Source organism: Peribacillus sp. NPDC097284 (assembly GCF_044761765.1).
Taxonomy (GTDB): domain Bacteria; phylum Bacillota; class Bacilli; order Bacillales; family DSM-1321; genus Peribacillus.
Map to the genome: position 1 here is coordinate 1 of NZ_JBIWCZ010000014.1, position 57,671 is coordinate 57,671.

The following is a 57,671-nucleotide window of genomic DNA, read 5'->3' on the forward strand; positions in this document are numbered from 1 at the left end:
GCTGCCATGAATTTAAAGAAGATGGCCAATTGGACATGGCAAGGTCCGAAAATAGCCTAACAAAGTGGGCTCGTAGAGACCTATATTCTAAATTTCGAGCGAAATTTCAAGAAAATATCAAAAAGGGGTCCGGAATGAAATCATTCCGGACCCCTTTTGTCGACAAACTGAGACGATCCGCAACGGATCGTCTTTTTTTGTGAACCTATAATATGGATGGACTATCGCCGGCTTCTACTTGCCAAAGTTTTTCGAAAAAGGGTTGCCCTTTCACTAAATTTTCACATAGCTGAAGGTGTTTTTCAGACCAACCTGTTTTCATTTCCTCATATAACTCAAGCCACGCTATCTGAAAGTCCATATCCTGAATGCTCTCATATTTCTCAGGAGCCCATTCAGTATACCAGTATCGAATTTCAGCCGTATTCTTTGCTGTGAATAACTGATCCATGGCCATGAAAAGGAGCTGTTTCAATTGCCTTTCTTTTCTTGTCAATCCATTCATAAATAAGGGCGATGGAGACAGAATATGATATTCTTTCTCGCTTTCAGGATTTTCCGTAAAAGTATAATCCATCTCTTCGTGATTTTCGATCATGTCATAAACAATTTGTTCCTGCCGAGGAATAATTCTGCTTTTCCGGATGGGAATATGGTAGCCTATTGTATCCACAGCAAGTATTCCATGTCCATCGGTCACGACAAAACAGTAGTCAAGCTGAATGCGTTCATGATTTTTCCTTGCATATGCTTTTTGGTAGACATCGTTCAGTAATGCCTTCGGTAATTCAGATAGGTCATTTTCTATGTAGTGAAACAAAGTTGTTGAAACTTTCATCAGAGGAACTTGATCTAGCAGTTCAATGCCATCATCCTTCCTCCATTCATGAAAATGACAAATATTATAACCATTTTCCTCTCCTTCAAACCAGTTAACCCATACATCATGAAGATATAACATTATCCATCCCTCACTTAAACAAATTTCTGTTTGTCAATCAGTATAGGCAGGAACCATACAATTTATTCCTATTTCAGAAAACAGATTTTGAAATAAAACACGTATAAATTAACTCTTTTCTGTTATGAATTCTTCAGATTGGATAGCAAAGGATTTTTTGACGGAGAAATTTTTGAATTGTTTCACTAAATGAAAACCACTGCAATACCCCAACATCTCCGGATACCCTTTTTTTCCCAGAAGAAGAGCATCATGTAGCGGATCCGTGCGTTTCTTGTTCAAGTTTTCTACTAGATAGCTGTCCCAAAACTGCTGGAGCTTTTCTTCTGAATATAATTGTGTCCATTTTGCCAGGTATTTCGTTCCTAAATACTTACCGACTGTCCTCTCGGCGAGTCCTTCCATGATCATTGTATCGAGTAGGGTATAGTTTTCTTCCGCCTTTTTTAAATGGTGCAAACGGCAGACGTGATGGTATTCGTGAATCAGCACTGCTTCCATCTCTTTTTCGGTTATTTCGATATCGTAAAAAAGAAATAATTTATCTTTAAAGGCCAATCCTGATTTACTCTCATTCGGTTGCTTCCTTCCAGAGGCTACGAGAGGAAAGATATAAATGGGGATATCGGGTCCCCCCCATAATTTCTTATAAGTTGTAAATAAACTTTGTGTTTTGACCCATACATTTTTTTGTTTCAGTTCATCGAAGGTTTTTTTCGTTTTTGGATTGGGCAGGTACATTCCATGGTTTTGTAAATGGCGGTAGATCATGTCTTCTTTAACCTGTTCATAGAATTCCCCTTTCAACTTCTTCATCATCTTAACCGGATGGTCAAAATCCTTTTCCATCCACTCATTAGTTGAAATAACTCCCATCCGTTTCGCCCCCACTACTTCATCCTCTTTTATTGTATGTTCCAAAAATGCTTAGTGATACATCATTCCCATTACTTATTCCCAACATAAAAAGAGCAAATCCCAAGATTTGCCCTTCCTCTTCATTACTCTTGATTATTGATATTTCTTGAATAGGATAGTGGCGTTATGACCGCCAAATCCTAATGAATTACTGATAGCTGCCTTAATTTCACATTCCCTTGCTTGATTTGGCACATAGTCCAAGTCACACTCAGGATCCGGTGTTTCTATATTGATGGTAGGGGGCAAGATGCTATCCCTGATTGCTTGAATCGTAAAGATGGCCTCTATACCACCTGCTGCACCCAGCATATGGCCTGTCATTGATTTGGTAGAGCTTAATGCTAGTTTAGAAGCATGCTCCCCAAATACTTCTTTGACCGCCATCGTTTCATATTTATCATTGTAAGGTGTGCTTGTACCATGGGCATTAACATATTGGATGTCTTCCGGTGTTAACCCTGCATCTTCAATCGCAATTTTCATTGCCCTTGCCCCACCTTCTCCACCAGGCGCTGGAGCCGTAATATGAAAAGCATCTCCGGTCGTTCCGTATCCAGCTATTTCAGCATAAATATACGCTCCGCGGTTTAACGCATGTTCTAACTCCTCAAGAATGATCACACCTGCTCCTTCCCCGATGACAAATCCATCACGGTTAGCATCAAATGGGCGGCTCGCCGTATTAGGATCTGGATTGGTGGATAGAGCTGTGTTCGCACAGAAACCAGCAACTGCCATTTTTGTAATCGGCGCTTCTGCACCACCAGTAATCATGGCATCGGCATCTCCACGCTGAATGGCCTTAAATGCATCACCGATGGAATTCGTTCCCGTTGCACAAGCCGTCACGGTGCAAGAGTTGATCCCTTTAGCGCCCAGTAAAATGGATACCTGGCCCGCTGCCATATCTGGTATCATCATGGGTACGAAAAATGGACTAACCCGCTTATAGCCCCTGTTCAAGAAATTTTCGTGCTGGGTTTCAAGTGTCTCAAGCCCACCGATTCCAGAACCGATCCAGACTCCTACCCGCGTTGCATTTTCATCCGTTATTTCTAATTTACTGTCATTTAAAGCCATGACTGAAGCGGCAATCGCATAATGCGTAAAACGATCCATTTTGCGTGCTTCTTTACGATTAATATATGTTTCGATATCAAAGTCCTTTATTTCTGCAGCCACTTTAGCAGGAAAATCATCAGCATTAAGACGAGTTAATGGTCCAATCCCTGATTTCCCCTCAATTATATTCTTCCATCCAGTTTCTGCATCATTTCCAACTGGAGAAATAGCTCCAATCCCTGTTACAACAACACGACGATTCGTCATTACAATGGCTCCTTCCTTTACTCAAATATTTCTTTTATTTTCATTTTCCCCATCTAAGGGCAATAGCTCCCCACGTGAGTCCTCCACCAAAACCAACCATGACGAGCAAGTCATCTTCTTTGATTCTACCTGCTTCCATTTCTTCCACAAGAGCAATTGGTATGGAAGCCGATGAAGTATTCCCATATTTATGAACGGTCTTTGTCATTTTTTCAACGGGTAGGCCCAAACGTTCTCTTGAAGCCTCCATAATTCGAATATTGGCTTGATGTGGGATTAGTAAATCCACATCCTCTTTGGTCAATCCTGCTTTATCCAATACATTCAGGCTGGATTCTCCCATTTGACGGACAGCAAATTTAAATACTTCTCGTCCATTCATCGTGATGAATTCCCCATCTTGGAATAGATGCTTAGCACCAGATCCATCTGCACCTAATTCAAAAGAAAGAATTCCCCTGCCTTCTGATACAGGTCCCACGACAGCAGCCCCAGCTCCATCCCCAAAAAGGACAGCGGTATTGCGATCATCCCAGTTAGTGATCTTGGATAGTTTCTCAACCCCAACAATCAATACATGCTTGTAAGCACCTGTCTTAATAAATTGCTGCGCCGTAATCATAGCATACATGAAGCCAGCACATGCTGCACTAACATCCATTGCAGCTGCTTTCTTCGCACCCAACATTTCCTGGATCATACAGGCGATGGAAGGAAAAGGCCGATCGGGTGTAACAGTTGCGACAAGGATTAAATCTATATCCTCAGCTGAAATGCCTGCATTATCTAAAGCAGCTTTTGCTGCGCCATAAGCCATATCGGAAGTTTCTGTTTCATCATTGGCTATTCTTCTTTGTTCGATACCTGTCCGAGTACGAATCCACTCGTCCGACGTATCCATGACTTTCTCTAAGTCCGCATTTGTGACGATTTTCTCGGGTAAGTAACGACCAAGCCCTAATATACCAGCATTCATTTCAGCCAACCCCTTATATTTTAATGAGTTATTATTATCATCTATTATTACCTGGTACTAATTTTATAGAAAAATACGCTTTCTTGCAAGAACTATCAGTTTGAAAGTCTAATTAATCTGCATCTTAAGTCGGACAAGGGCCTAATCCAAGGACGCAAGCGTGCATACATTATAGTAAAAGAAGGGAGGAATCACAATGGATATTTTTAATCGCAACAATCGAAGGAACCAGGACGATCCCTTTTCCAAAATGATGTTTGGCACGCGTAACAACGAGCCCGAAGAAGAACCTGAGAAAGAAGAGACCCAGATTGATTATATGCAATTGATGGCAAGCGTAGAGACATTAGTGGGTTTGTACGATCAATTTAAGCCTACCATCCAGAAAGTGAACCCCATCATTTCAAAGATGCTGAAAAAAGAAGAATAAACAGAAGGCTGCCCGATTATCCGGACAGCCTTCTCTTACTTAACGTTGGGCATCTTGTTTGCCAAGGTCATAAGCTTCTTGCATCACTTTCTTAAATAAATCCATGAATGGCTCTGCCATGTCCATTGAAAATGGAATCCCGCTTGCCTCTAACTTTGCTTTTGCTTCCGGGAAGTACTTCATAGCAATCCCCATAAATTCAAGGGTTTTATCTGAACTCATTTTTTTGCCTCCTTACCATACTTGGTCATTTTGAATGCACCATTAGTATCCTTTGATGACACTTGGAACATGATTCTACAAATGGGTATCCCATAAACCAAAAATCAGGTTCATTCTTATCATAATTCCCCAAAGTCCATTCGTAAAGCCGAAACTTGCCTGAATGAATATTCTTCATGCTATATGCCATCTTGAAAGTACAGAACAATTCCCAGGTACTAAGGTATGAGTTCCCCCTTCACTTTATGACTTTCTTGATTAATTCCACACATTGGGCACTCCTGGATAATGTTTAGTCCTTCTTATCGCGCATCCTCCACTTTGTAAGGAGGTTTAACCGTTTATTCTGCTCGATTTGCAAGGAGATGCCTTCCTCTGGACTCGTTTTATTAGGCACTTCATATACGGTTCCTTTCGTTGCCTTGATTGGAGATTGTGGGGGAAGTGAGTCGATCACCTCTTGTTTAAAAATGAGCTTGGCGCATGTATTCCAGTGGTCGTCAATGCTGCTTTTGAGGTGAAGGCTTCTATCAGTGGAAGAAAGGAGCTGTTCAAGACCCTCGATGAAATCGGCTATAAAAAGCGCATCCTCCCTGTATTCTGAAGCGAGTGTAGCTTGGATAGTTGATTGCTCTAGTTGGCTGATACCCGCTTCAAATCCCATGGTTGCTGGTTGCCAAGGACCATATATCGTCGGTAAATATACTGTTTTGACTGAATCGAAGCCTTCACAAGCGTTTAATACAGTCTGAAATCCTTCCGTATCAGCATCGATTGGAAGGAGCACCACAATTTTCAGGCTATTACCATGACCGTTTTTCTTGCATTTTTCAAGAAAAGAAACAATATCATTTATATGAAGATCCTTTAAAGCCGTTTTCCCTCTTCTACTATCATAAAAAGATAATAGAATGGTGAATGGCTCGGAAACATCCAATAACCGAAGTTTATTAATTGGCAGATAAGTAAAGTTAGCGTTACGCCCTATTTCTAGCTCCTTTTCTTCTATAATATATCGATTGGTCTTTGTATCCTCCCAATCAATTCCGATTACCTCTTCCCCCTGCCCCAACAAATATTGTGTCACATGAAAACCTACAAATTGATAAGCCCCAACAACAATATATGTCCCCATAAATACAGCCTCCCCTTATGCAATGGCTCGCTTATCCGTCACCGCAAGTTTTTTCGGATGCTGTATCGTATGCAAAGTACCGCGAAAATATATCCATTCTCATAAAGACTCTTCATTTTCATGAAAAAACTTCTGGATTTGATAAGGGATTTTATACCGTTTTTCTGCTAGCAAATAGGTTAAATGCAAATGGTCTTTCCTGGTTCTCTGAATCCTCCGATAAAATGAGGCTTGTTCTTTTCGAAAACTGCCGAAAACAAGAATCACCTTCACCGGTATATGCTCCGTGAATGCCTGCACATTGGAATCCAAAATTTCTTTCTCCATATCAGCTGGATCTACCTCATATGCTGCGGCTATTTCCGATAGCCACTTTTTATAAAAGAACTTATTATCCTTTTCTTTTTCCATTTGAACCTTCAAAGATAAAATCGGGTCAATGAGGACAACCGAACGGATTTGGCTTCCCATCTCTTTCATTAGTCTCAATGCCAGCAGGGCTCCTGTCCCCTCTGCAAGAACATGGATTTTCCGATTGACTATTTCATTTTTCATAAAGAGGATATATAACTTCAACGAAAGATCAAGAGCTTTGGGGCTCCCCCAGTTCGCCCCGTAAAAATTCGAGGAAAAAAGGGTGTAACCGGTTTGTTTCAAATATTCTAATATACGTAACCTACCCGGATGCTGAAGCCAAAAGCTACTGTCCTTATCTACAAAAGAACTTCGGTCCCCAATTACCATGACGGAAAATCCACTGGGTTGTTCTGGATAATAGACGATATTCCATTGGTCTTCGATTTGAAAAGTTCTCTGTTCCATCTAAACTAACTCCTTTTAGGAATATTACTATTAGTTAATTTATGTCGAGATATCAAAAGGGTAAGGGGGGACGCCTATCTTCGAGTCTTAAATTACTTTTCTCCATTAATTTTCAGGAATCATGCCTGCTGGATTCGTGACTGATATCGCCCGTCGTTCAAAAGACATGAAAGGGCAACGATGAATTATTTATCAGTTATTATGAAAAAGCCGTTTTAACTGTATATTAATTATGGTAAGATAAAAAAGACTGTAGTGGAATGAGGTGAAATTCGATGCGTTATGCTTGGACAATTCTTTGGACATTCGTATTAGTGCATATGCTTGTATATGTTGTTTCTTCCATGATCGGAGTTTCATACGATGCTACACAGGGAACAATTTTAGGACTTATTACGGCTGTTCTAGTTTGTATCATCCCTGCTGTTATGCCTGAAGGGCCATCAAAAGACTCACATCAACATTAAGAAGCAAAAGAGGACATCCTTTTAGGATGTCCTCTTTCATATACCGTTTTCAGCTATTTTCTAAACTAACTGCTTACATTTACCTCAAAACCAATCCCTCTTGGTCATAATCTATCGTCATACTTCCATGATCACCAATCGTCCCCGATATAATTTTACGGGCAATCATCGTTTCTAGATGCTTTTGGATAAAACGTTTCAATGGCCTTGCTCCGTATACTGGGTCATACCCTTGTTCAGCAATAAATTCCTTAGCGGCATCCGTCACACCAAGTGTGATATCTTGTTCAGTCAACCTTACTTGCAACTGTTGAATCATCTTTTCAACAATGCCGACAATCTCTTGTTTTGTGAGTGGCTTGAACAGAACGATATCATCCACACGATTTAGAAATTCAGGACGGAAATGTCCTCTTAACTCCGTGAAGACCTGCTCTTTTATTCCTTCTTCAATGGCTCCATCTTCTCGATTGGACTGAAGCAAGAAATGTGAACCGATATTGGAAGTCATAATGATCACCGTGTTTTTACAGTTGATCGTTCTACCTTGAGAGTCCGTGATCCTGCCATCGTCGAGCATTTGCAATAAAATATTGAAGACTTCCGGGTGAGCCTTTTCGATTTCATCAAGTAACACGACCGAGTACGGATTTCGCCTAATCGCTTCCGTCAACTGACCGCCTTCCTCAAACCCTACATATCCGGGAGGAGCCCCGACCAAACGGGAAACGGAATGTTTCTCCATGTACTCAGACATATCAATCCGTATCATATGTTCATCACTGTCGAATAGCGTCTCTGCCAACGCTTTGACCAATTCTGTTTTACCGACCCCTGTCGGTCCAAGGAAAATAAAGGAACCTATTGGTCTGTTTGGATCCTTGATCCCGGCTCTAGCCCGTAATACAGCATCCGATACAAGTTCCACCGCTTCCCCTTGACCGATTACCCGTTCATGAAGAATATCCGAAAGACGAAGCAATTTATCCCTTTCGCTTTCCACTAACTTACTTACCGGAATACCCGTCCATCTAGCAACGATTGAAGCAATTTCTTCCTCGGTCACTTCTTGGCGGAGCAAACGGGATTCCTGCTTCCCATTTTCCACCTCTTCTTCCATGGCCTCCAATTCCTTTTGAAGCTGTGGAATCTTCCCGTGTCGAAGTTCAGCTGCACGGTTCAGGTCATAGTCATTTTCCGCCTGTTCCAGCTCATGCTTTAACTTTTCAAGTTCTTCCCTTTGATCCTGGACTTTTTGAAGGGACGATTTCTCCATTTGCCATTTGGCTTTCATACTGGTAGCCTGATCCTGCAATTCCGAAAGTTCTTTTTGGAGTACCTCCAATCTTGCTTTGCTTTGAGCATCCTCTTCGTTTTTAAGGGCGGCTTCCTCTATCTCCAACGTCATGACTTTCCGCGTAATCGAATCAAGTTCCGCTGGCATCGAGTCGATTTCCATCCGGATCATTGCACAAGCCTCATCCACAAGGTCTATTGCTTTATCCGGTAAGAAGCGTTCCGTAATATAGCGATTTGATAGAACAGCTGCTGCCACAATGGATCGATCATGTATTCTGACCCCATGATGGACCTCGAACCTTTCCTTCAGACCACGCAAAATGGAAATGGTATCTTCTACGTCTGGCTCTGGAACGAGCACTTGCTGGAAACGCCGTTCAAGAGCGGGATCCTTCTCAATATACTTACGATATTCGTCAAGTGTGGTTGCACCAATGCAATGCAATTCACCACGCGCTAACATTGGCTTCAGCATATTTCCGGCATCCATTGCCCCTTCCGTTTTACCAGCACCGACAATGGTATGCAATTCATCGATGAATAATAGGATGTTCCCATCGCTCTTTTTCACTTCATTCAGAACCGCTTTCAGTCGTTCCTCAAATTCACCGCGAAACTTAGCCCCGGCAACCAACGCACTCATATCAAGCGAAAACACCGTTTTATCTTTAAGCCCTTCCGGTACATCTTTTCGGACAATTCGTTGGGCCAGACCTTCGACAATGGCCGTTTTACCAACACCAGGTTCCCCAATCAATACGGGGTTATTTTTTGTCTTACGTGACAAAATACGGATGACATTCCGGATCTCCGTATCACGGCCAATGACAGGATCCACATTCCCCGCCTTCACTTCAGCAACAAGATCTCTTCCATATTTTTTCAAAACTTCATATGTGTTTTCCGGATTTTGACTAGTCACTCTCTGATTCCCCCTTATCGTTTGGATAATTTGCCTCGCTTTCCCATAGTCGATCCCATAGTCCGCAAATAGCTTTCTTATGTTGGGTTTATCTTCTTTTAACAAAGCAAGCAAAATATGCTCAACTGATAGATACTCATCCTCCCAGCTCTTCATTTCCTTTTCAGCTGCCGACAGCACATTCTGAAGGGAATTCGACATATAAACTTGAGAGGTGCTTCCGCTCACTTGAGGCAACTTATTTATTTCTTTATTCATCTCCGTATCGAAATGACTGAGCGATTGATTCGTTTCCGACAAAATTCTAATGAGTAGGCTTTCATCCTGTGTCATCAGGGCTTTTAATAGATGAAGCTCGGTAAGTTCCGGGTTTTCCCTATCCTTGGCCAGCTCCTGCCCACTTATAAATGCCTGCTGGGTTCTTTCCGTCATCGTATTAAAATCCATCTTAAAACCTCCCATTCATTGTTTCCAAAAGAATGCTTATGATGTTTGACCAACTTTGACCTTTATATTTTAATTATACTGCTTATTATTCCCTTGTAAAGAAAAGTTATATGGGACATTGATAATTTCTGCTATTAACCCTTTACAACCCACCCTACCAGAGGGTTTATACAATCTGTTTACTCTAAAAGTTAAAAGTCAAAAGCAAAAAACCTCTCTTCAATCAAGAAGAAAGGCCAAATCATCCCGAAGAGCCTTTAATTGTACTACTTTTACTGGCCAGACCTTAAAAGGCCTTCCACTCACTTCCTTTTCTTTTTCTGTATTTCTTCACCTGTGAACGGATCTGCGACTATATCATCTTGTATCTGGTTCCGTATGTATTCTTCTATTACCTTTTTGTTTCGTCCAACTGTATCTACATAATATCCCGCCCACCAAAACTTTCGGTTTCCATACCTGTATTTCAAATTCGTATGACGGTCAAATATATTCAAACTACTTTCCCCTTTTAAATAACCCGCAAATGAAGATACACTTATTTTTGGTGGGATGCTCACGAGCATATGTACATGGTCTTTACATGCCGTTGCTTCAATGATTTCCACTCCTTTCCTTTCACATAGCGTGCGCCGACCGATATCCTTTTTTATCTTTCTTGTAAATCACTTGTCTTCTGTACTTCGGTGCAAATACGATATGATACTTACAATTCCAGGTAGAACCGTAGGCCTAGCCTAGGGTTTTCTTTTCTACAAAAAAAGCAGGAAAGGGAATGATCATCCTTTTCCTGCTTTTCCATTTCATTATGGCTTTCTTTGATAGGTCCATAGCCGGTTATGATTCGAAGTCTCAGGAAAGGTGTCCCCTGCTTCGAGCTTGACCATTTTCGGATTGACTACCATACTTCCTGTTTCACCGATTTCTACGTATGCCCCATTATTAGGTGCTTTTTGCCCTGGCTTAAATTGACGATTTTGCCCCATGTATTTCACCCCTTTACATGCTTTCCCTATTATTATTGCCACCTTTTTTTCTTTCATGACCGAAAATTTCAAAGGGGAAAAGAGGATGGTGGCAAAAGTAAAAAGCGCCTGCTATAGAGCAGACGCTTAAATTTATTATGATAGTAAATCTACGAGAACCGCCTTTTGGGCATGTAGACGGTTCCCCGCTTGATGGAATACGACCGAATTCGGCCCATCGATGACTTCTGCAGTCACCTCTTCTTCTCTATGAGCAGGTAAGCAATGCATGAATAGATAATCATTCTTTGCATGTTTAACAAGTTCACCGTTGATTTGATAGCCCTTAAACGCTTCTAAACGGATGCTATTCTCAATTTCTTGCCCCATGGAGGTCCATACATCCGAATATACGATATCTGCGTCCTTAATGGCTTCAACCGCTGAGGTCGTAACAGTTACTTCACAATTGTTTTCAGCTGCTACTTCCTTCGCGTAGGCAACGATTTCTTCGTCAGGCTTATACCCCTCCGGACATCCAATCGAGAAATTCATGCCCATTTTAGCGCAACCGACCATCAATGAGTTGGCTACATTATTCCCATCGCCAATGTAACTCATTTTTAATCCTTTCAATTTCCCTTTCAATTCTATGATGGTCAGGAAGTCCGCCATCACTTGGCTAGGATGTGCAAGGTCAGTCAACCCATTAATAACGGGAATGGTTGCATGATCAGCCAATTCCATGATTTTTTCATGCCCGAAAGTACGAATCATGATACCATCAATGTACTCGGAAAGGACTTTTGCCGTATCGGAAATGGGTTCTCCACGTCCGATTTGCAAGTCATTACTGCTCAAAAATAATGCATGGCCACCTAGCTGTAGCATTCCCACTTCAAAAGAGACCCGGGTACGAGTCGATGATTTTTCAAAAATCATCCCTAATGTCTTACCAGCTAAAGGTTTATATTCCTCGCCCGCTTGTAATTTGGCTTTTATATTTTGCGCCAACTCCAATAAAGCTGCAATTTCCTTTGATGTTGTTTCCTTCATCGTCAAGAAGTCTTTTCCACCCAAGATTTTCGAGTGCGACTGTGCCATCAGTGCATTCATACGTGTGACACCCCTTTCGAATAAGTTAGAAGCCATTCCTGCAATGAGGTAACGCTTGGATCCGCATGCTTCAGTGATTGCAAATACGCTTTAAATGTTTCCTCTTCTGAAAAGGCCAATAGTCTGTATTTGGCTGCTAATAACCGTAACTGCTTATCTTCATCCGTTGCTCCATAAGCCAAGACGACGGCTGCATTGCCTGCCTTTAGCCATTCGTCAAAGTCCGAATGGGTGATTTCCAAGTCGGCATCATGGATTAGCTTAAGTAGTCCTTCGCTTAATTGCGCTGATTTGGCTTGATACACACCTGTCGTATGTTTAGCCTTTTGAGCGTGAAATACTTTCGTTAACGCTTCTATCATGGTTTCCCCGATTGCGATGCCTTCCCCTGTGGACTTCATTTCCGGACCGACTTTTGAATCCAGTCCACTTAAAGCAAAGGTTGAGAATACTGGATATTTAACGACCGAATACGGAATATCTTCCATTAATCCTGTTTTTTCAACCAAATTTGCTAAAGAATATTTCCCAAGCAATATTTTTGTCGCCATTTGCACTAATGGAACGTTCGTGACTTTACTGATGATTGGAATCGTACGGCTAGCACGCGGATTTACTTCCAGTACATATACATCACTGCCATCAATGACGAATTGGATATTCATGAGTCCTTTATATCCAAGCTCTCTCACAAGCTTTTCTGCATAAATGGTCATTTTCCCCTTAATATCATCCGATAAGGACTGTGAAGGCAGTAAAGCCAGGCTATCTCCTGAATGAACCCCTGCTTTTTCAACATGTTCGGCTACGATTGGGATATAAACTTCCTTACCATCCGCAATCAAATCGATTTCTGCTTCCTTACCAGGAATATAAGAATCGATCAATACGGGATACACAAGTTCTGCACCATTTTCGATTCGGTTCAACAAACTTTCCTTTGAACGGATGATTTCCATTCCTTGTCCACCGATGACATAGGATGGACGCAACAGAACAGGGAAGCCGATTGTTTCAGCACTTTCAACGAGCTGTTCCACACTATCAGCCATTGTTCCTGGCACATGCGGAATGTCCAGCTTTTGTAACAGTTGATAAAAACGATCGCGATCTTCTAACTGATCAAGCATGTCAAATGAAGTACCAAGCAAATTGATTCCGTAGTCTTCCAATCCTTTAGCCAGATTGATAGCAGTCTGACCGCCAAACTGGACAATGACATCCTCAATATTTTCCGCTTCAATGACGTTCAAGACATATTCCAGAGTTAAAGGCTCAAAATACAAACGGTCTGCTGTCGCAAAATCTGTACTGACCGTTTCGGGGTTATTATTGATCATGACCGTTTCCACATTTTCACCTTGAAGGGCATAAACGCCATGAACGGAACAGTAATCGAATTCGATGCCTTGACCGATTCGGATTGGCCCGCTGCCAATCATCAGGACTTTTTTCTTATCTGTTTTTTGCTGTTCATTTTCTCCAAAATAAGTCGAATAATGATAGTTCGTATGTGAGTCGAATTCGGCTGCACATGTATCCACCGTCTTGTAAACGGCTGATATGCCCAGTGTTTTACGAAGTGCCCTCACGTCGAATTCACTTATATTCCATACGGAGGCAAGGTAGCGATCTGAAAAGCCCTTCTCCTTGTAAAGCTGCATCTCTTCCTTGTTGACCAATTCAGCAGTCTTGGAAGAGATATCCTTTTCTTTCTCGATTAGCGAAGCGAAAGAGTGAAGGAAATAGTAATCTATAGCGGTTGCTTCATGGATTTCCTCCATCGTCACACCTTTACGAAGCATTTCAAAAATGACAAAGATTCTTTCATCCGATTTCTCGGCAAGCTTTTCCCAAAGCTCGGATACTGACTTATCCTTTAATGACAGGAGCTGAAGCCCGTTTGTCTTTAATTCCAATGAATCAATAGCCTTTTGTACTCCGCCTTCGAAATTGCGATGCAGGGCCATTACTTCTCCTGTCGCTTTCATCTGTGTGCCCAATTTACGGTGTGCCGTCTTGAATTTATCGAATGGCCAACGCGGGAACTTAACTGCTACATAATCCAACGCCGGTTCAAAGCTTGAATACGTGCTCTTCGTTACTGGGTTGATGATTTCCGATAAATGATAGCCGACAGCCAGTTTTGCAGCGATACGGGCAATTGGATACCCGGTCGCTTTGGAAGCCAATGCAGAAGAACGACTGACACGCGGATTCACTTCAATCAAATAATATTGTTTACTGTTAGGATCAAGTGCAAATTGAATATTGCAGCCCCCGATAATCCCTAAAGCGGAAATGATTTTAATGGAGGCAGAACGTAGCATTTGAAACTCATCATCAGACAATGTCTGTGATGGTGCAACCACGATCGAATCACCTGTGTGAATACCGACTGGATCAATATTTTCCATATTACAGATGGTGATGCATGTATTGTTTCCATCACGCATGACCTCATATTCGACTTCCTTAAAGCCCGCGATGCTTCGTTCAATCAAGCATTGAGTAATCGGGCTTTCCTGAAGACCACCCCGAACAAGTTCTTTGAAAACCTCCATGGATTCTGCGATTCCACCACCGGTTCCGCCTAGTGTGTAGGCTGGTCTGATGATGATGGGAAAGCCAATTTCCTCAGCAAAAGCTACCGCCTCTTCCAAAGTATGGACAATCTTACTGTCCGGCACTGGCTCATCTATTTCAAACATTAGTTGACGGAACAGCTCACGATCTTCTCCCTTTTTGATGGAGTCAATCGGTGTTCCTAGTAATTTGACATTATATTTTTCAAGAATCCCAGCATCATCTAACTGATAGGCAAGATTCAATCCCGTTTGACCGCCTAAAGTGGCAAGCAAGCCATCTGGTTTTTCTTTGGCAATGATTTTTTCCAGTACATCCACCGTCAACGGTTCGAAATAGACGGCGTCCGCGTTCATTTCGTCCGTCATTATGGTTGCCGGATTGTTATTGACAAGAATGACTTTATAGCCTTCCTCTTTTAAGGCGAGGCAGGCTTGTGTTCCTGCATAGTCAAATTCAGCGGCCTGCCCGATGACGATTGGCCCTGAACCAATTACTAATATGGTCTGTATCGTGTTGTCTTTAGGCATATGCTTTTTCTCTCCCGCTATAATCATTTATCATTTGTAAAAAGTCGTGGAACAACAGTGAACTTTCAACCGGTCCTGGATTTGCTTCAGGATGGTATTGAGTTGTGAAAATTGGAAGGTCTTTATGCATAAGGCCCTCAACGGTATGATCATTTACATTACGGAACCGGACTTGAAGCGATGTTCCTTCTAAACTTGGTTCATCCACTTCATAACTATGGTTTTGTGAACTCATATAAACCCTTTTCGTTTTCAAATCGACCACGGGCTGGTTCGCACCTCGGTGCCCAAACAGCATCTTTTTCGTATTGCCCCCAAAAGCAAGTGCGGTCAATTGATGACCTAGGCAAATGCCCATGGTAGGAAAATTCGAAATGATTTTCTTTATATTATCCAACAGATATTCAAGCTGTTTTGGATCCCCAGGCCCATTTGAAAGCAAAATGCCATCCGGTTTCAATTTCACGATCTGTTCGAATTTCGTATCGAAGGGAACGACTGTAACATGGCACCCCTGCTCGATCAATGAAGTTAAAATGGATTTTTTATAGCCAAAGTCCATCAATACAATATGCTTGCCGCCTTCTCCATATTCCTCATATTGTTTCGTGGAAACTACAGCGACATGTGCGGCTATACCATCGAGCTTGGATTCGAAGGTATAGTTTTCATTCATGGAGATCGCCGCTTGCATGGAACCTTCTTGACGGATATTCTTGACGACAGCCCTTGTATCCACATGACTCAATAGAGGAATATTCCATTTATCCAAATACTCAGCAAGTGAATATTCGGCTTGATAATGTGAATGATTCATAGTGCCTTCATACACAATAACGCCAGCCACATGAGGCTTCTTACTTTCGAAATCGAATGGATTGATTCCGTAATTCCCAATTAAGGGATACGTAAAGATGACGATTTGATCTTTATAGGACGGATCAGTCAATACTTCCTGATATCCGGTCATTCCGGTAAAAAAGACAATCTCTCCAGTAATTGTTTTCTGAGTCGATTTAGTTAACAGATTCCCTTCGAATACAGAACCATTTTCTAAGCATAAATAATTTTTCATGTTTTTCACCTCTTAGGTAGATGATGTATATTTATATACATAGTAGCATAATTATTCATTTCATTCTATAAAAATTCAAATAATTTAGATTATTTGTTTTGTTGCCACTGCACTTTTAATTTTCACGATTGCCTGATCTATTTCTGATTGATTCACCGTAAGCGGTGGAAGCAAGCGAAGTACGTTCGGCCCGGCACTCAATAGAAGTAGACCTGCCTCTTGCATCTCCAATATAAAGCCCTGGACTTCCTGTTTGCATTCAATGCCAATCATCATCCCAAGACCCCGGACTTCTATTACATCGTCAAGATCCTCTAACGCCTTGGTCAATTCACTTTTCAGATACTCAGCTTTTTCCTCTGCTTCTTTTAAGAAATCCGGTTGGAATATTTCAGTTAGAACCGCTTCGGCAGCTGCGACACTCACTGGGTTTCCTCCAAAAGTGGACCCATGGCTTCCAGGACCAAAGAATTCCGCCAATTCCCTTTTACCTATCATTGCCCCGATAGGGAGTCCGTTTCCAAGCCCTTTGGCCGAAGTAAGGATATCTGGCTGGATATCGAAATGAAGGAAAGCGAATGGCTTAGCTGTCCGGCCAATTCCCGTTTGAATTTCATCAACGATAAGAAGGGCTCCATGTTTTTTACATGCGGCAGCAATTGCATCCAAATAAGCTTGCTGAACAACATGAATACCACCTTCCCCTTGAACGATTTCAATCATGACCGCTGCCGTGTCTCCGTCTACTGCGGCGGCTAAAGCGTCGTTATCATTAAAAGGAACATATTCAAAAGAGTTTAACATCGGGCCGAAACCTTTCTTGATCTTATCTTGCCCGGTTGCTGCCATTGTTGCGAAAGTACGCCCATGAAATGATTGTAAACAAGTGACGATCTTACTTCTCCCTGTCGCTTTACGGGCAAGTTTAATTGCTGCCTCATTTGCTTCCGCACCGCTGTTGGCAAAGAAAACGTGGTCCAATCCCGATGCTTCTGCCAGCATGCCCGCAACCCTTTCCTGTGCAGAGCTCTGGAACATATTCGATACATGCCAATACTTATTCAACTGCTGAGTAACGGCATTCTTCACTTTTTCGTGACAATGACCAAGATTCAGCACTCCAATTCCTGATGTAAAGTCCAGATACTCTTTCCCATTCTTACTCATTAACTTCGTACCGTTCGCTGTTTCTGGTTCTATGTCCCATCTTGCATACGTTGGAAATAAAGAACTCATTTGAATACCCCTTCTTTCTGTAAAAATTTCGTACCGATGAACTGTCCATCCTCGTAGAAGATCTCTTTTCCACTTACAATCATCACTTCTTCGACGCCCTTATTCAACACGGATAATGCAGTCTTTACCTTTGGAATCATTCCTCCATATATACTGCCATCTGTAATTAAATCTTGCGTCTCCGATTCGGTCAGCTTTTCGATGACTTGATGATTCTTCATTACCCCTTTAACATCTGTTACAAATAAACACATGGCCGCCGAAAGGGCTTTCGCCACTGAACCTGCAGCCATATCGGCATTCACATTCAGTTTATTTCCATCTTCTGTAGAGGAGATAGGCGTCAACACTGGGCAGAAGCCTTTGTCGAAAAACAATTCCAATAGTTCTGTATCGACCTGATGAATTTCACCGACAGCCCCTAGTTTTTCTTTATCAATGAACTCACCGGTCAGGATGCCGCCATCCGATCCATTGAGGCCAACTGCTTTGATTCCGTGTTCTTCCAACTTGTGTACAAGGCAACGATTAGATTTACCTGCCAGCATCAGTTCAACCACTTCCAGCACGTCTGATGTCGTTTTTCTTAACCCATCTTCGAATACTGGTTCAATTTCAAATTTCTCAAGCATCGAATTGATATCCGGACCGCCTCCATGAACGAAGACGATTTGATACCCACGGCTTTGTAGTTCTTTTATACTCGTAAAAAATGATTCGGATAACTCATTAATAATGCTGCCGCCGCATTTGATGACTAAAGTGTCCACCCATTCATCCCCCTTATGATCGATAGCTCCCATTAATTTTCACATAATCATAGGTTAGGTCGCAGCCCCATGCCGTACCCGATTCGTTCCCATCCTGTAAATAGACATTAATCGTTATACTCTTATTTTCTAAATAGGCTTTCGCCTCTTCTTCAGAAAACTGTACAGGTTCGCCATCCTTCAGGACTACGATATCACCAAAGGCGATCGTTGTTTGTGTAGGTTGAAAGGCCACTCCGCTTCTTCCCATGGCCGCGATAATGCGACCCCAGTTAGCGTCAGAGCCAAACGCTGCGGTTTTCACTAAATTTGAACCCACAATCGTTTTTGCCATCATCTGTGCATCTGTTTTCTCATTCATTCCATGGACATTGACTTCGATTAGCTTCGTAGCCCCTTCTCCATCTTTTGCAATTTGCTTAGCAAGGTTTTCAGAGGTCTGTTTTAATAAATTCAAGAAGACGGACCATTCCGGGTGTGCTTTGGATAATGGTTCATTGCCTGCTTCTCCATTTGCCAAGACCAGAACCATGTCGTTCGTGGAGCTATCACCATCAACTGTGATTTGATTGAAGGTATCGTTGGTTATGCTAGATAACGCCTGCTGTAAATCGGCTGGTTCAATGGCTGCATCCGTTGTAATGAATCCAAGCATCGTAGCCATGTTAGGATGAATCATCCCCGACCCTTTCGCTGCACCGCCCATTTTTACGGCCTTGCCGTCAATGACCGTTTCATACCCACAGCTCTTCGTGACGATATCCGTCGTCAAAATAGCGGTACCAAAGTCTTCTGCGGCTTCCGGTGTATCAGCTATCTCGAGTAAATCTATTCCCTTTTCGATTTTTTCCATATCCAAGTACTCACCGATGACTCCCGTTGAAGCCACAGCAAAAGCATGATCTTCCAACCCGAACTTTTGTGCCGTAAGCTTTCGCATTTCAAGCGCATCCTTTAGCCCTTGCTTTCCAGTGCATGCATTCGCGCAGGCACTATTCACGACGATGCCATGAAGTTTGCCGGTAACGGAAATACTGTCTTTCGTCACATCGATTGGGGCCGCCTGAACGATATTCTGTGTATAAACGGCAGCAGCTGAGGCTGTGACGTCCGAGAAAATGACGCCAATATCTTTTTTGGAGTAACGTAAACCTGCATGAACGCCTGATGCTTTAAATCCTTGTGGAATTAAGATGTTTCCTTTTTCAATTTGTTTGATTGTTTCAACTGGCTGTAATGTATTCATTATTTCCCTCCAAGAAATTTTATGGATAAAGCGGGGTGTTCCATAATCCTGTTGTTTCTTCAATCCCCATTAAAAGATTTGCATTTTGAATGGCCTGCCCAGCAGCGCCTTTCACTAAATTATCAATGACCGAAACAATCGTTGCCCTTCCTGTTCTTTCATCATAAGCGACACCTATATCGCAAAAATTCGAACCATATACTTGTTTTGTAGAAGGAAAGTGATCTAGCGGCTGTATTCGAACAAATGGATGTTTATCATAAATGGTTTCATATAAATCCCTTAATTCGGCCGTTGAAGTTTGCCGGTTTAGTTTAACGTACATTGTGGCCATGATCCCTCTCGTCATCGGGACAAGATGGGTGTTAAAAGATATCGGCTGTAAACCTTTCGACCAGCGTCCAAGCTGTTGCTCAATTTCCGGTATATGTTGATGCTGGTTCACCTTGTATATTTTGAAATTTTCATTCATTTCACTATAATGCGTTACGACCGAAGGAGACTTCCCTGCCCCGGACACCCCTGATTTTGCATCGATAATTACATCTGAACCTGTAGCCCATCCTTCCGTAAATAAAGGGGCAAGGCCAAGCAATGTAGCGGTGGGGTAACAACCTGGGTTTGCAATAATAGTGGATTGCCTGATTTCCTCGGCATTCCATTCTGCTAGACCGTATATAGCTTTTTCAAGGATGGATTGAGGGGCAGCCTCTTTTTTATACCAACGTTCATATTCTCCTGGAGTTTGAAGCCTGAGGTCCCCTGACAAATCGATTACTTTCAAGTCAAGATCAGAAAATTGCGAAATCAGTTGTGAGGAAACACCTGAAGGCGTAGCGAGAAAAACAATATCAGATTTTTTTGCGATTTTTTCCGGATCAATGGCTTCCAATTTATCTTTCATATGCATTAAATGCGGATTTTCTTCATGGATACTCCGACCAAATTGGGATGAAGTATGCAATGATTCTATTTGTAAATGAGGATGATTAGTCAGGAACCTTATTAGCTCCAATCCACCATATCCTGTAGCTCCGACAATTGAAACGTTCATAAAACCACTCCTATATTCTAGTCCCTGTCATTCTTTGATTCTATTATTATATGATTGAATAAAAATAAAATCAAATGTATTTTTATAAAATTATTAAATTATATACAAAATTCTATCTTTTGCTACTATTCTTTGATATATTTTTTCCATTCACAGCCCATTTATGAACAACGTCTTTGATTTAACCCTTTCTTGTTGCTAAAATCACCAGTAGTTCATTCATTGCCTTGTTTATTCATTTCACAACCTCCATATCCGTCCCCCGACAACCAGCAATTATATGCCTACAACATGAAAAGGTTGCGGGGATATCGACCGTATCCATCCAATTGTATTGATCCAGGGACCATTTAATATCTTGTTCCATCATATACATGCATAAAACCCGTATAATTTATTCATTAACCAAACGATGCACATACAAAAAAATACGGGATGGCATCTGCCATCCCGTATTTTTAACTTGTCCTTTAAAAATCAACCACCAATAAAGGACATTTCTATTTTTTCTTGTTTTTTCAAAGTGCCCGCTACCCTCTCGTCCGAATAACGGTCATCTCGATGATTCCAAATCGATATGATGTGGTCTGTTAATTCTTCATCCGACATCTCTGAACGAACCAATGACTTCAAGTCATGGCCTTTCCCATTAAATAAGCAAGTATATATGCTACCGTTTGCAGAGAGACGTGCACGCGTGCAACTTGAACAGAATGATTCCGAAACCGACGTGATGAATCCTACTTCAGTTGTTGTTCCTTTATAACGGAAACGCTTAGCAACTTCCCCAAAGTAATCTTCTTCCACAGGTTCCAATTCGAATTCTTGCTGTAGCATCTCGAGCAGTTCCTTTTTCGTTACCACATTTTTTAGTTGCCAACCATTTGTATGGCCAACATCCATATATTCTATATATCGCAGTTGAATGCCTTCCTGTTTGCAAAAACGAGCCATTGGCAGGATTTGAGATTCATTCGTTTCTTTTTTCACCACCATATTGACCTTGACGCCAAGTCCTGCCTTTTTAGCAGCGGCGATGCCTTCCAGAACCGGTTTTATCCCGATATTTCTGCCATTCATCTTTTTAAACAACTCGTCATCCAGACTGTCTAGGCTGATGTTCACTCGTTGTAAACCTGCTGCCTTTAAATCGGCCGCATGCTTCTTCAGGAACACGCCATTGGTGGTCAACCCTATATCTTCTATTCCTTCAATCAAGACAAGTTCGGAAATAAGCGTGGTAAGATTTCTGCGTAACAGCGGTTCCCCGCCCGTCAACCTTAACTTCTTCACACCTAAGTTTGCGAATATTTTAGAGATCCTTATAATTTCTTCATATGATAAAAGCTCGCTCTTCGGGAGGAACTGGAAATTCTCATGAAAAATTTCAGCCGGCATACAATATTGACAACGGAAGTTGCAACGATCGATGACGGAAATTCTCAAATCTCTTAATGGCCTATCTAAAGAATCTTTTATTTGACTGGTCAATTAACCACTCCTAGCCCTCATGTATTAGAAAAAGCCAAGCCAATAAAAAGCTGGTCCACAAAATGCGGATTCACCGTTTTTTGACTGGCTCTCTATTCATTCTTTTACATGGAATTTATTTTATGCCTAATGCGATTTTTGCATATCTGGACATGCGGTCCTTGGACCATGGTGGACTCCACACAATTTGCACGTCCGTTTCTTTCACTTCCGGAATATCTTCAAGCACCAATTTCACTTGATCGACGATTGTACCAGCTAATGGGCAGCCCATAGCCGTCAAGGTCATCTTCACAGTCGTTAGTCCTGCCTCGTCCATATCCACATCATATACCAAGCCCAGATTGACGATATCTATTCCAAGCTCCGGGTCAATAACCTGTTCCAAAGCTCCCATAATAATGTCTTTTGTATCTTGATCCATCCTAATCACTCCTTTTATAATCAATTATCCCCGTCATTCATACCGGGTGCTGATAGTTAAAACGGTTTACACTATCTACATATTAGAATCATAACAGATTTTTCGCGTTCCATTAAGCTTTTTGTATAGTTGGCAATAAATGTTTCTCAAACCAGTTCGCCGTTTGAAGCACACCTTCTCTGCTTACCTTATGAGATGCTTTCTTGTCGAGAATGAAATTAATTCTATTATCCCCTTCATTATAACTTGATTTAACCTCTTCATAAAAGCGATATGCATATTGATAAGGAACCACATGATCTTTTGCTCCATGCCAAAACAATAGTGGCCGATTAGCGAGCCTGTCGGGATTCAAGCTTAGGTCAAATGGTTTAAGTTGTGCAATCGCTTGTGTGATTTCCTCTTCCGATAGGGGAAAGCTAATCTCCCTTTTTTTCATTTCCCCTATTTGAAGCTCGGCAAACGAAACATATGAAGGGTTCCCCATCAAGCTCACGCCCGCCGATAACCAATCATAAGTCGCTAACGCCCCATTGGTCACAATCCCACCCATTGAGCTGCCGGCTATGCCAATCCTTTTAGGATCGATTAATTTACGGGAAAGTAAATCATCTTTAAGTAGGGGCAACTCTTTGATGCTCTGTAATACCATTTCCCAAAAACGAGGCATCAACTCGGATTCGCTTTCCCCCGTTTCCCTCTCTCCATGGTAGACAACATCGGGAAGAATCACGCGAAAGCCCTTTTCAGCCATTAAATACGCATAATGGAGATTGTGTTCCTTTGCACTCTGAAATCCGTGTATAAAAATGACTAGCGGCAGTTCCTTATTGAAAATGGACCGTTCGCTAACATGTAAAACGGGAATGTGCCCTATTACTTCTTTTTCGATGATAACCAATTCGACCCCTCCGAATCATTCATGTTATAATGCTGATTGCCCCTATATGGAACAACCAAAATTTTATTAAAAAACCTATTTAAGTAAGTCGTATAATCTCGGGATTATTATAACCCTTTCATTTAGTAATATCATACAAGAATGCATAAAGAATGAAAAACATTTACAATTTCAGTACACTAAACTTAACAATATTCGCCTATAATAAAATCAAAAAAGAACAGAAGGTGCCATAGATGAATGACAAGCATTTAATTGTATTGGATCTTGATGGAACATTACTTACTGATAAAAAATCCATTTCCCCCCGCACTAAACAGACCCTTTTAAAACTGAAAGAGGATGGACATGAAGTCATGATTGCGACAGGCCGTCCCTACCGCTCAAGCGAACTCTATTATCGTGAGTTGGGATTGACAACGCCTATCGTCAATTTCAATGGTGCCTTTGTCCACCATCCCTTGCAGACAAGCTGGGGGACGTATCATTCACCTCTCGACATCAAGATTGCAAAAGAGATAGTCGAGGCCTGTGACCAATTTAGCTATCATAACATCATTGCAGAGGTTAGGGATGATTTATATGTCCATTATCATGACGAAAAATTGATGAATATGTTCAATGTAGGGAATCCAAAAATGACTAGCGGGGACCTGCGGAACTACCTAAACGATTCGCCTACTTCGATGCTCATCCATACAGATAGCGAATATGTCGGGCAAATTCGGCAGCATCTATCGGATGTCCATGCTGAATTGGTTGATCACCGACGTTGGTCAGAGCCCTTTCACATCATCGAAATCATAAAAAGTGGATTAAGCAAGGCTGTCGGGCTTCAGCGTGTATCCAATTACCTGGACATTCCAAAAGACCGGATCATCGCATTCGGGGATGAGGACAATGACTTGGAAATGCTTGACTATGCAGGAACAGGTGTCGCCATGGGTAATGCTATAGAATTAGTGAAAAACGTAGCCAACACGACCACCTTGACCAATGAGGAGGACGGCATTGCCATTTTCCTTGAGGAAAAATTCAATCTGAAATAACACATTTATTTCCTTCATAAATTCCATTTATTGAGCCACACTACTAGGGACAACATCAAACATCGTTGTCAAAAAGCTCAGATTCGGAGGAGATAATAATGGGAACAAAATCAAAACGTTTTGTACAGCAAGGCAAAGAAAGTGTTGCCAAACACGCTGAAAAAATCCCTTATCACACTACGTATGCAGAGGCTGAAAAAGACAGATTACGTATTATGTCAGAACAAAGCTATGGTGGCTTCTGATGGGAAACAAATTATTCCAGATCGCTCGGGACTTTGTTGAAGAAGCTCTCCACTCTGAGCCTGGTGGCGACCAGCAAAAAACTGTAGAAATCGCCAAAAATGCTCTTTCTTCGGCTAATGCCAATACGAATAATGCCGAAAAAGAACAGTTGCGTGAACTTCAGGAAAAGTTGGAAAACCATCTAAAGTAAAAAGGAAAAGCCTCCAGGATCCTGGAGGCTTTTCTCTATTTAACCGTTATTTCCTGTTGTTCCGCCTTTTTTACCGATTTCTTTATAAAAACTTTTATCATGAGAATCGGATGTGGCTTCTCCGCCCTTTTGACCAATTTCCTGATAAAACTCTTTGTTGTGATTATCTGAGGTGGCTTCTCCGCCTTTGCGTCCAATCTCTTGGTAGAAGTCCTTATCGTGATTGTTCGAAGTGGCTTCCCCGCCTTTGCGTCCAGCTTCTTCCCTACTCATCTTTTCATTCTTAGCCATTGTTCATCACTCCTTCAACAAGATTTATTGGCGATACGCTAGTACATTAGCCGTTTGGGATAAGCCTCAAACGTAAAACACCAATATTTATCCATTTGTCAATGAAGTGTAACAGTATTGAAAAATATGGTAAAAATCCTACTGTTCATTCCCTTCGGAACGTACCAACGATTCCCGACGTTTCAATAATGTTGGTGAAGGCATGGGGATCGACTTCTTGAATAATCCTCTCCAAATCATACAATTCATACCGAGTAATGACGATCATTAACATTTCCTTACTTTCATTGGTGAAAGCTCCTTTAGCAGGGAGCCTTGTAATGCCGCGAACCAATTTAGCATGGATGGCTTGCTTCAGTTCCTCGCTTTGCTTCGTTATGATCATGGCTGTCAACTTTTCATGGCGAGTATGTATAGCATCCACCACTCGTGTTGAAGTATAAAGCGTAACGAGGGTATACAAGGCCTTTTCAGGTCCATATACCGCTCCGGCTGTGACGATGATGATTCCATTCAAAAGAAATAAGTAAGTTCCTACAGGCTTGTCCTTCTTGCGTGATAAAAGCATGGCGATAATATCCATACCACCTGTCGATGCCCCGAATTTCAATGTAATCCCTACTCCGACCGCAGCGATCACACCACCAAACACAGCATTCAACAAAATGTCTGGGGACCATCGTGTTAGCGGGATGATTTCCATAAATAAACTCATTAATATAACACTGAGGAAGCTATAAAAAGTGAAGGACTTCCCAACCTTCCTCCATGCAAGAATAGTGACTGGAATATTCAATAGAAAGAGTAAGATACCAGTCGATACATTAAATGGTGCAAAGGATCCAATAATACTTGATAATAACTGCGCTACCCCTGTGAATCCACTTGCATAAACATTTGCTGGAATCAGAAAAAAGTTCATTGCAACAGCATTCAGTAATGCACCAATTATGACAATTAGAATTTTCTTTATTTCATTACCATACAACCAAAAAACCTCCAATATATTCTATTTTTAGTGGCCAATTCCCCTTATTTTCTCTTTCTATAGTCGTAGTGATTGAAATTTCACCGTTACATGCTAAACTAAATAGAGTAAAACTCACATTTACTAAAATATGTAAAAAGAAAGCGGGTGTATTATGGCTATCACGATTCTTGCGGATAGTGCATGTGACTTGCCATTGTCTTTCTATCAAGAAAACAATGTAACATTGATCCCCCTACAAGTTCATTTGGATGGGCAAAATTATGAAGACATCGTTACCATTAATTCTAAGGAGATTTTTCAAGCCATGCTTGATGGTAAGGCTCCAAAAACTTCACAAGTTTCTCCGGAACATTTCTTGGAAATATTCACGGAGTTTGCCAAAGAAAAAAAACAGGGCATTTATATTGCCTTTTCCTCTGAACTATCCGGAACGTACCAAACAGCCGTTATGATTCATAACCAGGTGAAGGAAGAATACCCTGATTTGGACATAGAGATCATTAACTCGAAATGCGCATCATTAGGCATTGGCATGGTCGTTGAACAAGCTGCCAAGTTAGCTCAGAGTGGAGCTTCTAAAGAAGAAATTTTAACACATATAAATTTCCTCCTCAAGCACATGGAACACCTATTCACGGTAGGTGACCTTGAATACTTGGCGCGTGGTGGACGTATATCCAAAACATCTGCCCTTGTTGGCGGGTTATTAAACATTAAACCGCTACTAAATGTGGAGGATGGAAAACTCGTTCCTCTTGAGAAGATTCGCGGCAAAAAGAAATTAGTGAAAAGAGCGATGGAATTAATGCATGAGCGTGGCATAAATCTATCTACTCAAACAATTGGTATTGTTCACGGCGATGACGAAGAATCCGCATTGGAATGGAAAGAAGTGATTCAACATGAATTTGGTACGACAAATTTCATGATCCATTCAATCGGTTCAGTAATCGGGGCACATACCGGTCCTGGTACTGTAGGTATCTTCTTCTTAAACGATACCCCTGCGAAATCATAAATATGCATACTCCCTCTTATAATTGCGAACAATACATATTGATCATGATTATGAAGGGAGTTTTTATTATGTCACACACTAAAGATAACAATAAAAGACCCGAAGATAACCAAGCGAGAAACGCCGAAAAAAACATGGCCTATCAGGAAAATCTTAAAGCGGGAAAACATTCCTACTCCAAAAAAACAGATCATAAATAACGGGGGACATCCCCCGTTTTTTCCTGTATCCCCTTGACAAAGTCCACTTGCTTAACAGAATGAATGGTTGTCTTCCTTACCTATCTTCTCTATAATAAAAGAAATAAAACCTGCTGGAGGTAAGTAATGGCAAAGGAAAATTCATTCGATATAGTATCCAAAGTAGATTTTTCGGAAGTGACAAATGCTGTAACCATGGCAATGAAAGAAATACAAACGCGCTATGATTTCAAGGGCAGCTTAAGTACGATTTCCATCGATAAGGAAGACCTCGTTTTGGTTTCTGATGACGAGTATAAACTTGATCAATTAAAAGATGTTTTAATCAGTAAACTTATAAAGCGTGGGGTTCCCGTCAAAAACCTCGATTACGGGAAAATAGAAGGGGCTTCCGGCGGTACTGTCCGTCAACGCGCTAAACTCATTCAAGGTATTGATAAAGAACAAGCAAAGAAAATCAACACCATCATTAAAAACAGTGGGTTAAAAGTCAAAAGTCAAATTCAGGACGACCAAATTCGCGTTACCGGAAAAAACAGGGATGACCTGCAAGGCATCATCTCTGCCATCCGTGGTGCTGAATTATCAATTGATGTACAATTCCTAAATTACCGCTAAACTAGTAAGCCCACCCTGATAGGTGGGCTTTTTTCATTTAGTTGAAGGCACAAGGTGCCCGTTTCCCCATGCCTATTTCCCCCTCCATTCCTCCCCATACACCCTATCTGGATATCTCACACATAACGCCTTCACATTTCCTGTTATTCAAACCAATGTATCGATTCCAAGGAGTTGTGAGATGCTATTCTTGCTCTTATGTTTAAGCAATTCAAAAATAAGGAATATAAAAAATACAATAAAATATAGGAGGGGTAATCATGACAAACCAAAATAAACAAGGGTTTCCACCACAACATCAACAACATCAACCCGGAGTAGAAACGAAGATGGATCCGAATCCTGAGTCTGTAAAATCGGAATATAAAGGTAGTGGGAAATTAAAAGGAAAAACAGCGATTGTAACCGGCGGAGATAGCGGCATTGGTAAATCGGTCGCCATCTATTATGCGAAAGAAGGAGCCAATGTAGTTGTAGCCTACTTGGATGAACACGAAGATGCAAAGAAAACTAAGGAATTAATCGAACAAGAAGGACAAAAATGCTTGCTACTTGCAGGGGATATCGGTGATGAAACGTTTTGTCAGGATATCGTCAAGCAAACAATTGAAGAATTCGGCGGGTTGGATATCCTTGTCAACAATGCCGGCGAACAGCATGTGCAAGAAAGCCTTCTCGACATATCAGCCGAGCAGTTGGAAAAAACATTCCGAACTAATATCTTTTCCATGTTCCACTTAACGAAAGCCGCCTTGAAGCACTTGAAAAAAGGGAGCAGCATCATCAATACAACCTCAATCACAGCCTACCAGGGTAACCCAAAGCTAATCGATTACTCATCAACTAAAGGCGCCATTTTAGCCTTTACACGCGCTCTTTCGAATTCCATTTCAAAAGATGGCATTCGAGTGAATGGTGTAGCGCCAGGTCCTATCTGGACACCGCTTATTCCTGCTTCATTCGGTGAAGAAGATGTGGCCAAATTCGGACAAAATACACCTATGGGCCGAGCAGGACAGCCGGAGGAATTGGCACCTGCCTATGTATATCTAGCAAGTGATGATTCCTCTTACGTCAGTGGACAAGTCATCCATGTCAATGGCGGTTCAGTGGTAAACGGTTAATAAAGTAAGATCCAGGGCAGCGGATTCCATTTAGGAGATCCGTTGCTTTTTTCGTTCTAAGGAAGGATTTAGAGAGTATCCATTTCCTGATAAAGTGCTTGTAGAAACATAACTTGGACAGACTGGAACCGGTTTCCGTTCAATCAAAAGCGTCCTCAATACCAGGAAATTCATAAAGGAGCATTGTGACACACAATGCTCTTCCCTTTAATAATTCATGACCAACGATTCTTGCTTTAAAGGTCGGCAGGAACTTCTTTCCACAAACTGATGGGGTATGATGATTCCCCCCGGCTCTGCTCCCTTTTGTAACTTTTGGATGATCGATTTGGCTGCCTGATAACCCAGATCAAAAATGTTAATATCGACAGAAGTTAGGGCAGGTAGTGACATTTCAGTGAAAAGAACGTTATTAAAGCTGACAATTGATATCTCTTCAGGAGTGCGTATGCCCATCTCCCTTAGTGAATGGACAAGTCCAAGTGCCATTAAGTCATCACTGACGATTAAAGCGGTCGGAGGTTCCTTAATGGATAGCAACCTATTTGCTACTTCCAGTTCCCCATTATGTACAAAGTTCTCAAGTATCGTATATTCACTTCTTGGAACGATCCCAGCCCTTTTTAATGCCCGTTCGTATCCAGATAGGCGATCGAGTGTCATCACAGACTTTATATCCCCACCGATGAAACCGATTCTTTCATGCCCCAATTGGATTAGATAATCTGAGGCCTGTTCAGCCGCCAAGACGTTATCATTATCCACATATGATATTTCCTCGATAAAATCGTACGGCTTTCCAATCATGACAAATGGAAAATCCCTTGATCGCAAATAAGTAAGGATATGATCATTCATCCTTGAATACATCAGGACGATACCATCTACCATCCCCCCCTGGACCATATTCACGATTCCTTCATAAATCTCATTCTCCGTTTTTCCCGTGCTTAGCAATAGCGAATATTGTTTTTCCTGAGCCCCTTCGCTAAGTCCTTGCAAGATTGTTGAGAAAAATGGATTTTGATATATGACATTCGATGAACTTGGTAAGACCAACCCTATAATTTTCGTTGATTGGTTTGCTAGGCTGCGGGCAATGAAATTTGGGTGATATCCCAATTTCTCCATCGCTTTACGCACGCGCACTTTCGTTTTCTCGCTAATTCGAGGATTATTTGCAATCACTCGAGAAACTGTTGAAGGTGCTACATTCGCCAGTTGAGCTACATCTTTAATCGTAATAGCCATGCATTTCCCGTCTCCCCTCATCGTATTACAGACTTTTTGGACAACTTCGTGTAAAGTCAATAAATACTTTTCCAATATATTAAATAAATATACAATTATATGTATCTATCATACACTCAACTCAATGCTTATATCCATTACTTTTTTTAAATTTTCTATTTTTTTCAGAAAATATCAGTTTTTAGAGTCAGCCTTCACTTTTATCATAAAAAAGAGAGTTGATTTTAAATCAACTCCTTCATTGAAACGTATGATTTGTTTAGAGAAGAGGACAGAAGTCAGACGACTAACTACAGTAGCACCAACGGCTACATAGCTTCAACTAATGATGGTAGACCCTCACCTCGTAAGGACGCAAATGAATCTCACATTCGTCTTCCACATTGTCATAATTGCCCAGTAACAGTTCCATATTCCCCCAATCAGATATATCGATGGAATGGTGATTCGTACTGAAATTGCATATGACTTTCACTGATTCACTATTCATTTTTCTTGTATAAATATAAAGTTCACAATGATTTTCCCATAATAAATCATATTCTCCATAAACTAAAACCTGGTACTTCTTACGGAGATTAATCATCTTTTTGTAAAAATGGTAGATGGATGAAGGATTATTCCTTTGCTCTTCCACATTGATTGCACGGTAATTGGAATTTGCTTTCATCCAGGGTGTTCCTTCTGTAAACCCTCCATGCTCCGTATCATTCCATTGCATGGGTGTACGTGAATTGTCCCGACCGTTATGCCAAATGATCTGCATGATTTCATCATGTGAACGTCCCTTGGAGGTTTCAATATGATAAAAGTTTTTCATGCCAATGTCATCATAATCATCGATAGAGTCGAATTGTACGTTTGTCATCCCAATTTCCTGCCCTTGATAAATGAATGGTGTCCCTTGCATAAAAAAGTACAATGCACCAATCATTTTCGCACTCTCCAACCAATATTGATGATCATTTCCCCAAGTGGACACACTTCTCGGCTGGTCATGGTTTTCAAAAAACAAAGCATTCCAGCCTTTATTCTGAAGTCCCTTTTGCCATTTTGTCATGGTCCTTTTCAGTTCATAGACGTCGACATGATGATCATGTCCCCGATTCCATAGGCCCAGATGTTCGAATTGAAAAATCATATTGAACTTACCGTTTTCTTCCCCGACCCAATCATCCGCTTGTTCAATCCTTACGCCATTGGCTTCACCAACCGTCATGATATCATACTTCGCAAAAGTTTCTTCCTTAAGCTCTTGAAGGTAATCCAATATCCCTTCCTGATTGGTATGCATCTCAAACGCAGGGACATATTGATGCCAATACGGATTGGGCATATCCGGCAACCCCTCACGCTTGTGAATATGGGTGATGGCATCAATCCGGAAACCATCGATGCCCTTATCCAACCACCATGTCACCATGCTGTATAGAGCCTGCCGGACTTCTTTACATTCCCAGTTTAAGTCCGGTTGTTTCTCTGCGAATAAATGTAAGTAGAATTGTTTCGACCTTTCATCGAATTTCCAGGCACTTCCTGAGAATATACTTTCCCAATTGTTAGGTTCCCTACCATCCTTGCCGTCTCTCCAAATATACCAGTCTCGTTTCGGGTTATCCTTTGAAGAACGCGACTCCACGAACCAGGGATGCTCATCACTAGTGTGGTTAAGCACCAAGTCAAGAATCACCCTCATGCCACGTCGGTGTACATCGTCCAGCAATTGTTCCAGGTCCTCCATCGTGCCGAATTCTTCTGAAACCGATTGGTAATCACTGATATCATATCCATTATCTGCGTTGGGGGACTTATAAAACGGGCTAATCCAAATGACATCGATCCCAAGTTCCTGCAAGTAATCCAGTTTGGAGATCAATCCCCTTAAGTCCCCCACTCCATCTCCATTGCTATCCATGAAACTGCGGGGGTAAACTTGATAACAAACAGCCTCTTTCCACCAGGTTTTGCTCATGCTGTAGCCTCCCGTTTCTGTATTCCACAAAGCCAAGGGACATTGTTTTGCAGCCAAAAATCGAGAGGTACATGGTTAGTTTACTTGATTCCTTTTTGAACGTTTAATGACCAAAGCAATGAAAATGGCAAAAATGACAAGGACCAACCCGATAATGATCAAATAGGGAGTATTGATGGTCGATTTAGATGCAAGAGTGTAGACTTCCGTTGACTCCCTGTCGATTACGATCGAGTAGCCATTATCCTTACTACGAACCAAATCTCCATTCAGCATACCTCTCAACTCTTTGTTCTCATCAAGATCCTTTTCACTGAGATTAATCGTTTGCGTTTTGGTTGTATTATTCATGGCCACCACCATTGTTTCGTCGCCATACACACGTTTAAAAACCGCCGTACCGCCCTTTTGGTACAAAGGCTCCATATCCCCTTTTGATAATGCAGGGTACATCTCCCGAAGATCGGAAAGCTTGGTGATATACTCCACTAGCTCTTGCTCTGTCTTAAAATTCATCAATTGATGATTGGTCGGTGCTTCATCACCATTAAGGGCGATTTCCGATCCATACATCACGATGGGTACACCTGGAGTGGTATACATATAGGATAAGGCCATTTTCCATCTTGCCCCAGGGTTTTCATTATGATCGGCAGCATCCTTGGTGAAACGGGGCATATTCTGGGTATCCATGAATAAAGCCTGTGTACCGCTCGTTCCGATAGCATTGAAAACAGGTGCCAGATCCTGATCCGGTGCAGCGAATGCTTTTCTCAGTTCAGCATTTTGTGGGTAATCCATGAAAGCATCGATTCCCGTTTCCTCATATCCTTTTATCAAATCCTCATTGCCTTGGACATCGCCAATTGTATAGAAGTTTGATTTTTCAGACTTGACTGTTTCAACAAACTCCTTCCAAAAGTCCTTTGGAACGTGTTGAACTTGATTTAGTCGATACCCATCAATATCCGTTTCTGCAATCCACGACTTGGCAACATCCAACAAATATTCCCGAGTTTCCTGGTTATCTTGATTTAAGTCCGGCAGGCCATTCACCCAGCCGTTTTCCATGTTCTGCTGATTGCTATCCTTGGAAATGTCCTTTTTTTCGTGAAACCAGTCTTTTTTATCAGGTTCGTTTAGCCAAGAATGATTCTTCCCCACCTGATTAACCTGAAAATCAACAATAACTTTCATCTCACGGCTATGGGCCTCATCCACGAGCTTCTTGAATTCTTGTTTCGTACCATAATGTTCATCCGTTTTATAAAAATCCTTCACCCATTCCCCGTGGTAGCCATTATCTTCATTAGCAAAAATAGGTGATAGGATGATAGCGGTATACCCCATATCTTTAAGGTAATTTAACTTGTTCGTGACTCCTTCGAAATCTCCTCCATTAAAAGCTGAAGGATTCAATACATCTGCATCCCCATTGTTTTTAGGATTTCCATCAAAAAATCTGTCTATCATCAATGAGTATGCGATTTCATCCTTCCATGTTCGTTGTTCTTTTTCAGCTGCTCCTACAGGAATGGCGTAAAAAAGAAGCAACGGAATTAAAGCGAGTGATAACACCCTTTTTTTCATATCCGCTCTCCTCCTAGCTATCTCTTTACGCCTTTAAGATTAGCGTTTTGCCCTCTTGACGTCAAATCCATATTATAAAATTTTTTACACAAAAGAGATAAAATGGAGAGCGGTTGAAAGTGGGGCATATTTGCCGTTTCATTCCTCCTGGTAACTTTTTTCGATCTTCTTTACGGCTTCATCCAAAGCGGCTTTCGGTTTGGCTTTAATCGCCGTTATGTCCTGCATCGCGGAATTCATCGGTCCCCAGACTTTATTCATTTCTGGAATATTCGGTATCGGTTCTGCGTATTGTAATTGTATGGCGATGGCTTGTGCCCTTTCACTATCTTTTATTGCCTCATGCCCTTTGATTGTTTTTATAGGGGAGATTTCTCCCGTTCGTTCAAAACGGAGCACTGCATTTTTTTCATTTGATACATATTCCACAAATTTTGTAGACCAATAGGGATATTTGGTGAATGCGGTAATATGCCAGCCCTGTATTTCCATGATTGTTTTCATTGGCTTTCCATTTGGCAATTGGGGCATCGGAGCGACGCCGACATTCTTCCCGTCCATCCATGCAGTTTTTGAACTCATGATGGAGGCTACCTTCCCCTCCCTAAACATTTTTTCCATATCTTCTTTGTCACCCTCAGGGATGGCACTCGCTTTATACCATTTTTGAATGAATTGCGCACCTTTCACTGCACCTTCATTGTTCAATCCTATATCCAAAGGATTTATTTTCTTCTTATCCCGATCGAATACATACCCTCCCATTCCCGTCATAATTCCATATGCATCATAGAAATCGTTCCATTCAGCCGCAAATCCATACTCCTTACCTGCGCTAGCCTTTTTTGCTTTTTTATACAATTCATTCATCGTGTCCGGGACCTTCGGCATCATCTTCTCGTTATACACCAAAACGGAAGTAACAGCAGACTTGGGCAGCCCAAATAGTTTTCCCTGATACATTTCGGCGAATATGGAAGCTTCTAAAAAGGCATCTGTAACTTCATCATTCACCTTGATTTCCTGTATCAGTCCCTCCTCCACTAGCTGACCTATTTTTTCATGGGTAAGTGTCACGATATCCGGGGATGTCCCGATAGGCCCATTTCGGCGTAATTGTGTGTACATCCCATCGTTCACTTTTTGCTCTTTATATTCCACTTTGATTCCATATTCTTTTTCGAATTCCTTCAGGATCGGTTTTAGGGCTTCCCCTTTATTCTCCTCTTCCCAAACAATCAGTTTTTCCGGCTTTTTTTCATTCGTGGTTTCTTTTTCTCGCGGCATCCTTTCCTTCACCACTTCATTTTCCTTATCTGTATTGGCATCACAAGCACTTCCGATAGCGATAAAGATGAGGGACATGAGTAAATAGATCATCAACTTCTTCACTTTTATTCTCCTTTTAAAAATGTTTGATTCTATCATGTCCCAAAGCTTCGAATTGTTTACACCACCGTTAGAAAATCGAAAGGAAAGAACGTGGATTCACGATGAAAACGATATCAATCTTTATTGTTATCATTATATGAGAGGACTCAATTTTTACAACATTTTCCTTTATCAATTTTATTTCTTAAATGGAAGCGTTCTATTTCATATTTTTTAAGAACCAGGTGCTTTTTTTATATAAAATGGGTATATAATCAAAATGACTGGATAGTTTTTGAAATATTTAATTTTTTTAACTTTTCATCAGTACATAAGTAATGTCCTCTCAATCTCCAGTCTTAAAGTTCATTCAGCTTTCAAAATTAACCTGACTAGAATTGGAGTGGTTTTCTATGGAACGTTCGTCCATCCAGCACCGGCCTACAGACAATTTTGCTTATAGCATCGATGCAGAAACTCTTCATATCCGCCTTCGTACAAAAAAACAAGATATTTCTTACGTTGGACTCCTCTTTGGAGACCCCAATATACTTGATGAAGGTCATTGGCAGTATGAACAAGCGCCCATGTACCTTTCTGGCAGTGATGGCCATTATGATTACTGGCATATTTATGTGAAGCCACCTTACCGGAGAATAAGGTATGGATTTAAGCTACAATCGGGTGAGGAAGAACTCATTTATACGGAAAAAGGTTTTTTTGATGAGGCTCCTGATGATACAGGCTGTTATTTTGCCATACCTTATCTTCATCGAAATGAAGTGTTTAGCGCGCCTGAATGGGTAAAAGAAACAATCTGGTACCAGATCTTCCCGGAAAGATTCGCGAATGGAAATCCCGATAATGATCCTGAAGGTGCAAAGCCTTGGGGCAGTGAAGAACCGAAAGTGGACAACTTTTTTGGAGGGGATTTCGAGGGGATCCTACAGCATCTTGATTACTTAGAGGACCTCGGCATCAATGGCATCTATTTCACTCCCATTTTCCACGCCCATTCCAACCATAAATATGACACGATCGATTACATGGAAATCGATCCCCAATTCGGGACGAAAGAGGACTTGAAAACCCTTGTGGAAGAATGCCACAAACGGAATATCCGTGTGATGCTCGATGCCGTATTTAACCATAGCGGCTATTATTTCCCTCCCTTTCAAGACCTCCTTGAAAAAGGTGAGGACTCAGAATACAAAGATTGGTTCCACCCCCACGGCTTCCCTTTAAAAGGAGGAGAACGTCCCAATTATGAAACATTCGGTTTTTTTGAATCGATGCCCAAATTGAATACAGCTAATCCTGACGTCAAAAAATACCTTTTGGAAACTGCCGCTTATTGGATTAAGGAGTTCGATATCGATGGCTGGCGACTTGATGTAGCCAATGAGGTCGATTCACCGTTTTGGCGGGAGTTCCGGAATACGGTGAAAAGCATTAAACCTGACCTATATATTCTCGGGGAAATTTGGCATGATTCCATGCCCTGGCTAAGAGGCGACCAATTCGATGCAGTCATGAATTATCCATTTACCAATAACGTGTTCCGCCTCATCGCTTCGCAAAAAATCAATGCCCGGCAGTTTATTGAAGAAATGACGGCTGTCTATCACAGCTATCCGACCATTGTATTTGATGTCACCTTCAACCTTCTTGGAAGCCACGATACACCACGGATTTTCACAGACTGCGGGGAAGATGTGAATAGGGCAAAGCTCATCCATGCCATTCTACTGACGTTCAAGGGCAGTCCCTGCATCTATTATGGAGATGAAATTGGCTTAACTGGCGACCAGGATCCCGGTTGTCGAAAATGTATGGTCTGGGAGGAAGACAAACAGAATCGCGAACTCTATAACGAAATCAAAGAATTGATTGCTTTACGGAAAGAGGAAGGCTTGCTTGCAAATGAAGGACATTTCGAATTCCTTGAAAAGATCGATAACACAAACATCGTCGCTTATCGAAAGTTCAATGAGGCACGCTCTGTTGTCATTCTTCTTAACCCGACAGACCGGTCACAGTCTTATAAACTCCCATTTGATGTAAAAGAGGACTCAATGATTGATTTAAGAACGAAGGAAATCGCGAAGGAAGACCACTCTGAATTGGGTGGCTATCAATATAGAATTCTTGCATTTGATCACTGAAGCAAACGAAAAGGGGCAAAGCGTACAATACGCTGAGCCCCTTTTTTTCAATCAATGATTTGGATATCATATTGTTTGAACCACACATCTATTTGAGCCAAGTGGGCGAGTAACTGAGGACCTGACATTAATTGACCGAACCAAGGGACCTTAAAGGCGGCGCCTTTCGAATCAACTATATCGGTCATTTTCTGTTGATCGAATAACTCGTGAAGAACCGAACTTTTGTCAGTCAGGATATCTTTCAACCACGTCTGAACTCGATCAGTGTAGACAGGGTTATGTGTCTTGGGATACGGGCTTTTCTTGCGGTATAACACTTCATCTGGCAACATCCCTTCTAATGCTTTACGTAATATCCCCTTCTCCCGGTTACCGGTCATCTTCATTTCCCAAGGGATGTTCCAAGCATATTCAACAAGTCGGTGATCCGCAAACGGAACGCGCACTTCAAGGCTTGCACCCATACTCATCCGATCTTTCCGATCGAGCAATGTTGTCATGAACCATAATAAATTTACATAGAATAGCTCCCTGCGCTTAGCCTCTTCCCCACTTTCCCCTTCTAATCTAGGAGTTTCCAGAACCGTAGTCAAATACGCATCATTTGCATATTCCTCCAGTTTTAATTTTTCATGCCAGCCCTCTTTCAATAGCGATTGCCTTTCACCAGTCGACCTCATCCAAGGAAAACCAGTGCGATTTAAATCATCGGCACGATGAAACCATGGATAGCCGCCGAAAATTTCATCCGCACATTCCCCTGATAACCCCACCACGAAATCTTGTTTTATTTCTTTGCAGAACCAAAGCAAAGAGGAATCGACATCCGCCATTCCCGGTAGGTCCCGGACTTGGACAGCTTCGATTAAATAGTCGGTCAGCTGCTCTTGAGTAATGACGGCAGAATGATGCACGGTGTTGAATGTATCCGACATCTTTTTGATCCATGGTCCGTCAGAGTTAGGCTGGAATTCATTTGCCTTGAAGTATTTTTCATTATCTTCATAATCAATGGAATACGTATGAAGCCTTCCTTTGCCTTCATCCATATAGGCATTCGCTGCTATGGCCGTAATCGCACTTGAATCCACCCCACCTGACAAAAAGCTACAGAGCGGAACATCGGAGACGAGTTGCCTGGTCACGGCATCTTTTACTAGAAAGCGTACTTTTTCAGATGTCTCATCTAGTGAATCACGATGTTCCTCACTCTGAACATTCCAGTATCTCCATATTCTCATCCCTTTTCTTGATAAAGTAAGGGCATGGGCCGGCCTTAATTCTTTAACATCATGAAAGACACCAGAACCCGGCGTCCTGGATGGGCCCACCCCTAATACTTGGGCTAAACCTTCCCTATCAATTTCTGTTTTGACATCAGGATGGGCTAGAATGGCTTTTATCTCAGAACCAAAAATGAACCCGCCTTTCCTTTCAGCATAGAAGAAAGGCTTAACTCCCATTCGGTCCCTTCCAATGAATAATTTCTGTTCATTTTCATCCCAAATGGCAAAGGCGAAAATCCCATTGAACAATTCGACGCATTTTTCTTTCCATTCTATATAAGAAGTTAGTAAAACTTCTGTATCAGAATGCCCCTTAAAGGAATATCCTTTTAATAATAGCTGTTTTCGAATGTCTTCGGTGTTATACAATTCGCCGTTGTAACAAAGGGTATATCTTCCGTTTCCATGTTCCTTTGTCATCGGCTGTTTTCCACCCTCTGCATCGACAACTGTTAATCTTTTATGACCAAAGGCGACGTGGGTATCACTCCATACATTCTCCTCGTCTGGACCCCTCTTAGCCAAAGTTTTCGTCATCTGTTCGAGTGTTTCAGTTTCCGTCCGTAAATTCTTTTGAAAATGCACCCAACCTGTAATTCCACACATCACACTTCACCCTTTCCATCTGGACGATCAAATCATATAGCCTTCTGCCTTTTAAGCAATTAGGTATCCATATTTATGTTCCGGCTTCAAATCCCAGCATCGTTACAGCACCATTCCGTGGAAGCCCTTTGCCCCCACCCTTGTTGTGACAAAATAGAGTGGGAAAGGAAGGCATCCCTGTTTAACATAGCCTATGCAAAGATGGAAAGTTGGTTATTTGTCCATAATATTTAAAAATATACCGTTATATTTTCATTGGATTTTGACTAAAAAGTAGGTGAGGATTCCCCTATTGGAGGTATAAGCATGAGTCAGCAACATCGAACGAAGTTAATGAACAGACAAACACGAGCGTTTACCGAAGGAACTGTGGAAAATATCAATCAGCAATGGATCTTTTTTGACGATGAAACCGATGAGGCATCATCGATTGAAGATCACGTTCAGAGCATCATTGAAGTTTATAGAGGGGGAAGATGGCAGCAGGGCATATTGGAAGCGGAGGGGAAAATCCACCTTCACAGGGATTTCACTTTCCTGAGGGACAATGAACCCATAAGGATTCGAAAAAAACTATTATATTCGTTTGAACGTTTATTGGAGGAATTGAACGATGATTCTTTTTTCCAGTTTGTCACGACCCTGAATTCGCTGGACTTCTCTATTTATGATTGTATATATAGCTACAATCAGCTCACTTTTTTAAGGGAGCTCACCAATCAATCCGGCGTGAATTTCTTCACTTTTGATAACGAGACCCAAATCTGTCTCGTCCAGCACCATTTTTCCTATGGTAAAAAGGATCATGACCGTTTTGAATTCACCCTTAATACAGGGAAACGGATCATCATCGAAAAAGTGAATTCCCACTAATTCCTTGTAAAGTTTGCATACAAAAAAGGACAAATGAGATGAAACCCATTTGTCCTTTTTCAATCATGATTAAAACAAGTCAAAACCTTGTGGTAGGGATAATCCTAGATAAAGGACGAATATAAAAGCAACGACGAATAATGCCCACATCGCGCTTACAGCTTTTCCTTTTTTCCTACGGACCAATACCATTTCCATCGCGGCAATCACGATGATTCCTACAATCATTTTCACTGCATATGCACCAAAGTCAGTAATTAGCATTCCACCTGTAAGGAAAATCAAAAGGAAGAATACACGTGTGATCATGTGCATCATTTTGGCTTTCGGGCTTCCATTTTTAAGCATGGAATATGTTACAAAGAAAAGAATGATTCCGATAACCCAAGTCGTTATGTGTAAGTGAGTTCCCATTTACTTGCCCCCTCGTTCAATATCAATCTCATCATAACATAGGCTTTTACATAAAAACAAAAGTAAGGTGCCCGTATCTCGCTCAAATAAGGCAGTTTTGCGAACATTCCTCCCCTCACTTATCATTCCGTATCATAACGGGCTTTTTGCCATACGAGACATATCGCCAGACAAATTCCACCGGACCGAACCGGAATCGCTTCATCCACCAGAAGCTTAACAAGACTTGTATAGAAAAGACTACGATCATCAGGAGAAACCCTTCCGTATAAGTCACTTTCCCATACAACCCAAAACCATATGAATAAAAAATGAATGTACAGACAATCGATTGAAATAGGTAATTGCTCATCGACATCCTTCCTACTAAAGCTAAGGGATATAGCAACTTGTAAGCCCACGCCTTTTCAACCAACAGTGTGATTGCAGTAATATAAAACATCGTCAGCAGCGGTCCGCCAAAGTAATCCTGGATGAATGTCGTCCCATAACCGTAATCCGTCACATACGGTAGGATCTTGATCGCCACCCCTGTTAACAGGCTTATAATCGCTATCACCCTTATTGGACGTTTATAACGGGCAGGATTTTGAAGCCATCCCTGCTTGGCTACACCAGCTCCAATTAAAAAGAAAGGAAAAATGGAGAGGAAGAGGAAGATGACATTCGTTGGACCATTAACCATATACCAGTCTGCCATTCTTTGTCCCGTTACTTCCATAAAAGAGCCCGCAGAATATATCTCTTGCGATTGTTTTATCAACTCGACCTCATTTTGAATGTCCATCAATCCACTATCCACAAAGCTCATGATCAGGAAAAAAAGCCCGAACACGCCGAAAGGAACGATATATAAGAACGATCCAAGCCAAATCAGATACTTCCCTTTCCATTTATAGAATAATAAAAACGCAAACCCGAACATTGCGTAATTAACAAGGATGTCTCCATGCCAAATGAAAAAGGCATGTATGCACCCTACCCCTAATAAAAAGCAAAGGCGCTTTGTAAACAGCAAAGGAAACGAGATGCCTTTATCTTCACTCCGTGTAGCCAAGATAACGGACCCAAACCCAAACAAACATGCAAACAAGGGGTAAAAACTCGCCTGGGCGATAATATCGCTACCTATGTACAAGATACGGTCCCAGCCTTCATCCCAATATTCAACACCACTACTATACAAGATGGGCGTATGAAACGAAGGCATATTCACTAAAAAAATCCCTAAAATGGCCAAACCTCTTAATAAATCAATGCTGGCAATCCTTTTGCTTTCCTGTAAAGGGGCCATTGCAGTTTTCATCGTTTCACATCCTCATTCACTAATTACTCCATTATAAATGAGCCTGGAAAATTTAGTTGTATATTTATTCCTTTCCCAATCATAAAGGCTGACAAACGACTAGAAAAAACGCTGCTCATCATAGAGCAGCGTGGACCATCTTTTAATTGACGAATCTTCCCGTTTTCCCTTTAGCTTCCCAATAATCATTGCGAAGATGGATTTTCTGGATTTTTCCCGATGCCGTTTTTGGCAACTCCCTTACGAATGAGACGCTGGTCACTGCCTTGAAATGGGCTAGTTTTTCTCTTGTGAAAGCTAGAATATCGGCTTCCGTTAATTGAACGCCTGGTTTTGGCACGATGAAAGCATGTGGCGTTTCCCCCCATTTTTCATGAGGGACCGCGATGACTGCCGCTTCTAGGATGCCCTCGTGCTCATATAAAGTCCCTTCCACTTCAATGGATGAGATATTCTCCCCACCGCTTATGATAATGTCTTTCTTGCGGTCTACGATATCTATATTCCCATCACTATCCATGGTCGCCATATCCCCTGTATGCAACCACCCATTTTTCAACGCCTGCATCGTGGCCTCTTCATTTTTCCAATATCCCAACATGACTCCATGACTGCGAACAATGACTTCACCGACATCAACCCCGTCACGCGCTACTTCTTCACCATTGTCATGTACCACTTTAACCTCACTGCCTATGGAGGGGTAACCGGCTTTCGCCTTCATTTTGTATTTTTCCCTTTCCGGAAGTCCATCGAATTCAGAGCGGGGTACCGAAAGCAAACTCATTGGAGTGGATTCCGTCATGCCATAGATTTGGATGAACTCCCACCCCAATTCTTTTTCCACCCTTGTGACAAAGGCCGGCGGAGGTGCGGAACCAGCCACGACGATTCGAATTTCCTGTTCCAGCTTCGGTACATTCTTTTCATAATATTGGAACAAAGAATTAAGGACGGTTGGTGCCATATGCATAATGGTCACCTTATGTTTCTCAAGCGCCTTGAATATGGAATCTGGTGTTGTTTTTCTCAAGCAAACTTGCGTCGCACCATTGGCCGTATAATAAAAAGGAGCACCCCAACCATTCACATGGAACATCGGCAGGACATGCATATATGTATCGCGATCATTGACCCTGAAATGGTGCATGGCACTAAGGGCATGTAAATAGTTATTTCGATGGGTGAGCATGACCCCTTTAGGGTTACCGGTTGTGCCACTTGTATATAAGAGACTCGATACGTCATTCTCATCCACTTGTTCCCGATGGAAGCCTTCTTTGTCAAACCTCTCCAGCCAGACATTGTAATCGATTTCATTTGTATCGCCTGCTTTATAGTGCACGATGATATGCTCCACTGATTTCAGCTGGTCCTTAACCGATGAGATAAGGTGATACAAATCCTGATCCACAAAAAGGACCCTTGATTCACTATGATTCAAAATGAATACATAATCCGCCGGCGTCAACCGAATGTTCAAAGGCACCATTACAGCCCCAAGCTGGAACGCCCCATAAAAACCTTCAAGCATTTCAATCGAGTTCGGTGCAAGATAAGCCACTTTATCCCCTTTTTTAATCCCAAGGTCACTCAATCCATGGGAAAGCTGGTTGACTCTTTCATTCAGCTCCTGATATGTCAGGACCTTATCGTCCCCGATAATCGCTTTCTTGTCAGCATAAAGTGAAGCTGCCCTGTCCAGAAAATGTGATAGCACTAAAGGCACATTCATCCAATCACCCCTCATTCAATTTATTTGAAAATTATGAATTTATCATTATATTACCATATTTGTATATCGTTTACCAACACCAAACATCACAGGTTTCTAAGCTGCTAAGGGATAGGCAATTGAATCACATCAATAAAGGAAAATCATAGAATACAGTGAAGCATCCATTCAAAATAGACTTGCTGCTTGTAAATAAGGGATAAACCAGAATAAAAAAGGGTGATTTTCATGCCGGCCATCGTAGGAGTTATTCAAGTGATCAATGTCGGGAGCAGTGGCGTTGTCCATATTGGCGACGTTTTTAAGATCAGCCCATATTCCGCTTCAAAAACGTTTGCAGGTGCTGGCTCTTTTAATACAGGCGAATCCATTTCACTTTACAACGCTTACAGTACCACTAACACAAACGATTCAGATGGTGTCGATCAGCCAGTAGCATTAAACCTCTAGCATTTTTTTGAAAGGAGGACATCATGATCTTCAATATCCACCAAACGATCCAAATCAATATGATAAAAATCGAAAGCATAACCAATTCATCTGTTTTTCAAATAGGGAGTGCCGGAGTGATTAAGCCTTACTCCACCTTAGCCAATACAGGTGGATTCACTGAACCCGCTCCACTTCTTGAAGATGATATGGTCCCTGAGACTAGCTTCGTCCCATTTAGCCCTCCCTAATCCTAATCCATAGGCATTCACCTACATGAGGCAATTTCATATACTGCCATATATGAAGTTATCATTAGGTGAAGGTGAGGTGTTTAATCGTGAATCATGATTTATATTCGTACTCCATACAAATGCAGCGATTTCTTGAAGCCCAGGATAAACGAATTATGAAGCTTGAACACGAACTCAAACGCCTGACAGATGAACTTGCCGAAATGAAGAATAAACCCCCAATCCACGTGGATAAAATTGAATATAAATTTGATCAGTTAAAAGTCGAGTCATTAGACGGAACGTTGAATATCGGTTTGAATCCTAATGATTTAAATAATATTGATGAATTCGCTGTCAACAATCAACCCATCCAACCTGCCCCTTTTCTATTTCCAGGCCGTGAAATTGTCGCTCAGGAGATTTATAATGATATTCTTTCAGGATTGGAGGATATGATCCGTGATACGGAAGGCCAGCTTCAGATCACATTGGAACCCTCATATCACGACTTCATGAGACAGGATGTGGAGCGCCAGCTTCATCAGCGTATCAATATGTACTTTGACAATCTATCACATGCTGAACGTGCACCTCAGCAACGAGATAATGTGAAAGAAAAGATCACGGAAAAAGTAAGATCGGATATTCAAACAGCATTGATACAATTCATTACAAACTCACATTCCGAGACAGGAGGAAATCCAAATGGAGTTTAATGTAACAAACCATCAGTTATGTGTCGGTGATATTAACGTGACGGGGGTAGCGAGTTCCGCCTTATTCCTCATTGGGGACGTACAAACCATCCAGCTATCATCAGCATTCGACACTCCCCCCGAATCACTCATCATCGGACCATTCGTTCCACTCACTCCAAAAGGATAAAATCAGATGTTCACAAGAATATCGAAAGTAAAGTCTTTGTCAGCCAAGACCGTCACATTTTCATCCAACCTGCAAATTGGAGACACTGCTTATATCGACGGGGCCGCCAAAGCATTGGCAGTCCAGAAAAAAAGTGATAGCTTTTCCGAACTGGAACCCGATTTCAGTGATTATGAAGTCTTTACACGTCCTTTCTATATCCCGAGGATTTCTGAACCAATCGCGACAACATTTTCGAATCCCAACCCCTTCATTCGCGTTGGGAATGTCGATATCATCGGGATATCTTCATCTTCTATCGTAGGCGTAGGAAACGTAGGTCATATCCGCATGGAATCAAGGATTAAACACATCCGTCAGATTCCCAGGAAAAACGATGAGACAGAAACAGGCGATAATACATCAGATGGAACAGAAACTGTATAAAGGAGAAATCATATGCCAGCCATTGTAGGTCCAGTACAAATATTTAATGTCGGGTCAGGAAACCTCTTATTCGGGGATGCGGCCGTCATTTCACCAAAATCCGCCAGCAAGTCCGTCACCGGCTCCGGCTCATCGAACACAGGTGCATTCGTTTTTACCGCCAATGGTCTGAACGGAAGCAACGTCCTTGATGTTAATGGGGTAGATCAACCTATCGCCGGAAATAATTAATGCATGGAAGCCTCCCATTTCTAGGAGGCTTCCATTTGTTGAATTGATGATTTTATTAATAAAGTTTAATAGTGATGTTTCTGTTATATTAAAAAAATATAGATGATGAATGAATTATGAAATGATACACGTTCAAAGGCATTTATCCCTCAGTGATATCATCTGTATAAGGGTTCCGTTATTTTACACGGACAAATCCAAAACCGGATGCATAATCATCACCAGTCGCTGCACCGTATCCACCCTTGATGTCATAAGCTTTTGCTTTTGTTTGTAATTGAGCTCGCACCTGCGCATTAGTCAGGTTCTTATTAGAGGACCAGATTTTAGCCGCCAACCCTGAAACATGTGGTGTCGCCATTGAAGTTCCGCTAATCGTGTTATAGCCGTCGTTTAGCCAAGTTGATTCAATGGCTGAACCCGGAGCTGATACTTCGACATCTTTTTCCTGAATCACATAATCTCCGTCCGTATTCGGATTCCCTCTGGAAGAATAATTAGCCACTCTATATGTCCCGTTAGCCTGAACATTTTCAAGAGCCGCTACAGCCACTGCATTGGAAAGAGCTCCTGGATAACCGATTGTATTCGCTGAATATCCGCTGTTTCCGGCAGCCGCAATGACCAGGACACCTTTGCCATAAGCATAGTCCACTGCACTTGAAATCAAGGAATCTTTCCTGCTTGAACCCAAGGACATCGAAATGATGGTCTTAGACCCTGTGCTCACACTTTGATCGGCTGCATGACGGATAGCTGCCGCGATATCATCGGAATATCCCGAACCATCATCACCCAGTACTTTATATGCCCAAAGTTCGGCTTCAGGAGCCACTCCATATACCCCAAGTCCGTCAGAGCCACCGTTTGCCAAGACAGTTCCGGATACATGTGTTCCATGTCCGTCCCTGTCTGTACAAGAGTTATTGGTGTAGGTGGATGAGGTAGTGAAATCTTTGCATTGCTCCACATTTGCTGACAAATCCGTATGCGAAACCGTTGTTCCAGTATCCAACACTGCGATTTTAATACCGTCTCCCCCCGATGTTTTAGTGATGGACGAATCATTGTAGATAGCCTTGATGCCCCACGGCGTTCTCGCGGACGGAACCGCAGCAGTCGTGGCCTGGCTAGTCGGTTGAACCGTTTGCGCAGTTGTATACTTGTTTACCTTTTCAACCTCTAGATTGCCATTCTTAGTCAACGCTTCATATTCTTCGCTGCTTACGTTTGCCGTAAAGCCTTCCTTTCCAAAACTCCGCTCATGCCCAAACTTCTTCTTGGCTTGCGTTATCTCATTCTCAGACCCTTTTAGGTAAACGCGAATATCTTCCTTTTGTACCTTCTCGCTTTGTTTGGCATCCGCTCCATTGGCAAAAATGGAGAAGCTCATCCCGAAACACAGCATAGCCATTCCAATCCTTTTTCCAGTCTTCATCCCGTTTCCCCTCTCTCGCTTTCGCTTTGTATTTGCTATGTATGAAGCTCTCAAGCTGTAAAACTATTTTATTTTAATTTGCCATTAATTAACTATCAGTCGAAACACTCAATTACACTACAGGACAAATATAGGTAAAGCCACCTGCTTTCCGCACAAATAATCGGACTACTAGTCTAGACTCCTCACTTTGAAAGACATGGGATAAGACTAATTACGACAAAATATTCAGAAATCTTATCATCAAGAATGAAAATAGAATAAATACCTATGTAGATCTTAGCCGAATTATTTTGATAGAGAAAAGACAGGGCAAAAGATTCATATCATTCATCAACACTAAATAGCTTCTCGACCTTGTTTCAACAACAAATTCGGGTGGCGGCGATGCTTCTTCAAACGATTCATATGTAGGTAAAACTCTTGGACTCTTAATCTTTAAGCAAATTAAAAAGGGTTTCAGGACGAATTCATCCCGAAACCCTTTTGTCTCTATACATCATTCACTCAGCATCTTGAATACTTGCTCAACGTCTTTATCGCCGCGTCCTGATAAGTTCACAATCAACACGTCATCCTTTGATAGTTCTTTTGCCAAGACCAGGGCACACGCAACGGCATGCGAACTTTCAAGCGCCGGGATGATTCCCTCCGTTTTGGATAGTACTTGAAAGGCTTCGAGCGCTTCCTCCCCTTTTATGGTTAGATACTCGGCCCTGCCACTTTCCTTCAAGAAACTGTGCTCCGGACCTACGCTAGGGTAATCCAAGCCTGCCGCAATGGAAAAAGTCGGCTGTGGTTCCCCTTCCTCATCCAATAACGTCAAACTTTTAAATCCATGCAGCACTGCTGGAACTCCCTGAGATATACTCGGGGCTTCGGCGGGTTCTACACCAATCAAACGAACCTCTGCGTCATCGATATAGTGAGCAAAAGCACCAATGGCATTACTTCCACCACCCGTACACGCAATGATTGCCGTTGGCAGTTTCCCTTCCTTTTCAAGGATTTGTTTTTTCGATTCTTCACTGATGATGGACTGAAAATACTTGACGATTGAAGGATAAGGATGAGGCCCGACAGCAGAACCCAGGAGGTAAAACGTATTTTCATAGTTTTGAACCAGGTCACTCAGCGCCTCATCGACCGCATCCTTTAACCTGCCCTGGCCCTTTTCCACCGGTATGACCTTAGCCCCTAACAATTCCATTCGAAATACATTCAATGCCTGCCGTTCCGTATCCAGCTTGCCCATATAGATGACGCATTCCAAGCCGAACATCGCACAAGCCGTCGCAGTCGCTACACCATGCTGTCCGGCTCCGGTTTCTGCAATGATACGCTTTGCCCCCATCCGTTTAGCGAGCAGTATTTGCCCAATGGCATTATTGATTTTGTGAGCGCCCGTATGATTCAGGTCCTCCCGCTTCAAATAAATTTTTGCACCGCCTATTTTTTTTGTTAGATTTTGTGCAAAGGTCAACGGATTTTCCCTTCCCACATATTCTTTTAAATAGTATTGAAACTCCTCTTTAAATTCAGGATCATCTTTATATTTCATGAAAGCCGCTTCTAAATTATCCATTACTTCTTGAAGTTCTTTAGGTACAAAACTACCACCGAAATCTCCAAAGTATCCTCTGCTCGTCTGTTCTCTCGTCATACTCAACTCTTCTCCTTTACATGCACTATTTTATTTTACAATTCAAGTATACGTGAACGAACCGCTTTTTCTCAAATTCTTTTGTTTATATACCTAAAAATGGTCGTTTTGGAAAGACGTAAGGGCTAACTTTACCGTTTTGCCAAAACACGAATTCTTCTCCGATGAAGAGGAAGAAATGAAAGATGCATTTACTGCAAGTGGAGAAACACGCTTCAACGAAGGGTTAGCCTATGTCCATTGTGGCAATTAAATTTCATCATTAACTTTCATTTATTCTTTCATGTATAATTAGCTTACTAAATATATCCATATTGACAATGGGGGGAATTAACTTGAAAACACTTCAAAATAAGAAAGATAGCTGGAATGCAGATTTATACGATAAAAAGCATTCATTTGTTTCTGAGTATGGTCAGGACTTAGTAGATTTATTAGCACCAAAGCAAGGTGAAAAAATTCTTGACTTAGGCTGCGGGACGGGTGATTTAGCAAATGAATTATCTAATTTCGGTATTGATATCGTTGGTATAGATAACTCAGAAAATATGATTACTCAAGCAAGACACAAATACCCAAAAATAAAGTTCATGGTTCAAAATGCAGTAGAATTAGACTTCCATAGCGAATTTGATGCTGTATTCTCTAATGCAACTCTTCATTGGGTAAAACCACCAATCCAAGCCCTACAATGTATTTACCACAGCTTAAAAGCAGGGGGAAGATTTGTAGCTGAGTTCGGAGGAAAAGGAAACGTTCAAATCATAACGGATGAAATCATTCAACTAATCGAAAGAGAAGGGATAACGTTTAAAAAAGAAAAATTCCCGTGGTTTTATCCTAGTATTGCTGAATACGCAACTTTAATGGAAGAGGCAGGATTTAGAGTAACCTTTGCTCAACACTACGATAGGCCGACACAATTGGACGGAGATAAAGGGCTGAAAAATTGGATTGCTATGTTTGGTAATCATTTATTTGATGATGTTCCTGAACATAGGATAAAAGATATCATTACAAACGTTGAGAATAATTTAAAAGATACTTTGTATAAAGACGGAAATTGGGTAGCTGATTATAAAAGATTACGTGTAATTGGTGTAAAAAAATGAAGGAGGAAGGGAATCAATGGTTCCCTTCCTCCTTCATTTTTTATGAAATTTAAATATCTACCTACGAAAACAGCCATTCAAAAAAGGGGTGTCCCTCAGCTGCAGACCCCCCCTTCTCTTTTACATTTCCAATAAGTGCGAGCCATCAAAGAAAAATAAATAACGGCTTGTCACTTTTTTATTCAAAATCCCTTCAACCGCTCTTGTGTAAAGTTCCAATTGCATACGGTAACGGTCGGCAAGAATGTCTTTCGCACCTTCATATCCACTAGCAAAACGTCCAGTTATCGCATCCGTTTTATAATCCAGCAGAACAAGGCCTTGTTCATCTTCAAAAATACAATCAATGACACCTTGGATCAAGACTTCCTCTTCACCCTTTTCCCAATCACTATAAGCCTCTTTAGCTGGAAGTGACATCGTGAACGGTACTTCACGTCGAATTGTCGGCGCCTTACGCAGCCTCTTTCCAATATCACTTTCAAAGAAATCGATAATCGTTTCCGGATTCACGGCTTCTCTCTGTTCTTCAGTCAACAGCTCGCGCTGAATCAAGTCAACGAGTAATCGCTCAATGGAGGGAATGGTGATGTCCGATGTCAAATCGATATGCTGCATGACTAGATGCGTAATCGTTCCCCTTTCAGCGGGTGTCAGAGATTTTTCTTGCATGAAGACAGGGCGTTTCGTTATCGGGCTCTTGAATTTACGTAATAACTCAGTAGAACTCTGCTCGTCTCTCAGCTCATATTGACGCTTCAACTCTGAAACGGACTGCTTGGATCGATGCACAGTCGCCTCATGTTCCCCATACTCCCAATTCAATTGCTCCTTAACAGCATCGACAAACTCAGATTCCAAGTCCACCTTTTCGGATTTCCGAACATGTTCCAGCAATTGCTCCTGTAAAATAGCTTCTTCCTCATCCAGAACGGTCAATTCCTCCATTGGAATGACAGAGATTGACCAATTTGATGGATGGGATTCCATTTCAAAACCAAACCCAGTAATGCCCTGAAAATCTCGATGACGCACAAGGGAAGGACCAATCCAGTCGAGGTAACTTTTAGCTCCTGCCCGCGCGTGGTCTTTCAGGAGCCATTCCCCATGCATTGCTTGACTTATCCATTTTTGCTGTGTTTTTTCGGCATCACTTATGCTGGCTATCAGATGGAGCTTTTCCTTCGCCCTCGTCAACGCTACATAGAGAACACGCATTTCCTCGGCAATTAACTCCAACTGTTTCTTTTTCTTGAAAGCAAGCTGTGGGAGTGATGGGTACGTTATCCGTAACTCGGAATTGACATACTTCGCCGCAAATCCATAATCCTTATCCAATAAATACGGCTTCCGCAAATCCATCATATTGAATTGTCTCGCAAGGCCTGCAATGAATACAATCGGAAACTCCAACCCCTTTGAGGAATGGATCGTCATCAGGCGTACGACATCTTCCTGTTCACCTAAAGCCCGTGCCGCACCTAAATCATCTCCACGCTCCTGCATTCTTTCGATGAAACGCAAGAAACGGAAGAGCCCACGGAATGAACTCGCTTCATATTGTCTGGCCCGATCATATAATGCCCTTAAATTGGCCTGACGCTGTTTGCCGCCTGGCATTCCACCAGCAAAATCGTAAAATTGGGTTTCGCGGTACAAAAGCCAAATTAAATCCGACAACGCTTCCTGTCTAGCCAGTTTCCGCCACTTCACCAGCTTTTTATAAAAGGTAGAAGCTTTACGATATAGGTCCGGATGCTCATCCGGGTCACCCTTCCTATAGAAATCGGCTAGCGCCTCATAATACGTACCTGTGTGGTATAAACGAATTTGAGACATTTCCTCCTCATCCATTCCTACAATCGGAGAGCGGAGAACGGATGCCAATGGGATATCCTGCTGCGGATTATCTATTACTTTCAATAAAGAAATCATGATAGCAACTTCGGTAGCTTCAAAGTATCCAGAGGACAAGTTGGCATAGACAGGAATCCCTTGCTTCTTGAATTCCTCCATAATTTGCGGAGCCCATGGCATAGAACGAAGAAGAATGACCATATCACGGTATGTTGCAGAACGGTATTGCTTGGTTTTCGTATCATAGATTTGCTGTTTCTCGTTTATGGCCTGCTTTATGAGCCTCGCCATCATCCTAGCTTCCAGTTGCGCTTTTTCCAATTCCTCGGCTTCAAAACCTACCTCTGAATCCTCGTTATCCTGTCCGGCTTCACTTGTATCTGCTGCTCCATCAATTAAATGAAGTTCAATGGGATATTCCTTATCTTCGGGATATGGCGCACCTTTTTTCAATTGCGCATCCTCATCATAATCAATCTCACCGACAGTCAGCCCCATTAGTTGCTGAAACAAGAAATTCGTCCCATCAAGCACTTCTCTCCGGCTCCGGAAATTACGGTTTAGATCAATTCGCAATCCCGAATCAGCGCCATCATGGGTAAAGCGCGCATACTTTCCAAGGAACAAATTCGGTTCAGCAAGCCTGAAACGGTAAATCGATTGTTTAACATCGCCCACCATGAACAGATTTCCACTATATTCACCATCTGCCGTCACCAATCTTAAAATGGATTCCTGAACTAGATTCGTATCTTGATACTCATCGACAAGCACCTCTTTGAATTGATTCCGATATTCAATGGCGGCCTCTGACGGCGTGCGTTCCCCATCTATGGTTTCACCCGTCAAAATATCAAGGCAATAATGCTCCAAATCGGCAAAATCGACCAAGTTCTTTTCGGACTTTGCAGCAAAGAACCTTTGTTCAAACTGTTTTACGAGCATGATGAGTGTATCGACATACCCCTTCAATTCCCGGATATCACGTAAATAGCTTTCAGGCTTACGTGAAAAAAGCTCTTCTTGCAGAGATTTAATAATTTTCTTCGCTTTATCACGTTGCTTCGTGGCTTCATCCACAATTTCCTTATTAAAATCTTCTCCCGTACAACGCTTTGCCGTTCCAAACTTCACGTTTTGAATTTCTTCATAAAGAGCATTCCAGGAAGAATCTTTCACGCGGGCCAGTTTCGCGACCAAATCAAGATCGGCTAAATAGTTTTCTGCCCTTGGAGCAGGACCACCCGGAACCTTTGTCAATTCTAGAGATCGCTCCAACAAATCCTTTGCCGTATCCAACTGCAAACCAATATCGAATTGTAGGGACTCGATAAATGGAAGATCATCTATCCCTGCCCCTTCCGCCAGATCATACATCTGGGCTGCATGATTTAGCCATTGGTCGGGATCTGGATTCGAACGGGAGAAATCATACAATGACCGGACAATATTTTGCAGTGCATCATCGTTTCGATCGCTTGTAAAGGCATCGACCAATTTAAAGAATGCTTCATTGTCACCTTGGCCATATTGCTCCTCGAAAAGTTCTTCCATCACTTCATCGCGCAGAAGCTGCGCTTCCGTGGAATCGGCAATCCTGAATCCAGGATCAATATCCGTCAAATAGTAATATTTCCTGATCACTTCTAAACAGAAAGAATGAAGCGTGGAAATGGACGCACGGTTAATCAGGCTTAACTGCTTACGCAAATGCTGTGAATGGGGATTTTCATTGATTTCCTTTTCTAATGCTTCACTAACTCGATGGCGCATTTCGGCGGCCGATGCATTCGTGAAGGTCACCACCAATAGCTCATCCACATCGATTGGATTATCTTCCAATATGACCTTTTGGATAATCCGGTTGACAAGCACCGCTGTTTTCCCGGAGCCTGCAGCGGCGGCCACCAAAATATCCTGGTCTTTCGCCCAAATTGCTTTCCATTGTTCTTCTGTCCATGTCACGCCTTCAGGAATGGCGGGAATCATCGTTTTACTCATCTTTCACCCTCCCCCCTTAATAAATCGAGAACATCATTTTGCTTTTTCTGTGGCAAATTCCTAAATTGATTCTCTTCGAGCGACTGATCGAATTGGCAGACGGATTTGAATGAACAGAGAGTACATGGCGTTTTTTCTTTCATTTTATATGGGGTTATGCCAACATCCCCGTCGACCATTCGGTCACCTGACTCTTGATAGACCTTTCGAACATGCTGGTTAAGCAAGGAGAAGTCTTCACGGCTGGCCACTTTAGAGGCCGCTAAAAGAGAACCGTCTTTTTTAAATCCGGCAGGTATGACATCCGATTTACTGGAAGTATCTATATCAAGGGACGTGTCCATCATCTTGATTACGTTGGTTTGATCTAATACTAGGCCGTTCATTTTAAAACTCTTATAAATTTCTTCATCGATTTTATCCAAGCTAAGCATGCCTTTTGATTTCACGACCGGATTATGAACATGGAAATAAAGGACACCGGCTGGAATCGCCTCTTTACCGATAAGCGATTGGGATTGTGAAACGACAATATCGAGATAGGTCAGCATTTGCAGGGCAAGCCCATAGTAGACTTCACTCATGTTCAATTCCTTTTCACTCGATTTATAATCAAGGATACGCAAATAGACGCCACCCTCATCCTCATCGGCCTTATCAACACGGTCTATCCGACCAATCAATTCCATTTTCGTCCCATTTTTCAAAGTGAACGAAAGTGGGGGCAGTTCTCCATTTTTTCCGAAGCCCAGTTCCAAACCGATTGGGGCAAACCCACTAACCTTGGCATGTTCACTCAAGACAATCGAAGCCCGGCCAATCACATGCTCCAGCTTTCTGCGCAAGTAATGATGGCGGTTCGTACTTAGCAGGATTTGATTCTGGAGCTTTGGTGCAAGCTGTTCCACCGCTTTCCTAGCCAACTCCAAACATTGCTCCTTGGTCAAAGAAGACCACGGGATATCATGCTCATTTAAATAATCCGAAATCATTTTTAACGCCCCATGGAACATCTCACCGATATCCGGTGCGTCCAAACGGAAAACCTGTCGTTCCCTTAGTTTCAAGCCATGTGCGGCATAATGGGAAAACGGGCAGCTATTGAACATTTCCATTCTCGATACACTAGTCAGAATGGTTTCGCCATATAATTGCTTACTCGTTTCCTCTGATAGTTTCATGGTTTTATTTTGGTAAAAAAGACTCGATAGCACCTTAGTGGCTGTCGGTCCAACCGTCTCGTCCTCCATGATGGAATTATAGACATCCCACCAAAGCGGATGGATTGGGTAGTTCCGTTTTTTCAACTGTAATTGCGCAGCCAGATAAGACAGGGCCACTTCTGAGTTCGCTGCATATTTCACCTGTTCCCCGGCAGGCAGATCAGATGGATCGTTCATATAAAAAGCCTCGTTCACATGCGGCAATACATCCCTCACTCGTTTTAAATAAGAGGACGGGAGAAGGGATTTTCCCTCTTCATCAGCGAGTGGATAAGATAAATAAAGGGATTCCGAAGGTGTAGTGAAGGCTTTATAGGCCGTGAATTCCTCATCCAAAAGACGAACTTTTGAACTTGGAGCAACATCAAGCCCGCTCGCCAAAAGCATGTCGCGGTCACTATCGGAAAACACTCCATCAGAAACGGCTTTTCCTGGTAAGACCCCTTCATTCAGGCCAATGACGAAAGCCGTCTTCACGTCATCCAATCGGGACAGGTCCAGATTAGCGACAAGGACTTGATCGATTGCCTGTGGCACTAAGGAAAATTCCAATGATTCCAGACCTGCTTCTATAATGATTGCAAACTGTTTCATCGAGATTTCCTCTTCACTTAACAGTTCCACGAATTGATCAAGCAAATCAACAACCGCATTCCACGATTGTTCATGTTCCCTGGCTGACACCAGATCGCCATCCTCTTCTGCTTCAAGCTTCATCTTTTCCAATTTTTCCGGTACATGCAATTCTTCCAAATACAAATAAAGGGCCTCGCATAATTCTCTTCCATTCGCCGACTTCTTCACCCGTTTTGATAGCTTAATGATGGGCTCTGTAAATAGGTGTTTCAAATCATTGAGCTCTTGCTCCAGTTGCATTTCCTTACTCGTCTGGGGACGGTCCTCAAGCTCCAATCCACGGAATCGACGGTAGGTCCAACGATCTTTTGTGGTCCATCCAGCCCCTTTGATTCCCCTGGCAAGCACGTAGTTCTCAAGCTTGTCTACTTGTTCGCGCATTCTGTCATGACTTTGTTGCAGGGGAAATAGAAGTTCGGTCTTAATGGCACGAAAGACCGGTTCATAACGCCAGAACCCATTGATGATCTCAAGTGTCGACCGGATCAGCTCAATCAATGGATGATTGAGCATCGTCCGCTTGGAATCCACGAAAAGCGGAATTTGATAGTCACGGAAGACCGTCTGGAGGATATCTTCGTAGGCATCCCCATTTCGCATTAGAATCGCAATATCGCGAAAACGGCACTGACCTTGTCTGACAAGCGTCAAAATGTTCCGAGCCACCCCTTCAATCTCCGCTCTGCGGTTAACGGCCTGAGCAATCGTTACACCAGATGGCTGATCGTACTTCTGTGCGGGACGAAGCGCAAAATATGTTTCAAGGTGTTTCAGCCCAGGATTTCGATTGAACTTCGCCGTGCTGTTCAGAACGTGGTCCTCTTCGATAAAGACCCCCGTTCTTTGTCCCGCTTGATAAAGCTGGTTATAGAGATTTCCCGTTTGCCTGAACAAATGCAGATCATCCGGCGCAAATTGCCTATAAGGCTGGTCGAGCGTCAATGCGATGGTCACACTCTTACATAGCTTCATCATTTCTTCCACGATCATTAATTCCTGTGGCGTCAGACTGTAAAAACCATCTATATAGATATCTGCATTTTTTATATACGAAGACTCTGCCATTTTTTCTATCAGTAAAGTGAAATAATCCTCTGAATCTAAATATTTTCCGATCATTTCATCCTCAAATGACTGATAAATGAGCTCAAGATCAGATAATTTATCTTGTACTCCACCACCACCCGGTGACTTTTCGTCCAAATACCTCCGAATATCACCCGGCTGGATGCAGTACTGCTTGAATTCGGCAAGCATCTGCTCCATCTGGGAGACGAATCCTTGCTTGTCCGCTGATCGGCGGAACATTTTCAATTCATCTTTTTTATCCTCCATGATTTTCCGTATCAACATATTAACGCCGACACTGTCCAAATGGATTCGGCTCATGCCACCTGTCTCCTGGAGAACTCGCCATGCAAGCCGGCTAAAACTGAATACTTGCGTCCGAATCATTCCTTCGAGTCCCGGCGTCTTAATTAATTTATATTCTGATAAAAATGTCATCTGATCAGGAACCAGATAGATGATCGGATTCCCTTCAGGATTCTCCATTAGCCCGTTGCGGATTTCATCCAATACCTTCGATGTTTTACCTGTGCCCGACCTTCCAATTAAAAACCGGAGTGACATCTGTTTCCCCCCCTTTTTATTTCAATATCTCTAGACCTATCATACCAGAAATACTGTCTATTTTTTGACACGATTCTTCTTCCAATTATGACTCTTTTCCCTATAGTTTACCGCTTTCTAACGACGAACACCAACCATACGTTCGTATTCCGTTCAAAAAAAAAGCCCTTCCTATAGAGGGCTCCCACAGTCATTCACCTATAAAATCCACATTAAAATCTTGTATTGGCCAATATCTTACATCGACTTTGCCTACTACCTTATCCATTGAAATATAA

52 protein-coding genes and 2 pseudogenes (1 of these 54 running past the window's edge) are annotated in these 57,671 nt (G+C 42.0%); 19 read left to right on the forward strand and 35 right to left on the reverse strand.

The features are described from left to right. Positions 1–203 (forward strand): hypothetical protein (locus ACIQXU_RS18060; RefSeq protein WP_402991452.1); only part of this gene is annotated, 203 nt, incomplete at its 5' end. 2 nt (positions 204–205) lie between these two features. On the opposite strand, the gene ACIQXU_RS18065 is transcribed toward ACIQXU_RS18060, so the two are convergent. The 4 genes from ACIQXU_RS18065 to ACIQXU_RS18080 form a co-directional block, all read right to left on the reverse strand. Then, entirely contained in the window at positions 206–961 is a 756-nt protein-coding gene (locus tag ACIQXU_RS18065; RefSeq protein ID WP_402867788.1) for a YjbA family protein, read from the reverse strand. Between the two features lie 108 nt (positions 962–1,069). Then, a complete protein-coding gene (locus ACIQXU_RS18070) occupies positions 1,070–1,837 on the reverse strand; it encodes a DUF2268 domain-containing putative Zn-dependent protease (RefSeq protein ID WP_402991455.1) in 768 nt (255 codons plus the stop codon). A gap of 135 nt (positions 1,838–1,972) precedes the next feature. Further along, positions 1,973–3,211: a beta-ketoacyl-ACP synthase II gene (gene fabF, locus ACIQXU_RS18075; RefSeq protein WP_402867786.1), complete on the reverse strand. Its 1,239-nt coding sequence runs from the start codon at positions 3,209–3,211 to the stop codon at positions 1,973–1,975. Between the two features lie 40 nt (positions 3,212–3,251). Then, positions 3,252–4,187, reverse strand: a complete 936-nt coding sequence (locus ACIQXU_RS18080; protein ID WP_402867785.1) for a beta-ketoacyl-ACP synthase III — start codon at positions 4,185–4,187, stop codon at positions 3,252–3,254. Between the two features lie 196 nt (positions 4,188–4,383). On the opposite strand from ACIQXU_RS18080, the gene ACIQXU_RS18085 reads away from it, so the two are divergent. Further along, the gene (locus ACIQXU_RS18085) at positions 4,384–4,617 is read left to right on the forward strand and encodes a hypothetical protein (RefSeq protein WP_402867784.1); all 234 of its coding nucleotides are present in this window, start codon (positions 4,384–4,386) and stop codon (positions 4,615–4,617) included. Positions 4,618–4,656: 39 nt separating this feature from the next. On the opposite strand, the gene ACIQXU_RS18090 is transcribed toward ACIQXU_RS18085, so the two are convergent. The 3 genes from ACIQXU_RS18090 to ACIQXU_RS18100 form a co-directional block, all read right to left on the reverse strand. After that, positions 4,657–4,839, reverse strand: coding sequence for a ComZ family protein (locus tag ACIQXU_RS18090; protein ID WP_402867783.1), 183 nt, complete (start codon positions 4,837–4,839; stop codon positions 4,657–4,659). Between the two features lie 292 nt (positions 4,840–5,131). Further along, positions 5,132–5,974: a hypothetical protein gene (locus ACIQXU_RS18095; RefSeq protein ID WP_402991457.1), complete on the reverse strand. Its 843-nt coding sequence runs from the start codon at positions 5,972–5,974 to the stop codon at positions 5,132–5,134. A gap of 99 nt (positions 5,975–6,073) precedes the next feature. Beyond that, complete coding sequence (locus ACIQXU_RS18100; protein ID WP_402991462.1) at positions 6,074–6,796, reverse strand: hydrolase; 723 nt, start codon at positions 6,794–6,796, stop codon at positions 6,074–6,076. Positions 6,797–7,071: 275 nt separating this feature from the next. On the opposite strand from ACIQXU_RS18100, the gene ACIQXU_RS18105 reads away from it, so the two are divergent. After that, entirely contained in the window at positions 7,072–7,263 is a 192-nt protein-coding gene (locus tag ACIQXU_RS18105) for a YjzD family protein (protein WP_402867780.1), read from the forward strand. Between the two features lie 79 nt (positions 7,264–7,342). On the opposite strand, the gene clpB is transcribed toward ACIQXU_RS18105, so the two are convergent. The 13 genes and pseudogenes from clpB to ACIQXU_RS18170 form a co-directional block, all read right to left on the reverse strand. After that, positions 7,343–9,931 carry an ATP-dependent chaperone ClpB gene (clpB, locus tag ACIQXU_RS18110; RefSeq protein WP_402991467.1) on the reverse strand — a complete coding sequence of 863 codons (2,589 nt, stop codon included), beginning with the start codon at positions 9,929–9,931 and terminating at the stop codon, positions 7,343–7,345. Positions 9,932–10,233: 302 nt separating this feature from the next. Then, positions 10,234–10,630: pseudogene (tnpA, locus tag ACIQXU_RS18115) on the reverse strand (IS200/IS605 family transposase). A gap of 107 nt (positions 10,631–10,737) precedes the next feature. Then, the gene (locus tag ACIQXU_RS18120; protein ID WP_402867778.1) at positions 10,738–10,917 is read right to left on the reverse strand and encodes a YjzC family protein; all 180 of its coding nucleotides are present in this window, start codon (positions 10,915–10,917) and stop codon (positions 10,738–10,740) included. 135 nt (positions 10,918–11,052) lie between these two features. After that, positions 11,053–12,012, reverse strand: coding sequence for an ornithine carbamoyltransferase (gene argF, locus ACIQXU_RS18125; RefSeq protein WP_402867777.1), 960 nt, complete (start codon positions 12,010–12,012; stop codon positions 11,053–11,055). Continuing rightward, on the reverse strand, positions 12,009–15,128 hold the full coding sequence (locus tag ACIQXU_RS18130) for a carbamoyl-phosphate synthase (glutamine-hydrolyzing) large subunit (RefSeq protein ID WP_402991470.1): 3,120 nt from the start codon (positions 15,126–15,128) through the stop codon (positions 12,009–12,011). The genes argF and ACIQXU_RS18130 overlap by 4 nt, the downstream gene beginning before the upstream one ends. Then, a complete protein-coding gene (locus tag ACIQXU_RS18135) occupies positions 15,121–16,203 on the reverse strand; it encodes a carbamoyl phosphate synthase small subunit (protein WP_402867775.1) in 1,083 nt (360 codons plus the stop codon). The genes ACIQXU_RS18130 and ACIQXU_RS18135 overlap by 8 nt, the downstream gene beginning before the upstream one ends. Before the next feature lie 84 nt (positions 16,204–16,287). Beyond that, positions 16,288–17,439 carry an acetylornithine transaminase gene (locus ACIQXU_RS18140; RefSeq protein WP_402955847.1) on the reverse strand — a complete coding sequence of 384 codons (1,152 nt, stop codon included), beginning with the start codon at positions 17,437–17,439 and terminating at the stop codon, positions 16,288–16,290. Next, the gene (gene argB, locus ACIQXU_RS18145; protein WP_402991473.1) at positions 17,436–18,209 is read right to left on the reverse strand and encodes an acetylglutamate kinase; all 774 of its coding nucleotides are present in this window, start codon (positions 18,207–18,209) and stop codon (positions 17,436–17,438) included. Before argB ends, ACIQXU_RS18140 begins: the two co-directional genes overlap by 4 nt. 13 nt (positions 18,210–18,222) lie before the next feature. Further along, positions 18,223–19,455 carry a bifunctional ornithine acetyltransferase/N-acetylglutamate synthase gene (gene argJ, locus ACIQXU_RS18150; protein ID WP_402991475.1) on the reverse strand — a complete coding sequence of 411 codons (1,233 nt, stop codon included), beginning with the start codon at positions 19,453–19,455 and terminating at the stop codon, positions 18,223–18,225. A gap of 19 nt (positions 19,456–19,474) precedes the next feature. Next, on the reverse strand, positions 19,475–20,509 hold the full coding sequence (gene argC, locus ACIQXU_RS18155; protein WP_402991478.1) for an N-acetyl-gamma-glutamyl-phosphate reductase: 1,035 nt from the start codon (positions 20,507–20,509) through the stop codon (positions 19,475–19,477). Between the two features lie 477 nt (positions 20,510–20,986). Then, complete coding sequence (moaA, locus tag ACIQXU_RS18160) at positions 20,987–22,000, reverse strand: GTP 3',8-cyclase MoaA (protein WP_402867770.1); 1,014 nt, start codon at positions 21,998–22,000, stop codon at positions 20,987–20,989. Between the two features lie 115 nt (positions 22,001–22,115). Then, a complete protein-coding gene (locus ACIQXU_RS18165) occupies positions 22,116–22,424 on the reverse strand; it encodes a metal-sulfur cluster assembly factor (RefSeq protein ID WP_402867769.1) in 309 nt (102 codons plus the stop codon). A 112-nt stretch (positions 22,425–22,536) separates the two neighbouring features. Further along, a complete protein-coding gene (locus ACIQXU_RS18170) occupies positions 22,537–23,325 on the reverse strand; it encodes a prolyl oligopeptidase family serine peptidase (RefSeq protein ID WP_402867768.1) in 789 nt (262 codons plus the stop codon). 236 nt (positions 23,326–23,561) lie between these two features. On the opposite strand from ACIQXU_RS18170, the gene ACIQXU_RS18175 reads away from it, so the two are divergent. The 3 genes from ACIQXU_RS18175 (at position 23,562) to ACIQXU_RS18185 (ending at position 24,810) form a co-directional block, all read left to right on the forward strand. Then, complete coding sequence (locus ACIQXU_RS18175; RefSeq protein ID WP_402867767.1) at positions 23,562–24,374, forward strand: Cof-type HAD-IIB family hydrolase; 813 nt, start codon at positions 23,562–23,564, stop codon at positions 24,372–24,374. A gap of 98 nt (positions 24,375–24,472) precedes the next feature. Then, entirely contained in the window at positions 24,473–24,619 is a 147-nt protein-coding gene (locus tag ACIQXU_RS18180; protein ID WP_402867766.1) for a hypothetical protein, read from the forward strand. Beyond that, entirely contained in the window at positions 24,619–24,810 is a 192-nt protein-coding gene (locus ACIQXU_RS18185; RefSeq protein ID WP_402867765.1) for a DUF3813 domain-containing protein, read from the forward strand. Before ACIQXU_RS18180 ends, ACIQXU_RS18185 begins: the two co-directional genes overlap by 1 nt. Before the next feature lie 39 nt (positions 24,811–24,849). On the opposite strand, the gene ACIQXU_RS18190 is transcribed toward ACIQXU_RS18185, so the two are convergent. Both ACIQXU_RS18190 and ACIQXU_RS18195 read right to left on the reverse strand, forming a co-directional pair. Continuing rightward, entirely contained in the window at positions 24,850–25,101 is a 252-nt protein-coding gene (locus ACIQXU_RS18190; RefSeq protein ID WP_402867764.1) for a KGG domain-containing protein, read from the reverse strand. Between the two features lie 145 nt (positions 25,102–25,246). After that, positions 25,247–26,089 carry a YitT family protein gene (locus tag ACIQXU_RS18195; protein ID WP_402867763.1) on the reverse strand — a complete coding sequence of 281 codons (843 nt, stop codon included), beginning with the start codon at positions 26,087–26,089 and terminating at the stop codon, positions 25,247–25,249. 154 nt (positions 26,090–26,243) lie between these two features. On the opposite strand from ACIQXU_RS18195, the gene ACIQXU_RS18200 reads away from it, so the two are divergent. From ACIQXU_RS18200 to ACIQXU_RS18215, 4 genes are all read left to right on the forward strand, one after another. After that, on the forward strand, positions 26,244–27,110 hold the full coding sequence (locus ACIQXU_RS18200; protein WP_402867762.1) for a DegV family protein: 867 nt from the start codon (positions 26,244–26,246) through the stop codon (positions 27,108–27,110). A 68-nt stretch (positions 27,111–27,178) separates the two neighbouring features. Continuing rightward, a complete protein-coding gene (locus ACIQXU_RS18205) occupies positions 27,179–27,310 on the forward strand; it encodes a DUF3941 domain-containing protein (protein WP_402955841.1) in 132 nt (43 codons plus the stop codon). A gap of 126 nt (positions 27,311–27,436) precedes the next feature. Next, positions 27,437–27,928: a YajQ family cyclic di-GMP-binding protein gene (locus tag ACIQXU_RS18210; RefSeq protein WP_402867760.1), complete on the forward strand. Its 492-nt coding sequence runs from the start codon at positions 27,437–27,439 to the stop codon at positions 27,926–27,928. 260 nt (positions 27,929–28,188) lie between these two features. Further along, the gene (locus tag ACIQXU_RS18215; protein WP_402867759.1) at positions 28,189–29,052 is read left to right on the forward strand and encodes an SDR family oxidoreductase; all 864 of its coding nucleotides are present in this window, start codon (positions 28,189–28,191) and stop codon (positions 29,050–29,052) included. Between the two features lie 207 nt (positions 29,053–29,259). Here the strand turns inward: ACIQXU_RS18215 and ACIQXU_RS18220 are convergent, their stop codons facing one another. From ACIQXU_RS18220 to ACIQXU_RS18235, 4 genes are all read right to left on the reverse strand, one after another. Beyond that, entirely contained in the window at positions 29,260–30,303 is a 1,044-nt protein-coding gene (locus tag ACIQXU_RS18220) for a LacI family DNA-binding transcriptional regulator (protein ID WP_402867758.1), read from the reverse strand. 322 nt (positions 30,304–30,625) lie between these two features. Continuing rightward, a complete protein-coding gene (locus ACIQXU_RS18225) occupies positions 30,626–32,275 on the reverse strand; it encodes a glycoside hydrolase family 13 protein (RefSeq protein WP_402867757.1) in 1,650 nt (549 codons plus the stop codon). A gap of 75 nt (positions 32,276–32,350) precedes the next feature. Next, positions 32,351–33,865, reverse strand: coding sequence for an alpha-amylase family glycosyl hydrolase (locus ACIQXU_RS18230; protein WP_402867756.1), 1,515 nt, complete (start codon positions 33,863–33,865; stop codon positions 32,351–32,353). Between the two features lie 138 nt (positions 33,866–34,003). Then, positions 34,004–35,257 carry an extracellular solute-binding protein gene (locus tag ACIQXU_RS18235; RefSeq protein ID WP_402991481.1) on the reverse strand — a complete coding sequence of 418 codons (1,254 nt, stop codon included), beginning with the start codon at positions 35,255–35,257 and terminating at the stop codon, positions 34,004–34,006. 392 nt (positions 35,258–35,649) lie between these two features. Here ACIQXU_RS18235 and ACIQXU_RS18240 point away from each other — a divergent pair, with 392 nt between their 5' ends. Next, positions 35,650–37,401 (forward strand): glycoside hydrolase family 13 protein, encoded by a 1,752-nt coding sequence (locus ACIQXU_RS18240; RefSeq protein WP_402991484.1) that lies wholly within the window; start codon positions 35,650–35,652, stop codon positions 37,399–37,401. Positions 37,402–37,448: 47 nt separating this feature from the next. Here ACIQXU_RS18240 and asnB read toward each other — a convergent pair whose 3' ends face one another. Then, positions 37,449–39,296: an asparagine synthase (glutamine-hydrolyzing) gene (asnB, locus tag ACIQXU_RS18245; RefSeq protein ID WP_402867753.1), complete on the reverse strand. Its 1,848-nt coding sequence runs from the start codon at positions 39,294–39,296 to the stop codon at positions 37,449–37,451. 306 nt (positions 39,297–39,602) lie between these two features. Here asnB and ACIQXU_RS18250 point away from each other — a divergent pair, with 306 nt between their 5' ends. Further along, positions 39,603–40,169, forward strand: coding sequence for a DUF2777 domain-containing protein (locus ACIQXU_RS18250; RefSeq protein ID WP_402867752.1), 567 nt, complete (start codon positions 39,603–39,605; stop codon positions 40,167–40,169). A 69-nt stretch (positions 40,170–40,238) separates the two neighbouring features. On the opposite strand, the gene ACIQXU_RS18255 is transcribed toward ACIQXU_RS18250, so the two are convergent. The 3 genes from ACIQXU_RS18255 to ACIQXU_RS18265 all read right to left on the reverse strand — a co-directional run bounded on the left by ACIQXU_RS18255 (position 40,239) and on the right by ACIQXU_RS18265 (position 43,624). Beyond that, a complete protein-coding gene (locus ACIQXU_RS18255) occupies positions 40,239–40,583 on the reverse strand; it encodes a YisL family protein (protein ID WP_402867751.1) in 345 nt (114 codons plus the stop codon). A 115-nt stretch (positions 40,584–40,698) separates the two neighbouring features. Further along, positions 40,699–41,889, reverse strand: coding sequence for a DUF418 domain-containing protein (locus ACIQXU_RS18260; RefSeq protein WP_402991487.1), 1,191 nt, complete (start codon positions 41,887–41,889; stop codon positions 40,699–40,701). Positions 41,890–42,031: 142 nt separating this feature from the next. After that, the gene (locus ACIQXU_RS18265; RefSeq protein WP_402991490.1) at positions 42,032–43,624 is read right to left on the reverse strand and encodes a long-chain-fatty-acid--CoA ligase; all 1,593 of its coding nucleotides are present in this window, start codon (positions 43,622–43,624) and stop codon (positions 42,032–42,034) included. 228 nt (positions 43,625–43,852) lie between these two features. Here ACIQXU_RS18265 and ACIQXU_RS18270 point away from each other — a divergent pair, with 228 nt between their 5' ends. The 6 genes from ACIQXU_RS18270 (at position 43,853) to ACIQXU_RS18295 (ending at position 45,831) form a co-directional block, all read left to right on the forward strand. Then, positions 43,853–44,074 (forward strand): spore germination protein, encoded by a 222-nt coding sequence (locus ACIQXU_RS18270; protein ID WP_402867748.1) that lies wholly within the window; start codon positions 43,853–43,855, stop codon positions 44,072–44,074. 23 nt (positions 44,075–44,097) lie between these two features. After that, the gene (locus ACIQXU_RS18275; RefSeq protein WP_402955826.1) at positions 44,098–44,304 is read left to right on the forward strand and encodes a spore germination protein GerPB; all 207 of its coding nucleotides are present in this window, start codon (positions 44,098–44,100) and stop codon (positions 44,302–44,304) included. An 89-nt stretch (positions 44,305–44,393) separates the two neighbouring features. Beyond that, positions 44,394–45,005, forward strand: coding sequence for a spore germination protein GerPC (gene gerPC, locus ACIQXU_RS18280; RefSeq protein WP_402867746.1), 612 nt, complete (start codon positions 44,394–44,396; stop codon positions 45,003–45,005). Beyond that, positions 44,995–45,174 (forward strand): spore gernimation protein GerPD, encoded by a 180-nt coding sequence (locus ACIQXU_RS18285; RefSeq protein ID WP_402867745.1) that lies wholly within the window; start codon positions 44,995–44,997, stop codon positions 45,172–45,174. The genes gerPC and ACIQXU_RS18285 overlap by 11 nt, the downstream gene beginning before the upstream one ends. A gap of 6 nt (positions 45,175–45,180) precedes the next feature. Beyond that, on the forward strand, positions 45,181–45,600 hold the full coding sequence (locus ACIQXU_RS18290; protein ID WP_402991493.1) for a spore germination protein GerPE: 420 nt from the start codon (positions 45,181–45,183) through the stop codon (positions 45,598–45,600). Between the two features lie 12 nt (positions 45,601–45,612). Continuing rightward, the gene (locus tag ACIQXU_RS18295) at positions 45,613–45,831 is read left to right on the forward strand and encodes a spore germination protein (RefSeq protein ID WP_402867743.1); all 219 of its coding nucleotides are present in this window, start codon (positions 45,613–45,615) and stop codon (positions 45,829–45,831) included. A 178-nt stretch (positions 45,832–46,009) separates the two neighbouring features. On the opposite strand, the gene ACIQXU_RS18300 is transcribed toward ACIQXU_RS18295, so the two are convergent. Both ACIQXU_RS18300 and trpB read right to left on the reverse strand, forming a co-directional pair. Beyond that, positions 46,010–47,269 (reverse strand): S8 family peptidase, encoded by a 1,260-nt coding sequence (locus tag ACIQXU_RS18300; RefSeq protein WP_402991496.1) that lies wholly within the window; start codon positions 47,267–47,269, stop codon positions 46,010–46,012. A 499-nt stretch (positions 47,270–47,768) separates the two neighbouring features. Then, a complete protein-coding gene (trpB, locus tag ACIQXU_RS18305) occupies positions 47,769–48,932 on the reverse strand; it encodes a tryptophan synthase subunit beta (RefSeq protein WP_402867741.1) in 1,164 nt (387 codons plus the stop codon). A 335-nt stretch (positions 48,933–49,267) separates the two neighbouring features. On the opposite strand from trpB, the gene ACIQXU_RS18310 reads away from it, so the two are divergent. Then, complete coding sequence (locus tag ACIQXU_RS18310) at positions 49,268–50,044, forward strand: class I SAM-dependent methyltransferase (protein ID WP_402991499.1); 777 nt, start codon at positions 49,268–49,270, stop codon at positions 50,042–50,044. A gap of 120 nt (positions 50,045–50,164) precedes the next feature. Here ACIQXU_RS18310 and addA read toward each other — a convergent pair whose 3' ends face one another. The 3 genes and pseudogenes from addA to lepB all read right to left on the reverse strand — a co-directional run. Further along, positions 50,165–53,902 carry a helicase-exonuclease AddAB subunit AddA gene (gene addA, locus ACIQXU_RS18315; protein WP_402991502.1) on the reverse strand — a complete coding sequence of 1,246 codons (3,738 nt, stop codon included), beginning with the start codon at positions 53,900–53,902 and terminating at the stop codon, positions 50,165–50,167. Beyond that, positions 53,899–57,393: a helicase-exonuclease AddAB subunit AddB gene (gene addB / locus ACIQXU_RS18320; RefSeq protein WP_402991505.1), complete on the reverse strand. Its 3,495-nt coding sequence runs from the start codon at positions 57,391–57,393 to the stop codon at positions 53,899–53,901. Before addB ends, addA begins: the two co-directional genes overlap by 4 nt. A 190-nt stretch (positions 57,394–57,583) precedes the next feature. After that, positions 57,584–57,671 (reverse strand): annotated as a pseudogene (lepB, locus tag ACIQXU_RS18325) (signal peptidase I) (its annotated part continues 59 nt past the right edge of the window); the annotation flags it as partial.

What these genes read in the sequence shown, in the direction of transcription:
- ACIQXU_RS18270 (WP_402867748.1), top strand. Translation starts at nt 43,853, where the DNA reads ATGCCGGCCATCGTAGGAGTTATTCAAGTGATCAATGTCGGGAGCAGT.
- ACIQXU_RS18135 (WP_402867775.1), bottom strand. Translation starts at nt 16,203, where the DNA reads ATGAAAAATTATTTATGCTTAGAAAATGGTTCTGTATTCGAAGGGAAT.
- ACIQXU_RS18265 (WP_402991490.1), bottom strand. Translation starts at nt 43,624, where the DNA reads ATGAATGTGCCTTTAGTGCTATCACATTTTCTGGACAGGGCAGCTTCA.
- ACIQXU_RS18255 (WP_402867751.1), bottom strand. Translation starts at nt 40,583, where the DNA reads ATGGGAACTCACTTACACATAACGACTTGGGTTATCGGAATCATTCTT.
- ACIQXU_RS18220 (WP_402867758.1), bottom strand. Translation starts at nt 30,303, where the DNA reads ATGGCTATTACGATTAAAGATGTAGCTCAACTGGCGAATGTAGCACCT.
- addB (WP_402991505.1), bottom strand. Translation starts at nt 57,393, where the DNA reads ATGTCACTCCGGTTTTTAATTGGAAGGTCGGGCACAGGTAAAACATCG.
- ACIQXU_RS18275 (WP_402955826.1), top strand. Translation starts at nt 44,098, where the DNA reads ATGATCTTCAATATCCACCAAACGATCCAAATCAATATGATAAAAATC.
- ACIQXU_RS18260 (WP_402991487.1), bottom strand. Translation starts at nt 41,889, where the DNA reads ATGAAAACTGCAATGGCCCCTTTACAGGAAAGCAAAAGGATTGCCAGC.
- ACIQXU_RS18165 (WP_402867769.1), bottom strand. Translation starts at nt 22,424, where the DNA reads ATGGATCAAGATACAAAAGACATTATTATGGGAGCTTTGGAACAGGTT.
- ACIQXU_RS18105 (WP_402867780.1), top strand. Translation starts at nt 7,072, where the DNA reads ATGCGTTATGCTTGGACAATTCTTTGGACATTCGTATTAGTGCATATG.
- ACIQXU_RS18285 (WP_402867745.1), top strand. Translation starts at nt 44,995, where the DNA reads ATGGAGTTTAATGTAACAAACCATCAGTTATGTGTCGGTGATATTAAC.
- ACIQXU_RS18205 (WP_402955841.1), top strand. Translation starts at nt 27,179, where the DNA reads ATGTCACACACTAAAGATAACAATAAAAGACCCGAAGATAACCAAGCG.
- fabF (WP_402867786.1), bottom strand. Translation starts at nt 3,211, where the DNA reads ATGACGAATCGTCGTGTTGTTGTAACAGGGATTGGAGCTATTTCTCCA.
- ACIQXU_RS18215 (WP_402867759.1), top strand. Translation starts at nt 28,189, where the DNA reads ATGACAAACCAAAATAAACAAGGGTTTCCACCACAACATCAACAACAT.
- ACIQXU_RS18085 (WP_402867784.1), top strand. Translation starts at nt 4,384, where the DNA reads ATGGATATTTTTAATCGCAACAATCGAAGGAACCAGGACGATCCCTTT.
- ACIQXU_RS18185 (WP_402867765.1), top strand. Translation starts at nt 24,619, where the DNA reads ATGGGAAACAAATTATTCCAGATCGCTCGGGACTTTGTTGAAGAAGCT.
- ACIQXU_RS18300 (WP_402991496.1), bottom strand. Translation starts at nt 47,269, where the DNA reads ATGAAGACTGGAAAAAGGATTGGAATGGCTATGCTGTGTTTCGGGATG.
- argF (WP_402867777.1), bottom strand. Translation starts at nt 12,012, where the DNA reads ATGAATGCACTGATGGCACAGTCGCACTCGAAAATCTTGGGTGGAAAA.
- asnB (WP_402867753.1), bottom strand. Translation starts at nt 39,296, where the DNA reads ATGTGTGGAATTACAGGTTGGGTGCATTTTCAAAAGAATTTACGGACG.
- argC (WP_402991478.1), bottom strand. Translation starts at nt 20,509, where the DNA reads ATGAACGTTTCAATTGTCGGAGCTACAGGATATGGTGGATTGGAGCTA.
- ACIQXU_RS18100 (WP_402991462.1), bottom strand. Translation starts at nt 6,796, where the DNA reads ATGGAACAGAGAACTTTTCAAATCGAAGACCAATGGAATATCGTCTAT.
- ACIQXU_RS18180 (WP_402867766.1), top strand. Translation starts at nt 24,473, where the DNA reads ATGGGAACAAAATCAAAACGTTTTGTACAGCAAGGCAAAGAAAGTGTT.
- ACIQXU_RS18130 (WP_402991470.1), bottom strand. Translation starts at nt 15,128, where the DNA reads ATGCCTAAAGACAACACGATACAGACCATATTAGTAATTGGTTCAGGG.
- ACIQXU_RS18190 (WP_402867764.1), bottom strand. Translation starts at nt 25,101, where the DNA reads ATGGCTAAGAATGAAAAGATGAGTAGGGAAGAAGCTGGACGCAAAGGC.
- ACIQXU_RS18070 (WP_402991455.1), bottom strand. Translation starts at nt 1,837, where the DNA reads ATGGGAGTTATTTCAACTAATGAGTGGATGGAAAAGGATTTTGACCAT.
- ACIQXU_RS18240 (WP_402991484.1), top strand. Translation starts at nt 35,650, where the DNA reads ATGGAACGTTCGTCCATCCAGCACCGGCCTACAGACAATTTTGCTTAT.
- ACIQXU_RS18225 (WP_402867757.1), bottom strand. Translation starts at nt 32,275, where the DNA reads ATGAGCAAAACCTGGTGGAAAGAGGCTGTTTGTTATCAAGTTTACCCC.
- ACIQXU_RS18140 (WP_402955847.1), bottom strand. Translation starts at nt 17,439, where the DNA reads ATGAGTTCTTTATTTCCAACGTATGCAAGATGGGACATAGAACCAGAA.
- ACIQXU_RS18120 (WP_402867778.1), bottom strand. Translation starts at nt 10,917, where the DNA reads ATGGGGCAAAATCGTCAATTTAAGCCAGGGCAAAAAGCACCTAATAAT.
- ACIQXU_RS18200 (WP_402867762.1), top strand. Translation starts at nt 26,244, where the DNA reads ATGGCTATCACGATTCTTGCGGATAGTGCATGTGACTTGCCATTGTCT.
- clpB (WP_402991467.1), bottom strand. Translation starts at nt 9,931, where the DNA reads ATGGATTTTAATACGATGACGGAAAGAACCCAGCAGGCATTTATAAGT.
- ACIQXU_RS18295 (WP_402867743.1), top strand. Translation starts at nt 45,613, where the DNA reads ATGCCAGCCATTGTAGGTCCAGTACAAATATTTAATGTCGGGTCAGGA.
- ACIQXU_RS18080 (WP_402867785.1), bottom strand. Translation starts at nt 4,187, where the DNA reads ATGAATGCTGGTATATTAGGGCTTGGTCGTTACTTACCCGAGAAAATC.
- ACIQXU_RS18230 (WP_402867756.1), bottom strand. Translation starts at nt 33,865, where the DNA reads ATGAAAAAAAGGGTGTTATCACTCGCTTTAATTCCGTTGCTTCTTTTT.
- ACIQXU_RS18065 (WP_402867788.1), bottom strand. Translation starts at nt 961, where the DNA reads ATGTTATATCTTCATGATGTATGGGTTAACTGGTTTGAAGGAGAGGAA.
- ACIQXU_RS18290 (WP_402991493.1), top strand. Translation starts at nt 45,181, where the DNA reads ATGTTCACAAGAATATCGAAAGTAAAGTCTTTGTCAGCCAAGACCGTC.
- ACIQXU_RS18090 (WP_402867783.1), bottom strand. Translation starts at nt 4,839, where the DNA reads ATGAGTTCAGATAAAACCCTTGAATTTATGGGGATTGCTATGAAGTAC.
- argJ (WP_402991475.1), bottom strand. Translation starts at nt 19,455, where the DNA reads ATGAATACATTACAGCCAGTTGAAACAATCAAACAAATTGAAAAAGGA.
- ACIQXU_RS18095 (WP_402991457.1), bottom strand. Translation starts at nt 5,974, where the DNA reads ATGGGGACATATATTGTTGTTGGGGCTTATCAATTTGTAGGTTTTCAT.
- trpB (WP_402867741.1), bottom strand. Translation starts at nt 48,932, where the DNA reads ATGACGAGAGAACAGACGAGCAGAGGATACTTTGGAGATTTCGGTGGT.
- ACIQXU_RS18250 (WP_402867752.1), top strand. Translation starts at nt 39,603, where the DNA reads ATGAGTCAGCAACATCGAACGAAGTTAATGAACAGACAAACACGAGCG.
- ACIQXU_RS18175 (WP_402867767.1), top strand. Translation starts at nt 23,562, where the DNA reads ATGAATGACAAGCATTTAATTGTATTGGATCTTGATGGAACATTACTT.
- ACIQXU_RS18210 (WP_402867760.1), top strand. Translation starts at nt 27,437, where the DNA reads ATGGCAAAGGAAAATTCATTCGATATAGTATCCAAAGTAGATTTTTCG.
- addA (WP_402991502.1), bottom strand. Translation starts at nt 53,902, where the DNA reads ATGAGTAAAACGATGATTCCCGCCATTCCTGAAGGCGTGACATGGACA.